The sequence below is a fragment of the Cryobacterium sp. TMT1-19 genome, from assembly GCF_004403055.1.
GTDB lineage: Bacteria > Actinomycetota > Actinomycetes > Actinomycetales > Microbacteriaceae > Cryobacterium > Cryobacterium sandaracinum.
In genome coordinates this window covers 112,603-163,954 of record NZ_SOHB01000010.1, presented here as the reverse complement: position 1 = coordinate 163,954, position 51,352 = coordinate 112,603, and the positions used below count along the sequence as shown (strand labels likewise).

Below are 51,352 nucleotides of genomic sequence, written 5' to 3'. Positions count from 1 at the left end.
TTCGTAGACACCGAGCCCCGCAAGTTCGGGGCGGTCAAGAAGGACGTCAGACATATTTACCTCTTCTGCCACCCCGGCAACCCGGATATTAGTCCGGTCGTTCCCAGAATGGCCTCCAGCGGAGACCCGGTCAGGGATCGGTTGTGTGGGCGGCTACGTTGCGTACCTAAGATGTTTAAGGACGACGGGATGAAGCGCCGCGGTTGTGGCAACCGCAACGCTCCCGCTTATGAAACACCTAATTCTACAGGCTGGCGACGGGTTCAGCAGTGCGATCCGGCGTTTTCACATGTGGTCATCGAAGAGGGAGCAGAACCGGTGAATCGAATTACGGCGTGGTTGCCGACCAGGATTGACAGGCGTGTGCGTGTGATCGCGTGGATCTACCTCGCCGCCCAGATTCTGCTGGTCGGGACGGGTGGACTGGTGCGCCTGACCAGCTCGGGCCTCGGTTGCCCCACCTGGCCCAAGTGCACCGCGGACTCAGTGGTCAACACGCCCGAGATGGGCATCCACGGCTACATCGAATTCGGCAATCGCCTGCTCGGAGTTGCCCTCGGCCTGGTCGCGATCGCGGCCTTCCTCGCCGTGGTGCGCCTCCGTAAGGAGCGCCCCGACCTGTTCTGGGTCGCCCTGCTCGCGGGGTTGGGCATCCCCGCGCAGGCCGTTATCGGCGGCATCAGCGTTCTTGCCCAGCTAAACCCCTATGTGGTCGGCATCCACTTCGTGATCTCCGTGATCCTGGTCGTGCTGTGCACCGTCTTCGTGCACCGGGTCTACACCGGCCGGGTGCCGCGCACCCTCGCGGTTCCGGTCTGGTATCGGACGCTGGCGTATGTCACGAGCGCGGTCGTGTTCGTCACGATCCTCGTCGGCATCCTCACCACCGGCTCGGGCCCGCACGCCGGGGACGCGGAAGCTCCCCGCACGGGCCTTGACCCCGAAATCCTGCAGCGCGTGCACAGCTGGCCGGCCTACGTCACCGTTGCCCTCACCGTGGTTCTTCTGGTCGTGGCCTTCTCGCGCGCTCTGCCGACGCAGGGCTGGGCCCTTCTCCTTCTGCTCGCCGAGGCCATGCAGGTCGGCGTCGGCCTGATCCAGTCCAACACGGGGCTCCCTGCCGGGTTGGTCGGCATCCACATGGTGCTCTCCTGCGTGCTCGTGGCCATCCTGACCGCGCTCGTCCTGAACCTCAGCACACCGGTGGACGTGCGGGTGTCCCCCAGAGCGACCACCCCCGACCTGGTCGGTCGCCGGTAGCGACGTAAGTCCTCGTCGTTTAGTTGTGGTCATCACAGCCCGAACGCCGTGCCCGGTGTCGAACGGGAGCTGCGGGCTAGAACGGGAGCAGCGGATCAACTCCGACGGCCAGGAACAACAGGGTGAGATAGGCGATCGAACCGTGGAAGACGCGCATCGGCGACACCTCCACGTGACGGATCGCCAGGCCGTACAGCCGGTGCGTCTCGTAGATGAACCAGGCGCCGGTCACCAGAGCGACGAAGAGGTACAGCAGGCCCATGTCCGCGATCGGTACGAGCAGGAGCGAGCAGGCGACGGTCGCCCAAGCGTACAGGATGACCTGAAGGCCCACCTGGCTGCGGCCGCGCACGACGGCGAGCATCGGCACCCCGGCGGCCTGATAGTCGTCACGGTATTTCATGGAAAGCGGCCAGTAGTGCGGCGGCGTCCACAGGAAGATGATCAGGAACAGGACGAAGGGCGGCCATGATAGGTCGCCGGTCACGGCGGCCCAGCCGATGAGCACGGGCATGCAGCCCGCGATGCCGCCCCAGACGATGTTCTGGGCCGTGCGGCGTTTCAGAACCATCGTGTAGAAGACGACATAGAGCAGGATGGCGCCCAGCGACAGGGCCGCGGCGAGCCAGTTCGTGAAGGCCAGCAGCCAGAGAATCGATGCCAGACCGACCAGCCAGGCGAACACCAGGGCCTGCCGGTCGGTGAGTTCCCCCGTGACGAGCGGGCGATTCTGGGTACGCTTCATCAGCCGGTCGATGTCCCGGTCGATGTAGCAGTTGAACGCCCCGGCAGAGCCGGCGCTAAGCGAACCGCCGATCAGGGTTGCCACGACCAGCCACAGGCTCGGGATGCCCTGTTCGGCCAGGATCATCGTGGGAGCGGTGACCACCAGGAGCAGTTCCACGACCCGCGGCTTGGTCAGCGAGAGGTAGGCTCTTGCCGTGCGCCGGAGCGTGCGTGGGGTGCTCAGGGTGTGGGTTTCGGCTGCTCCGGGCAAGGCTCCTCCAACGCTGGTGACAGTGACTGTGATTCTAGGCGAACTGTCGGAACCGAAACCGTCGACGGGCCGCCGGGGGTGCGTCACGAGACGACACATCACGGGTCCGAACCGGCGTTGCCTATACTGGAAGTGCTCGCCAATCTCGGTGCATGCATGCTGATCCACCGGAACCGGGCATCTGCTGCGACACCGTGATGACGCTGATGTCCTCGGGCGCGCACAATAGCGGGTGCGGGTTCTCAGCAACCTTCTCCCTTGTCTTCAGAAGGGTCAATACCAAGTGGCAGCACTGCAGTGGGATTCAATTGACAGCAAGGCGGTCGACACCGCACGCCTCCTCGCGGCCGATGCCGTGGAGAAGGTCGGGAACGGGCATCCCGGTACCGCCATGAGCCTCGCTCCCGCGGCCTACCTCCTGTTCCAGAAGGTGATGCGGCGTGACCCGTCCGACAACGAGTGGATCGGTCGGGACCGTTTCATTCTCTCGGTCGGCCACAGCTCGCTCACCCAGTACGTGCAGTTGTACCTCGGTGGCTACGGACTCGAGCTCGAAGATCTGAAGGCTCTGCGCACCTGGGGTTCCAAGACGCCCGGGCACCCGGAGTACGGCCACACCGACGGGGTCGAGATCACGACCGGTCCTCTGGGCCAGGGTCTGGCCTCCGCCGTCGGCTTCGCCTACGCCTCCCGCTTCGAGCGCGGACTGTTCGACCCGGAGGCGTCGGTCGGCACGAGCCCGTTCGATCACTTCGTGTACGTGATCGCCGGCGACGGCGACCTGCAGGAAGGCATCACGAGCGAGGCCTCCTCCCTCGCCGGCCACCAGCAGCTCGGCAACCTGATCGCGATCTACGACAGCAACCAGATCTCCATCGAGGACGACACCAACATCGCCTTCACCGAGAATGTCGCGGCCCGCTATTCGGCCTACGACTGGCACGTGCAGACAGTCGACTGGAAGCAGACCGGCGCCTACGTCGAGGACGTCGCCGCACTCCACGACGCGATCGAGGCGGCCCAGGGAGTCACCGACAAGCCGTCGCTGATCATCCTGAAGACCATCATCGGCTGGCCCAGCCCGAAGAAGCAGAACACGGGCAAGATCCACGGTTCGGCGCTCGGCGCCGAGGAGCTGACCGCCGTCAAAACGGTCCTCGGTTTCGACCCCGCGCAGGCCTTCGAGGTCGCCGACGAGGTCATCGCGCACACCCGACAGGCCGTGGACCGCGGGGCCGCCGCCCACTCCGCCTGGAACGTCGAGTTCGAAGCCTGGGCGACCGCCAACCCTGAGCGCAAGATCCTGCTCGATCGGGTGCTCTCCGGCGACCTACCCGACGGCGTCGAGGCGGCCCTGCCCGTCTTCCCCGCCGGCACGGAGGTATCGACCCGTGCCGCGTCCGGCAAGGTCCTCACCGCGCTCGGCACGGTCATCCCCGAGCTGTGGGGTGGCTCCGCCGACCTCGCAGAATCGAACAACACCACCATCGGCGGTGCTGCCTCCTTCATTCCGAGCGAGCACTCCACCGGCGAATGGACCGGCAACCCCTACGGCCGCGTGCTGCACTTCGGCATCCGCGAACACGCCATGGCCGCCATCCTGAACGGCATCGTGCTGCATGGGAACACCCGCCCCTTCGGCGGCACCTTCCTGATCTTCAGCGACTACATGCGACCGGCCATCCGCCTGGCCGCGCTGATGCAGGCCCCCTCGATCTTCGTCTGGACCCACGACTCCGTCGCCCTCGGCGAGGACGGCCCCACCCACCAGCCGATCGAGCAGCTCGCGACCCTGCGCGCCATCCCCGGACTCGACGTGGTGCGCCCCGGCGACGCCAACGAGGTGTCCTGGGCGTGGAAGACGATCCTCGAGCGCCGCCAGGGACCGGCCGGCATCGTGCTGACCCGCCAGAACATTCCCGTGTTCGAGCGCGGCGAGGGCGACGCCACCGGCGACGTGCTCGCATCCGCCCGAAACGTGGCCCGGGGCGCCTACGTGCTCGCTGAGGCTGCGGGCGGCACCCCTGATGTGATCCTGATCGGCACCGGCTCCGAGGTGCAGCTGGCCTTGGCGGCCCGCGAGCAGCTCCGGGCCGAAGGCATCAACGCGCGCGTCGTGTCGGCCCCCAGCCTCGAATGGTTCCGGGAGCAGAGCGCCGAATACCGCGAGGCTGTCCTGCCCGCATCGATCACCGCCCGGGTATCCGTCGAGGCGGGAATCGCGTTGACCTGGGACAAGTACGTCGGCGACCGTGGCCGCAGCGTCTCGATCGAGCACTTCGGTGCGTCGGCCGATTACAAGACCCTGTTCCGTGAATTCGGCATCACGACGGATGCCGTCGTCGCCGCCGCCAAGGAAACTCTCGCCGCGCACTGAACCCACTGCGCCGGGACACCACACACCTGAATACCCTGCATTCCAAGGAGATACGAAATATGACTGAGAACACTCCCCTAGCCGAGCTGTCATTGGCCGGCGTCAGCATTTGGCTGGACGACCTGTCCCGGGAACGCATCGCTTCCGGCGGCCTGGCGAACCTGATCGACACGAAGAACATCGTCGGCGTGACCACCAACCCGACGATCTTCGCCGGCGCCCTCAGCAAGGGCGAGGCGTACGCGGAGCAGGTGGCCGCTCTTGCCGCCGCCGGCACCAGCGTGCACGACGCCGTGTTCGAGATCACCACCGACGATGTGACCGCGGCCAGCGATATCTTCCGCCCGGTTTACGATCGCACCCGCGGCGTCGACGGGCGCGTGTCGATCGAGGTCGAGCCCGGGCTGGCCCACGACGCGGCCGGCACGGTCACGCAGGCCCAGGAACTGTGGGCGAAGGTCAATCGACCCAACGCCATGATTAAGATCCCCGCAACGGTGGAAGGTCTCGAGGCGATCACCGCGACGATCGCCCTCGGCATCAGCGTCAACGTCACCCTGATCTTCAGCCTCGAACGTCACCGCCAGGTCATCAACGCGTACCTTTCCGGCCTGGAGAAGGCCAAGGCGGCCGGCCTCGACCTCAGCGTGATCCACTCCGTTGCGTCGTTCTTCGTCTCGCGGGTCGACACCGAGATCAACGCCCGCCTCGAGGTCATCGGGACGACAGCCGCGCTTGCGCTCAAGAGCAAGGCCGGCGTCGCGAACGCCCAGCTCGCCTATCAGGTCTACGAGGAAGCCTTCTCCACCGAGCGCGCCCTCGGCCTGATCAGCGCCGGAGCCAACAAGCAACGCCCCCTCTGGGCCTCCACCGGCGTCAAGGACCCCAGCCTCCCCGACACCCTGTATGTGACCAACCTGGTCGCGCCCGAGGTCGTCAACACCATGCCGGAGAAGACCCTCGAGGCCACACTCGACCACGGCGTCATCCCCGCGAACTCCATCACCGGCGCGTACGACGAAGCCAACCTGGTTCTCGACGCACTCGCGAACGAGGGTGTCTCGTACAACGACGTCACCCAGGTTCTAGAGGCCGAAGGCGTGGCCAAGTTCATCGTCTCGTGGAATGAACTCCTCGAGACCGTGACCGCTGCCCTCGAGACCGCCACGACGACCAAGACCGGGGCCGCACTGTGAGCTTGCACATCTCCGTGAGCGGCGCGGCGGCCGAGGCCGTTCGCACCACCGTCCCGACCCTGGTGGCCGACCTCGTCGCATCCGGGATCACCGCCCTTGACCCGGCCCTCTGGGGCCCCGAAGCCGAAGCCGAAGCCGCGAAGCGACTCGGCTGGACCGAGTCCGTTACGGATTCCCGTCCGCTGGTCGCGGAGATCCTTGCCCTGCGCGACTCCCTGCGGGCCGGCGGAGTCACCCGTATCGCCCTCACCGGCATGGGTGGCTCGTCGCTGGCGCCCGAGGTCATCACCCGCACCGCGGGCGTGAACCTCACCGTGCTCGACTCCACCGACCCCGGTCAGGTCCTCGCGGCCCTCGGCGAGAACCTGGCCGCCACCGCGCTCGTGGTGTCGTCGAAGTCCGGCTCCACGGTCGAGACCGACAGCCAGCGCCGTGTCTTCGAGCGCGCCTTCCGCGCGGCCGGCATCGACCCGGTCGAGCGCATCATCATCGTGACCGACCCTGGCTCCCCCCTCGACGCGGATGCCCGTTCCGTGGGCTACCGCGTCTTCAACGCGGACCCCACAGTCGGTGGACGTTTCTCCGTGTTGACTGCGTTCGGACTCGTTCCGTCCGGCCTTGCCGGCGTGGACATCGCCGAGCTGCTCGACGAGGCCGAGGCCGTTTCGCTTTCCCTTGCCGTGGACACCGCCGAGAACCCGGGGCTCATCCTGGGTGCGGCCATCGCCGCGACCACCCCGCGCCGCGACAAGCTCGCAATCGTCGAGGATGGCACCCACATCGTCGGTTTCGCCGACTGGGCCGAACAGCTGATCGCCGAATCCACCGGCAAACAGGGCATCGGCATCCTTCCTGTCGTGCTCGACCTGGACGCCCCCGAGCTGACCCTGGACCTGCCTGACCTGCAGGTTGTTCGCCTGGTCTCCGACGCCGGCCTCGACGTGTTCTCCGACAACGGCGGACACGACGAGATCCGGATCAGCGGCACCCTCGGCGCGCAGTTCCTCGTCTGGGAGTATGCCACCGCCGTCGCCGGCCGCTTGCTGGGCATCAACCCGTTCGACCAGCCGGATGTCGAGGCCGCCAAAAACGCGACCCGCGGTCTCCTCGACGCCCGTCCCGAACCGGTCCCCGCCGCGTTCATCACGGACGGAATCGAGATCCGCGGCACCGCGCACGTGATCGGCGCCGCCAGCGACCTGCCCTCCGCTATCGATGCCCTGATCGAGGAGCTGGGCACGGACGGCTACATCTCCGTGCAGGCCTACGTCAACCGGCTGGAACTGTCCCAGCTCGCCGAAATCCGTGATCTGCTGGCCGCACTGGCCAAGCGCCCGGTCACGTTCGGCTGGGGACCGCGGTTCCTGCACTCCACCGGCCAGCTGCACAAGGGCGGACCGGCCACCGGAGTGTTCCTGCAGATCCTCACCACCCCGGACGTCGACCTCGACATCCCGGAGCGCCCCTTCACGTTCGGGGAACTAATCCTGGCCCAAGCCAGCGGTGACGCCAGCGTGCTGGCGGACCATGGTCGCCCCGTACTGACGCTGACGCTGACCGACCCGGCCATGAACATCGCCACCCTGTTCGACGCACTGCGCTAACCCGTTCGGCGCCGGCCCGCGGGCCGGCGCCGAACAACGTGCTCGAACGCCACACCTCGAAGGAGCTGCATGTCCCCGGTGGAAATCACCCCGGAGTTCAATCCATTGCGTTCACCACACGACTACCGTCTGAATCGCATCGCCGGGCCCAGCAGCTTGGTGATCTTCGGCGTCACCGGTGACCTGTCGCGGAAGAAACTCATGCCGGCCGTCTATGACCTCGCCAACCGCGGCCTGCTCCCGCCGGGTTTCGCGCTCGTCGGATTCGCACGCCGCGACTGGACCAACGAGGACTTTATGAAAGTCGTGCACGACTCGGTCAAGGAGTACGCGCGCACCGAGTTCAACGAGGACGTCTGGACTCAGCTCGCCGAGGGCATCCGTTTCGTGCCGGGGTCGTTCGACGACGCCGCGTCGTTCCAACTGCTCAAGGACACCATTGCGCAACTCGATCGGGAGCGCGGGACGATGGGCAACCATGCGTTCTACCTGTCGATCCCGCCGAAGGCATTCCCGCAGGTCACGGAGCAGCTGCGCCGCTCCGGCCTGGCCGATCAGACGGACGGGCAGTGGCGGCGGGTCGTGATCGAGAAGCCGTTCGGCAGTGACCTGCAGACCGCGCGCGAACTCAACGCCGTGGTCGAGTCGGTCTTCCCGCCCGACTCGGTCTTCCGCATCGACCATTACCTGGGCAAGGAGACGGTGCAGAACATTCTGGCCCTCCGCTTCGCGAACCAGTTGTACGAACCGATCTGGAACACCAACTACGTCGACCACGTGCAGATCACCATGGCCGAGGACATCGGCGTGGGCGGTCGGGCCGGCTACTACGACGGCATCGGCGCAGCCCGGGACGTCATCCAGAACCACCTGCTGCAGCTTCTGGCGCTAACCGCCATGGAGGAACCAATCTCCTTCGACGCTGCCGACCTGCGCACGGAGAAAGAGAAGGTTCTCGCCTCCGTCCGGCTTCCCGACGACCTCGCCCGTGGCACGGCCCGCGGCCAGTATGCCGGCGGTTGGCAGGGCGGCGAGAAGGTCGTGGGGTTTCTGGACGAGGACGGGATGGACCCCGAATCCCTCACCGAAACGTACGCCGCGCTGCGGCTGACCATTGAGAACCGCCGGTGGTCAGGGGTGCCCTTCTACCTGCGTGCGGGCAAGCGTCTGGGCCGCCGGGTCACCGAGATCGCCGTGGTGTTCAAACGAGCCCCCCAGCACCTCTTCGGCAAGGGAAACTCCGCACCGTTGGGCGAGAATGCCCTGGTCATCCGGGTGCAGCCCGACGAAGGCGTCACCATCCGTTTCGGCTCCAAGGTGCCCGGTGCCGGCATGCAGGTGCGCGACGTGACGATGGACTTCGGCTACGGCCACGCCTTCACCGAGGCCAGCCCCGAGGCCTATGAGCGGCTCATCCTCGACGTGCTCCTGGGCGACCCGCCGCTCTTTCCCCGGCACGAGGAGGTCGAGCTGTCGTGGAAGATCCTCGACCCGATCGAGGAGTTCTGGGCGAAGCAGGGCCAGCCCGAGCAATACCGGCCGGGAACCTGGGGTCCGGTCTCGGCCGACGAACTGCTGTCCCGCGACGGCCGACATTGGAGACGCCCATGATCGTCGATCTGCCCAACACGACCACCTCCAAGATCTCCAAGGCCCTGGTGCGCATCCGCGAAGAAGGCGGCGCGGTGGCCCTCGGCCGCGTGCTTACGCTCATCATCGCGTCCACCATGGGCCGCGAGGAGGAGGCCATCGAGGCCGCGAACGACGCGTCCAGGGAACACCCCATGCGCGTGATCGTGCTGTCAACGATGGACCAGGATGACACGGCCTCCCCACTCGCCCCCCGCGTCGACGCGGAAATCCGTGTCGGCGGGGACGCGGGCGCCAGCGAGGTCATCGTGCTGCGCGCCTACGGTGAGGCCGCCAGCGACCCGGAAAGCCTGGTCACCGGCCTGCTCCTGCCCGACGCCCCCGTCGTGGCCTGGTGGCCCGGTGTGGCGCCCACTGTGCCAGCGGATTCGCCCCTCGGGCGCATCGCCCACCGGCGCATCACGGATGCTTCCGCGCAGCCCGACCCGCAGGCCGCGCTTCATCACCTCTGCAGTTCATACCGTCCCGGCGACACGGACTTCGCCTGGACCCGCCTCACCCTCTGGCGCGCCCAGCTGGCGGCGGTCCTCGACCAGCCGCCCTACCTGCCTGTGACCGCCGTGCAGGTGACCGGTGCCGCGGACTCGCCGTCCACGACCCTGCTCGCCGCCTGGCTCGATCTGCAGCTGCAGGTCTCGGTGGACTACGAGTTCACTACGGGGCCGCTGTCCCACGGCATCCGGAGTGTGCACCTGACGCGCTCCGCCGGGCTCATCTCGCTCGAACGAGACGTGCCCGACATCGCCAGACTCACCCAGCCCGGCCAGCCCGTTCAGGACCTCACCCTCAAGCGCCGGAGCCTGCGGGACTGCCTCAGCGACGAGCTGCGCCGCCTCGACCCCGATGAGCTGTATGGTGAGGTCATCACGCGCGGCCTACCGCACCTTGACGACGTGGTCGCAGAACACAACGAAGGACGACCGTGACCAACGAACGACGCGTACTCGTGCACACCGATCGCGCTGCCCTGGCCGCCTCGGTGGCGGCCCGATTCATCACAACGACCGTGGACCTCCTGCACGAACAGGGAGAAGTCAACGTGGTCCTGGCCGGCGGCAGCGTCGCGATCGAGGTCTTGGAAGCTGTCAACGCCTCCGCGGCCCGCGACACCATCGACTGGGGCCTGGTCACGTTCTGGTGGAGTGACGAGCGCTGGGTGCCCAAGGAGCACCCCGACCGCAACGAGCGCCAGGCTCGCACCGCCCTACTTGACCACATCCAGATCCCGGAGGCGAACATCCACCCCTTCGCCGCCTCGGACGAGGGAGTCGACCTCGACACCGCAGTCGAGAGCTACGCCGCGTTGCTCGAGTCCGCCTCGATCGAGGGAACCGACCTGCCGCGCTTCGACATCACCTTCCTCGGCGTGGGGCCGGACGGCCACGTCGCCTCCCTATTCCCGCACCAGGCCGGCATCCGCGAACACAGCAAGAGCGTGCTCGCCGTGCGCAACTCTCCCAAGCCCCCGGCGGAGCGGCTCAGCCTCAGCCGACCGGCCCTGAACTCCTCACGGTGCGTGTGGATGGTGCTGGCCGGGCCGGACAAGGCATCGGCGCTCGGTCTCGCCCTAGCCGGCGCCAGCCGCGACGAGGTGCCCGTGGCGGGCATCAAGGGCCGCCGGTACACGAACTTCTTCGTCGACCGGGAGGCCGCTGCGGAGGTCCCCGAGAACCTCACCGCGTCGACGTTCTAGAACAGTCACCTGCTCGGGCAGACCCGCACACCGAGAAAGGCCCCGACCGGAGTCGGGGCCTTTCTCAGTGAACGACAGGCGTGCGTGTCCAAACGTCAGTTCGTCGCGGACAGCTTGCCCCGGCGCACGCGCAACTGCTGCAACGCTTCTTCGAGGAGCGATTCTGCCTCTTCCTCGGTCCGGCGTTCCTTCACGTAGGCAAGGTGCGTCTTGTACGGTTCAAGCTTGACCACCGACGGCGGGTTCTCTTTGTCGCGCCCGGCCGGGAGCCCCGACGACGGGCAGTCGATGGTCACCGGGATCTCTTCATCGGGGAGGTTTGCCGCGAAGTAACGCACGGTCTCGTTGCCGAGGGCGTCCCAGTAGGACACCTTGATGCGGTCCGCGTGAAAACCGCGGTCCTGCTCGCCCATGGGGCCGGCACCGACCCGGGATCCTCTGATTGCGCTGCCACCAGATGCCATTATGTTCCTCCGCTTGAAAAGGGCGTTGTAGCCGATTGACCGGTTGAGCTAGAGCTCGTCGAAACTGTGAAACGGGAAACTAAAGCCCCGTGTCGAACTTGGTGATGAGTCCCAGGATTACGATGCAGGTAATCCAGAGCAACCCCAGGATGACGGTGATGCGGTTGAGGTTGCGTTCCGCCACACCGGACGCACCGAGGTTGGAAGTGACACCTCCGCCGAACATGTCGGACAGACCGCCACCACGCCCCTTGTGAAGCAAAATGAGCATGGTCAACAGGAGACTCGTAATTCCGAGCAACACCTGCAGCACAACCTGGAGAATCTCCACGCGAAACCTTTCACAGTGCGATGGGCCCAAAAAACCCATCAAGATCAGTGATAATCATAGCCTGACTCACGAACCAGCCCACCGACCCCCTGTTGGGGAACGATGGGCTGCTTCGAGGCCTGCTGCCGAGTTGAGACAGCAGATGTGGTGCAGTTGTCTTGTTACAGACCGACGTGCTGCTGGAACCGGACGATGCTCGAGAATTCGTCGATATCCAGGCTGGCGCCGCCCACCAGGGCGCCGTCCACGTTCGGCTCGCGCATGAAGCCCGCGATATTAGAACCCTTCACGGAACCGCCGTACAGGATGCGGGTCTTGTCGGCCACATCCTGGCCCAGCGTCTCCGTGAGCACGAGACGCAGTTGCGCCGCCACCTGCTCGGCCTGCTCCGGCGTTGCCGCCTTGCCGGAACCGATCGCCCAGACGGGCTCGTAGGCGACGACGAAGTCGGCCGCGTTGGTCACGCCGGCCAGGGCCGCGCGCAGCTGGGCGACCGGTACGGCGCTCGGGCCGTGCAGTTCCAGGTCCGCGGCAGACTCGCCGACGCAGATGATCGGAACCAGGTTGTGCTTGAGCGCTGCCGTGACCTTCGCCGCGACGATTTCGTCAGTCTCGGCGTGCAGTGTGCGGCGCTCGGAGTGACCGATCAACACATACTTGCACTCAAGCTGCGCGAGGAACGCGCCGGAGATCTCACCGGTGTACGCACCCGAATCCTGGGCCGACAGGTCCTGGCCGCCGAAGGCGATCGGGAGCTTGTCAGCGGAGACGAGCGTCTGCACGGAGCGGAGGTCGGTAAACGGTGGGAACACCGCGACCTCGACCGCTGCGACATCGTGCTTCGCATCCTTGAGATTCCAGGCGAGCTTCTGGACGAACGCGATGGCCTGGAGGTGGTCCAGGTTCATCTTCCAGTTTCCGGCAATCAGCGGAGTGCGCCGTGGGTGTTCGTTTACTGCCATCCGAGGACCTCCAGTCCTGGCAGGCGCTTACCCTCGAGGAACTCGAGGCTCGCGCCGCCGCCGGTAGAAATGTGACCGAACTGGTCATCGGTGAAACCGAGGATGCGCACGGCCGCGGCCGAATCTCCACCACCGACGACACTCAGGCCGTCGACCTCGGTCAGCGCGCCGGCCACCGCACGGGTGCCCTCCGCGAACGGCGCCAACTCGAACACGCCCATCGGGCCGTTCCAGAAGACCGTCTTCGACGACCGGATGATGTCGGCGAACGCCGCAGCGGTCTCCGGTCCGATGTCCAGGCCGAGACCGGAGGCACCGAACGTGGTGCTCTCGATCGCGTCGGCCGGGCTGACCGCCACCTCGGCGTCTGCCCCGAACTTGGAGGCGACGACGATATCCGTCGGCAGCACGATCCGCACGCCCAGGCGCTCCGCTTCCTGAAGGTAACCGCGAACGGTTTCGATCTGGTCGGCCTCCAGCAGGCTTGCGCCCACCTTGTGGCCCTGAGCGGCGAGGAACGTGTACGCCATGCCGCCGCCGATGAGCAGCGAGTTGACGCGGGGCAGCAGGTGCCCGATGACGCCGAGCTTGTCGGACACCTTCGAGCCGCCCAGAACGACCGCGTACGGCACTTCGGGCTTCTCGGTGAGGCGGTTCAGGACTTCGAGCTCAGCGGCGATCAGGAGGCCGGCCGCGCTGGGAAGGATCCCGGCGAGGTCGTACACACTGGCCTGCTTGCGGTGCACGACGCCAAAGCCATCCGAGACGAGCACATCGCCCAGAGCGGAAAGCTCCGTGGCGAAGGCGCCGCGCTCGGCGTCGTCCTTGGCGGTCTCCCCCGCGTTGAAGCGGAGGTTCTCGAGAACAACCACGTCACCGTCGGTGAGGGCGGCAACGGCAGCCTGAGCCGACGCCCCGACCGTGTCCGTGGCGAATGCCACGTCCGCGCCCAGGAGCTCGCCGAGACGGTCGGCAACGGGAGCCAGGCTGTACTTGGCTTCCGGTGCGCCCTTCGGGCGACCGAGGTGCGACACGATCACAACTCGCGCGCCCTGCTCGATGAGGGCCTTGATGGTGGGCAAGGATGCCCGGACGCGCCCGTCGTCGGTGATCTGACCGTCTTGCAACGGCACATTCAGGTCACAACGGACGATGACGCGCTTTCCGCCGAGCTGCCCCAGTGAATCAATAGTACGCAGCGTCACTGCGGACTCCGTTAGAGGCTCTTGGCGACGAGCGCGGTGAGGTCAACCATGCGGTTGGAGAAGCCCCATTCGTTGTCGTACCATGCGGACAGTTTGACCTGGTCGCCGATGACGCGAAGCAGGCCGGCGTCGAAGATCGAGGAGTGCGGGTCGGTGACGATGTCACTGGAGACGATCTCGTCTTCCGTGTACATGAGGATGCCCTTGAGGGGACCCTCGGCGGCAGCCTTGTACGCGGCCTTGATGGCCTCAACGGTGACGGGACGCTCAGCAACGACGGTGAGGTCGGTGATGGAGCCGGTGGGAACCGGAACGCGCAGCGCGAAGCCGTCAAGCTTGCCCTTGAGCTCAGGCAGAACCAGGCCGAGGGCCTTGGCGGCACCGGTCGAGGTCGGAATGATGTTCAGAGCGGCCGCGCGGGCACGACGCAGGTCAGAGTGCGGGCCGTCCTGCAGGTTCTGGTCGGCCGTGTACGCGTGGATCGTGGTCATCAGGCCGTGCTTGATGCCGAAGTTGTCGTTGAACACCTTCGCGAGGGGCGCGAGGCAGTTCGTGGTGCACGACGCGTTGGAGATGATGTCGAACTTGGCCGGGTCGTAGTCCGCCTCATTGACGCCCATGACGATGGTTGCCGCATCGCCGGAGGCCGGAGCGGAAACGATGACCTTCTTGGCACCGGCGGTGATGTGCTTGCGCGCATCCTCGGCCTTGGTGAAGCGTCCAGTGGATTCGATCACGATGTCGACGCCCAGGGCTGCCCAGGGCAGGTTGGCGGGGTCGCGCTCGGCAAGAACCTTAATCGGCTTGCCGTTGACGAGGATGGTGTCTCCATCGACCTCGACGGTGGCGGGAAGGCGACCGGTGATGGAGTCATATTTAAGAAGGTGAGCCAGCGTCTTCGCCACGGTGAGGTCGTTCACGGCGACGATCTCGATGTCGCTGCCCTGGGCCAGGACGGCGCGAAAATAATTACGGCCAATGCGGCCAAATCCGTTAATACCAATCTTTACAGACACGAATGTCTCCTATTCTTGTGCGCCGAGGCGCGTTGTGGTGGGTGAATCGGACGGGCTGCGGGCCCCCGTGGGGGCCGACTCCTCTCAGGAAAGGAGCAGCAGTCCGGCGGTCTTTTCTCGTGCGATGGTGAAGCGTTCCTGGACGTTGGCCCAGTTGACGATGTTCCAGAACGCCTTCACATAGTCCGCACGAACGTTGCGGTAGTCGAGGTAGTACGCGTGCTCCCAGACGTCGAGCATCAGCACCGGAATCGTGCCGGCCGCAAAGTTGGCCTGCTGGTCGAAGAACTGCTGAATGATCAGGCGCTGGCCGATCGAGTCCCAGGCGAGAACCGCCCAGCCGGAGCCCTGTACGCCAAGGGCCACGGCCGCGAAGTGGGCCTGGAACTTGTCGAAGGAACCGAAGTTGTCCTCGATCGCGCTAGCCAGGTCACCGGTGGGCTTATCTCCGCCATCGGGCGACAGGTTGGTCCAGAAGATCGAGTGGTTGACGTGGCCGCCGAGGTTGAACGCGAGGTCCTTCTCGAGCTTGTTCACAAAGGTGAGGTTGCCGCTGTCGCGAGCCTCGGCCAGCTGGGCCAGGGCTGTGTTGGCCCCGGTGACGTAGGCCTGGTGGTGCTTGCCGTGATGGAGTTCCATGATGGTGCCGCTGATGCTCGGCGCAAGGGCCGAGTAGTCGTAGGCCAGAGCCGGAAGTGTGTATTCAGTCAAGATGCATCTCCTCTGTAGTTGTCGGCGCGTAACGCTCCGCCACCCGTTCGTGAGCAACAATTCCAGTCTACTCAGGATGCGCTGCGGCTGTGACGAACGTGGATGAACGCTGAACGCCGGGCAGGTCAGACGTCATCGAGGTCGGCCGGGAGGTTCGCGTCCGTGCCCGGGATGCCCAGGTCGGCGGCCTTCTTGTCGGCCATGGCCAGCAGGCGACGGATGCGGCCGGCGACGGCATCCTTCGTCATGGGCGGGTCCGCGTGGTGACCGAGCTCGTCGAGGCTGGAGTCGCGGAAGGAGAGGCGCAGCTCGCCCGCATAGCGGAGGTGCTCCGGGATCTCCTCGTCAAGGATTTCCATGGCGCGCTGCACGCGCGCGCACGCGGCCACCGCGGCCTGAGCGGAGCGGCGCAGGTTCGCGTCGTCGAAGTTGACCAGTCGGTTCGCAGTCGCGCGCACCTCGCGACGCTGGCGGAGGGCCTCCCAGTTGAGCACGGTCTCCTGCGCCCCCATCTGCACGAGCATGGCGCCGATGGCGTCGCCGTCGCGGATGACGACCCGGTGCACCCCCCGAACCTCACGCGCCTTGGCGACGACTCCGAGGCGGCCGGCGGCTCCCACGAGGGCCATGGCAGATTCGTTCCCGGGGCAGGTGACCTCCAGCGCCGCCGAACGACCCGGGTCGGTCAACGAGCCGTGGGCGAGGAAGGCTCCACGCCAGACAGCGGCGATCTCTTCCTTCGAGCCCGTGGTGAGCCGGTTCGGCAGACCGCGAATCGGGCGCCGTCTCGCGTCGAGCAGCCCGGTCTGGCGCGCGAGGGTTTCGCCGCCGTCAAGCACTCGCACCAGGTAGTGGCTGGCGCGCCTCAGGCCGGCGGCGGGGATCACGGTCACGTCGCTGCGCACGCCGTAGAGCTCAGCGAGGTCTTTGCGCACCCTCCTGGCGAGGAGAGGGGTGTCGAGCTCTGACTCGATGGCGATCCGGCCGGAAATCATGTGCAGTCCGCCGGAGAAGCGGAGAATGGTGGCAAGTTCCGCTGCACGCACCGTGGTCTTTGAAATTTCGACGCGAGCAAGCTCGTCTTTAACGTCGGCGGTGAGTGCCAATCGCTTGTCCATTCTGTCGTCCTGGCCTGATGTGGGGCCGAGTTGTAGTCGTTCTGGCCGGAGTGGGCGTCTGCGGGATGCAGTCGCCCATGACCGGGTTATTCCCGTCCGAGGTCGCGATTCTTGACGCTGACCGCGACACCGGGGAAGTCCTTGACCAGGGCCGCGATTTCCGCGGCCATAGCGACCGAGCGGTGCTTGCCGCCCGTGCACCCGACCGCGATGGTCGCGTGGCGTTTGTTCTCCCGCTGGTACCCCGCGAGGACCGGTTCCAGGGCCGCCGCGTAATGCGAGATGAACTCCCGCGCCCCGGTCTGGGCGAGAACAAAATCCCGCACCTCGGAGTCTTGGCCGTTGTGGCTGCGCAGTTCGGGAACCCAGAACGGGTTGGGAAGGAAACGCACATCGGCGACCATGTCGACGTCGGTGGGAAGGCCGTACTTGAAGCCGAAACTCATCAGCGTGACGTGCACCCCGGCGGCGTCCTCGGCGGCGAAGCGGTCCGAGATCGACGTGGCCAGCTGGTGGATGTTGAGATCGGAGGTGTCAATGACGAGGTCGCAGGACTCGCGCACGGCGCTGAGCTTGACGCGCTCGGCCGCGATGCCGTCAAGGATCGTGCCGTCGCCCTGCAGCGGATGCGGTCGTCGCACGGATTCGAACCGTCGCACGAGCACGTCGTCGCGGGCTTCGAGGAAAATGACCCGCACCTGGGACGTCTTCCGCAGCGAGTGCAGGATCTCCTGGAAATCGGTGAAGAAGTCCCGGCCGCGGATATCGACCACGGCGGCGATCTTCGGCAGGCTGGTGCCGGCCCGGCCGACGAGTTCGGCCAGCGGGCGCAGCATCTGCGGCGGAAGGTTGTCGACGACGTACCAGCCCAGGTCTTCCAGCGCGTTGGCCACGGTGGAGCGGCCTGCGCCGGACATCCCCGTCACGATAAGCATTTCCTGCCTGTCGTTCTCCGTTGTCATTCTGGACTGCGCCTTCGATCGGGTGGAACCTAAGTGTCCAGCCTACCGATCAGCCGGACCGTTCAGGCGCGCAAGTGGCGATGAATCGCCTCGGCCAGCACCGGACCGATGCCGCGAACGTCGGCAATCGCCTCCGCCGGCGCCTCCTTGAGCCGGGTGACGGAGCCGAAATGCTGCAGGAGCACCTTGACTCTGGCCGGGCCGAGACCGGGGACCTCGCCCAGCACCGACGTGATGTCCCGCTTCCTTCTCGAGCGCTGGTGCATGATCGCGAACCGGTGCGCCTCGTCGCGGATGCGCTGGATCAGGAACAGGGCGTCACTGTTGCGCGGCAGGATCACCGGGTAGTCGGAGTCCGGCAACCAGATTTCCTCGAGCCGCTTCGCGATTCCGCACAGCTGGATACCGGTGACGCCGGATTCGCGCAGCGCCCGCGCCGCCGCGGCCACCTGAGGCTGGCCGCCGTCGACGATGAGCAGGTTCGGCTGGTACCGGAACTTCTTGCGCTTCACCGTGGCATCGGCCTCGCTCTCCGGCGCCGCCTCCTCGTCGGGGATCAGGTAGGCCAGGCGGCGGGTAAGCGTGCGGTAGATGGAGTCCGTGTCATCCGTGGACTCGGGGATGCTGAACCGGCGGTACTCGTCGGTTCGCGGCAACCCGTCTTCGAACACCACCATGGAGGCGACGATGTTGGTGCCGCTCAGGTGCGAGACGTCGTAGCATTCCATCCTGAGCGGCGCAGACGGCATCTCCAACGCCTCCTGGATGTCTTCGAGGGCCTTGGACCGGGCGACGAAGTCGGAGCTCCGCCGGGTCTTGTAGAGCATCAAGGCATGCTTGGCGTTCTGGGTCGCCGTGGCGAGCAGGGCGGCCTTCTCGCCCCGCTGGGCAGCGACAAGCCGGACCTTGCGTTTGCCGACGCCGGCCAGCCAGGTTTCCAGCGCCGCGGCGTCGTCGGGCAACTCCGGCACAACGATCTCCCGCGGAGGCACGGCTCCGGAGCCGTAGGCCGTCAGCATGATCGAGTCGATCAGGTCGCTCGTCGTGAGGTCCAGTTCCTTGTCGACCATCCAGCCGCGCACACCGCGGATGCGGCCGCCCCGCACGATGAATAGCTGCACCGCCGCGGCGAGTTCATCCTGGTCGATGGCGAACAGGTCGATATCGACGCTGTCGCGGAGCACGACGGCGCTCTTCTCCAGAACGGCGTTCAGCGCCCGCACCTGGTCGCGCCGTTTGGCGGCGACCTCGTAGTTCTGGCCCACCGCGGCATCCTTCATCTCCGCGGTCAGCTGGTTGATCAGCTTGCGATCCTGGCTGCCCATGAAGCTGACGAACTCATTTACGATCACCCGGTGCTCCTCGATGGAGACCAGGCCGGAACAGGGGCCGAAGCACCGCCCGATCTGCCCGCCGAAGCAGGGCTTGCCGGACTGAATGGCTCGTTTGTAGTTGGCGTTGTTGCAGGTGCGGATGGGGAAGGCTTTGAGAATCAGCTCGATTGTCTCGTGCACGGCCCAGACCTTCGGGTACGGTCCGAAATACCGGGCGCCGCGGATGCCGGTGGTGCGGGTGACGAGAGCCCGCGGCGCCTCGTCGGCGAGGGTCACCGCGAGGTACGGGTAGGACTTGTCGTCCTTGAACCGCACGTTGAAGGGCGGGTCGAACTCGTTGATCCAGGTCCACTCCAGCTGGAGGGCCTCGACCTCGGTGCCGACGACCGTCCACTCAACCGAGCTGGCCGTGGTGACCATGCGCCGGGTGCGCTCATGCAGGCTGCTCAGCGGGGCGAAGTAGTTCGCGAGCCGCGCCCGCAGGTTCTTGGCCTTGCCGACATAGAGTACCCGCCCGGTTTCGTCACGAAATCGGTACACCCCGGGACTCGTGGGGATCTCGCCCGTCTTGGGGCGGTAGCTCAGCGCATCGGACATGATGGTTCCTGAGGCGGTCAGTGTGCCGCCAGGATCTCCTTCAGGAACATGCCCGTGTGGCTCTTCTTCACGGTGGCGACGTGCTCCGGGGTTCCGGTGGCAAGCACGCGGCCCCCGCCGGAGCCGCCCTCGGGACCGAGGTCGATCACCCAGTCGGCGGATTTTATCACGTCGAGGTTGTGCTCGATCACGATCACGGTGTTGCCCTTGTCGACCAGGCTGTTCAGCACAAGCAGCAGTTTGCGCACGTCTTCGAAGTGCAGGCCGGTCGTGGGCTCGTCGAGCACGTACACGCTGCGGCCATTGGACCGGCGCTGCAGCTCGGTGGCCAGCTTGACGCGCTGGGCCTCGCCGCCGGACAGCGTCGTGGCGCTCTGGCCGAGGCGCACGTAGCCGAGGCCGACCTCGACGAGGGTATTCAGGAACCGGTGGATGGACGAGATCGCCTCGAAGAAATCGGCGGCCTCGCTGATCGGCATGTCCAGCACCTCGGCGATGCTTTTACCCTTGTAGTGCACGGTGAGGGTGTCGCGGTTGTAGCGCGCTCCCCCGCAGACCTCGCAGGCAACGTAGACGTCGGGCAAGAAGTTCATCTCGATTTTGATCGTGCCGTCGCCGGAGCAGGCTTCGCAGCGGCCGCCCTTGACGTTGAAGCTGAACCGGCCGGGCAGGTAGCCGCGCGCCTTAGCCTCGATCGTCTCGGAGAAGAGGGTGCGGATCTTGTCGAAGACGCCGGTGTAGGTGGCAGGGTTGGAGCGCGGCGTGCGCCCGATCGGGGCCTGGTCGACGTGGATGACCTTGTCGAGCTGCTCGAGCCCGGTGACGCGGGTGTGCCGGCCGGGGAGTTTGCGGGCGCCGTTGAGCCGGTTGGCCAGTACCCGGTACAGGATGTCGTTGACGAGAGACGACTTGCCCGATCCGCTGACGCCGGTCACGGCCGTGAACGTGCCGAGCGGGAAGCTGACCGACACCTTCTTGAGATTGTTGGCCTCCGCGCCGATAACCGAGATTTCGCGCCCCGGGTCGATCTCGCGCCGGGTGGCCGGGGTCGGGATGGACCTGCGGCCGGCAAGGTAGTCCCCGGTCAGCGACTCCGTGTTGGTGAGCAGGTCGGCGTAGGAACCGGAGTGCACGACATGGCCGCCGTTGACGCCGGCGCCCGGGCCGATGTCGACGACCCAGTCGGCCGTCTTGATGGTGTCTTCGTCGTGCTCAACCACGATCAGGGTGTTCCCGAGGTCGCGCAGGGTTACCAGGGTCTCGATCAGCCGTCGGTTGTCGCGCTGGTGCAGGCCGATGCTCGGTTCGTCGAGCACGTACAGCACCCCGGTCAGGCCGGACCCGATCTGGGTGGCCAGACGGATGCGCTGCGCCTCGCCGCCGGACAGGGTCGCCGCGGCCCGGGCCAGGTTGAGGTAGTTCAGGCCGACGCGGATCAGGAAGTCCAGGCGCGCCTTGATCTCTCGCAGCACCTGCGCGGCGATGACGGCCTCCCGGTCGGTCAGCTCGAGCTTGTTCATGAAATCGCGGGCGTCGGTGAGACTGAGGTTGCAGACATCCGCGATGCTGGCCCCGTGCACGAGCACGGCGAGGACCTCGGGCTTGAGCCGGGTTCCGGAGCAGACGGGGCAGTCGATTTCGCGCAGGTATTCTCCCCAGCGGGCGCGCTGGGTGTCGGACTCCGCCTGCAGGTACTGACGTTCAATGTAGGGCACGACGCCCTCGAAGCCGGAGGTGTAGCTCATCTCCCGGCCGTAGCGGTTCTTCCACTTCACCTTGACCTCGAAGTTGTCGCCGCGCAGAACGGCGTCCTGCACCTCGGCGGGCAGTTCGCCCCACGGGGTGTCGAGGGAGAAGTCCAGGTCGCGGGCGAGCCCGTCGAGGAGCTTCTCGTAGTACTGGAACAGTCCCTTGCCCTGCGTGGTCCAGGGCAGCACGACGCCGTCCGCGATGCTGAGCTCGGGGTCGCCGAGCAGCAGGTCTGCGTCGACCGACATGCGCGTGCCGAGCCCGGAGCACTCAGGGCAGGAGCCGAAGGGCGCGTTGAAGGAGAATGTGCGCGGCTCGATCTCGGTGAGCTGCACGGGGTGGTTGTTGGGACAGGAGAGCTTCTCCGAGTAGCTTTGCCAAGCCTCGTCGCCCTCCCGGTCGACGTAGTTGATCTGCACGATGCCGTCGGTCAGCTTGAGCGCCGTCTCAAGGGAGTCTGTGAGCCGGCTCAGCAGGTCGGAGCCGGCGACCAGACGGTCGATGACCACGAAGATGTCGTGTTTGAGCTGCTTCTTCAGAACGGGCGGCTCGTTGAGCTGGATCGGGGTGCCGTCGACGATGGCGCGGGAATAACCGCCCGCTGCCAGTTCCTTGAACAGGTCGACGAACTCGCCCTTTTTCTGGGATACGACCGGGCTGAGCACCTGGTAACGGACGCCCTCATCGAGTCCCATCAGCTGGTCGGCGATCTGCTGCACGGTCTGTGCCTGGATGACCTCGCCGCAGACGGCGCAGTGCGGCACACCGATGCGCGCCCAGAGCAGCCGCATGTAGTCGTAGACCTCGGTGATGGTGCCCACGGTCGACCGAGGGTTGCGGTTGGTCGACCTCTGGTCGATGGAGACGGCAGGGCTCAGGCCCTCGATGAAGTCGACGTCGGGTCGGTCGACCTGGCCCAGGAACTGCCTGGCGTACGCGGACAGCGATTCGACGTAGCGCCGCTGGCCCTCCGCGAAGATGGTGTCGAACGCGAGCGAAGACTTGCCCGAGCCGGACAGTCCCGTGAAGACGACGAGCGAATCGCGCGGGATCTCGAGGTCCACGTTGTGCAGGTTGTGCACACGGGCACCACGAACGTTGAGTTTTGATCCGGTCTCTACCTTGGAAATTGACACCATTTGATTCTATGCAGCGTCACGCGTCCAACCCTGCGAATCAGCACGCCCTGAGCGAACAAATGTTCGAAGTCTACCCAGCCACGTCCAAACATCCGATCAGATGTGGCCGGCCTTCTCCATCTGGCGCAACTCGCGCTTCAGCTCGGACACCTCGTCGCGGAGCCGGGCCGCGAGCTCGAACTTGAGCTCCCCCGCCGCCTCGAGCATCTGGCCGTTCAGGTCGGCGATAATCGACTCAAGGTCGTTCGCGCCGTTCGCGGCCAGTCCCTGCCGGCGCGGAGTCGCCGCGACGCCCTTGCGGCGGGTGTCGCGACCGGCCAGGAGCTCGGCGGTGTCCGCCTCTTCCCGAGCGAGAACCTCGGTGATGTCAGCGATCCGTTTGCGCAGCGGGGTGGGATCGATGCCGTGAAGGGTGTTGTAGGCCACCTGCTTTTCGCGGCGGCGGTCGGTCTCGTCGATCGCGCGCTCCATCGAGGCCGTGAGCCGGTCGGCGTACATATGCACCTCGCCGGAGACGTTGCGGGCCGCGCGGCCGATGGTCTGGATCAGCGAGGTCGCCGAACGGAGGAAGCCCTCCTTGTCGGCGTCGAGGATGGCGACAAGCGAAACCTCGGGCAGGTCGAGCCCCTCGCGGAGCAGGTTGATGCCCACGAGGACGTCGTAGACGCCGGCCCGCAACTCAGTGAGGAGTTCGACGCGACGGAGCGTGTCGACATCCGAGTGCAGGTACCGCACCCGCACGCCGGCCTCGGTGAGGAAGTCAGTGAGTTCCTCGGCCATCTTCTTGGTGAGCGTGGTGACCAGGACGCGTTCGTTGCGGTCGACGCGCTTGTGGATCTCCTCGAGAAGGTCGTCGATCTGGCCCTTACTGGGCTTGACGATGATCTGCGGGTCGATCAGCCCGGTGGGACGGATGATCTGTTCAACGATGCCGTCGGCGATGCCCAACTCGTACTTGCCGGGGGTGGCGGAGAGGTAGACGGTCTGGCCGACGCGCCCCTTGAACTCCCCGAATTTGAGCGGTCGGTTGTCGAGGGCGCTCGGGAGCCGGAACCCGTGATCGACGAGTGTGCGCTTGCGCGAGGAGTCGCCCTCGTACATGGCGCCGATCTGCGGCACCGTGACGTGGGACTCGTCGATGACCATCAGGAAGTCGTCAGGAAAATAGTCGAGCAGGCAATGCGGCGCCTCCCCCGGTTGCCGCTGGTCGATGTGCCGGGAATAGTTCTCGATGCCGGAGCAGAAACCGATCTGCTCCATCATCTCCAGGTCAAACTGCGTGCGCATGCGCAGGCGCTGGGCCTCGAGCAGTTTGCCCTCGCGCTCCAGCTGCTCAAGCCGTTCGGCGAGCTCCTCCTGAATGGTGCCGATGGCGCGCTCCATCACGTCCGTGCTGGCCACGTAGTGCGAGCCGGGGAAGACGGCAACGGAGTCGAGCTTCCTCACGATGTCGCCGGTGAGCGGATGCAGGCTGTAGAGCGCCTCGATCTCGTCGCCGAACATCTCGATCCGGATGGCGAGTTCTTCGTACATCGGGATGATCTCGATGGTGTCGCCGCGCACCCGAAAGTGGCCGCGGGAGAAGTCGATGTCGTTGCGCTGGTACTGCATGGCAACGAACTTGCGGATCAGCCAGTCCCGGTTGACCTGTTGACCGACCTGTAGAGCGACCATGGCCTCGAGGTAGCCTTCGGGCGTGCCGAGGCCGTAAATGCAGGAGACCGTGGAGACCACGATGACGTCGCGCCGGCTGAGCAGGGAGTTCGTGGTGGAGTGCCGTAGGCGCTCGACCTCCGCGTTGATCGAGGAGTCCTTCTCGATAAAGGTGTCGGTCTGGGGCACATAGGCCTCGGGCTGGTAGTAGTCGTAATACGACACGAAGTACTCGACGGCATTGTTGGGCATCAGCTCACGGAATTCGTTCACGAGCTGCGCGGCGAGGGTCTTGTTATGGGCGAGCACCAGGGTCGGCCGCTGCACCTGTTCGATCAGCCAGGCCGTGGTCGCCGATTTGCCCGTTCCGGTGGCGCCGAGCAGCACGATGTCGGTCTCTCCGGCGTTGATGCGGCCGGCCAGCTCGGCGATCGCTGTGGGCTGGTCGCCGCTCGGCGTGTACTCGCTCACCACCTCGAACGGATTAACAGAGCGCGTGGGTTCCATGCTCGTCAGTCTACGGAGCGCCTCTGACAATGCGCTGCTGACCCTGACCCCGCACCTGGTCCCACAGCACGTCGACCTGCTCCAGGGTCTGCTCAAGAGTGCCGCCCGTGTCGATGACGACGTCGGCGATCCTGTGACGGTCGGCGTCACTGGCCTGGGCGCGGATCCGGCGCTCCGCTTCGCCGACATCCATCGCCCGCAGCTCCACCATGCGGCGCACCCGGGTCGGCTCGTCGGCCTGGGTGACGACGACGAGGTCGAAAGGGTGGTCGACGCCTGCCTCCACCAGCAGGGGCACGTCGTACACGACGATCGCGTTGCGGTCGGCATCTTCCGCCTCGCGGATCAGTGCGTTCGAGCGCGCACGCACCTCGGGGTGCACGATCGCGTTGAGGCGGTCCAACGCCTCCGGGTCGCGGAACACGACCGCGCCGAGCGCCACCCGGTTCAGGCTGCCGTCGGGCAGCAGCACCGCGTCACCGAAAGCATCCGCGATCTTGACAAGCCCCGGGGTGGCGGGCCCGACCACGACCCGCGCGAGTTGGTCGGCGTCGATGTGCACGGCCCCGTGCTGAACTAGCCGCCGCGCGACGGTGCTTTTTCCGGATGCGATCCCGCCGGTCAGTCCAATCAAGTACACACTTGCCATGCTAACGGCCCTCGATGGACGAACCGGCATCCGCCGGCGAAGCGAAAAAAAGGCCGCACCCCGGAGGGTGCGGCCTTCGGTCAGCTCGTTGCTAGTTGGAGCTGGAGAGCTTCTCGCGCAGTGCTGCGAGGGCCTCGTCGTCCGCGAGCGTGCCGGCGCCGGCCGTCTCGTTCGAGAAGGTGTTGCCTGCGGCGGACGGGACATCGCCGACGGCGGTGATCTCGTCGTTCGCGGAGGCAACCTGCTTCTTGTGGGCTTCCCAGCGAGCCTGGGCTGCAGCGTAGTCCTGCTCCCACTTCTCACGCTGGGTCTCGAAGCCTTCGCGCCACTCGTTGGTCTCCGGGTCGAAGCCCTCGGGGTACTTGTAGTTGCCCTGGTCGTCGTACTCGGTGAGCATTCCGTAAAGCGCCGGGTCGAACTCGGTGCCCTCGGGGTCGACACCGTCGTTGGCCTGCTTGAGGCTCAGCGAGATGCGGCGACGCTCGAGGTCGATGTCGATGACCTTGACGAAGACCTCGTCGCCGACCGACACGACCTGCTCGGCGAGCTCGACGTGCTTGCCGGAGAGCTCGGAGATGTGAACGAGTCCCTCGATGCCCTCGGCAACGCGAACGAACGCGCCGAACGGAACGAGCTTGGTGACCTTACCCGGTGCAACCTGGCCGATGGCGTGGGTGCGAGCAAAGACCTGCCACGGGTCTTCCTGCGTGGCCTTGAGGGAGAGCGACACGCGCTCGCGCTCGAGGTCGACCTCAAGGATCTCGACGGTGACTTCCTGGCCAACCTCGACGACTTCGCTGGCGTGCTCGATGTGCTTCCAGCTGAGCTCGGAGACGTGAACCAGACCGTCAACGCCACCCAGGTCGACGAACGCACCGAAGTTGACGATCGACGAGACAACGCCCTTGCGGACCTGTCCCTTCTGAAGGTTGTTGAGGAACGTGGTGCGGCTCTCGGACTGAGTCTGCTCGAGCAGCGCACGACGGGACAGCACGACGTTGTTGCGGTTCTTGTCGAGTTCGAGGATCTTGGCCTCGATCTCCTGGCCCAGGTACGGGGTCAGGTCGCGAACACGGCGCAACTCGATGAGCGAGGCCGGGAGGAACCCGCGGAGTCCGATGTCCACGATGAGGCCACCCTTGACAACCTCGATGACCGAACCGGTGACAACGCCATCCGACTCCTTGATCTTCTCAACGTCGCCCCATGCACGCTCGTACTGAGCGCGCTTCTTGGACAGGATGAGACGGCCTTCTTTGTCTTCCTTCTGAAGAACGAGGGCCTCAACCAGGTCGCCGACCTTGACGACCTCAGAGGGGTCGACGTCGTGCTTGATGGAAAGTTCGCGGGAGGGAATGACACCCTCGGTCTTGTAGCCCACGTCGAGGAGAACCTCGTCGCGGTCGATCTTCACCACGGTGCCCTCGATGAGGTCTCCGTCGTTGAAGAATTTCAGAGTCTTTTCGACCGCGGCAAGAAAGTCTTCAGCAGATCCAATGTCGTTGATGGCGACCTGCTTGGGTGCCCGTTCGGTCGTTGCGTTTGTCATGTAGTAGTTGCTCCAGGATGGACATAGTTCGGGCCACACACGGGAAAAACTCGTGCTCGTGCACCATGCATGGCGGTGGACAGTTCGTCACAAACGTGACAGTCGAGCTTAGCTGTTTGCGGGAGAGGCCGGCAACTTGCCCGTCCCCACCGAAACTACGCCGATCGACCCCGAACGTTAGCCGAGCATCGCCGCCTGGAGGGTGTCCAGGCCGACCCCGCCGAGATCGAGGGCCTTGCGGTGGAACTCCTTGATCGAGAAGGCGTCGCCCTCGCGCTCCCTGTACCTGTCCCGCAGCTGCTCCCAGATGCGCTGGCCGACCTTGTAGGACGGGGCCTGCCCCGGCCAGCCGAGGTACCGGTTCACCTCGAACTTGACAAAGCTCGCGTTCATGTTCACGTTCCGGCCCAGGAACTCCAAGGCGTAGTCGGCGGTCCAGGGGCCCGAACCGTCGGGCAGCTGCTTCTCGAGGTGCACGCCGATGTCGAGGACGACGCGGGCGGCGCGCATCCGCTGCCCGTCCAGCATGCCGAGACGGTCGGCCGGGTCGTCGAGATAGCCCAGCTGCTCCATCAGACGTTCCGCGTAGAGCGCCCAGCCCTCGGCGTGACCCGAGGTGCCGGCCAGCTGGCGGCGCCAGGTGTTCAGCTTGGCCCGGTTGTAGACGGCCTGGCCGATCTGCAGATGGTGGCCGGGCACGCCCTCGTGGTAGACGGTGGTCAATTCGCGCCAGGTGTCGAATTCGGTGATCCCGATCGGCACCGACCACCACATCCGGCCCGGGCGGGAGAAGTCGTCCGTAGGCCCGGTGTAGTAGATGCCGCCTTCCTGGGTGGGGGCGATCAGGCACTCGAGGCGTTTGATCTCGTCGGGGATGTCGAACTGGGTCTCGGAGAGCTCGGCGACGGCTCGGTCGCTGGTCTCCTGCATCCATTTCTGCAGGGCGTCGGTGCCGTGCAGCTTGCGGCTGGGTTCGGTGTCGAGGAACGCAATGGCCTCGGGCACGCTCGCGCCCGGCTTGATCAGGTCGGCGATGCTCTCCTGCTCGGCGACCATCCGCGCCAGCTCCTCCACGCCCCACTCATAGGTTTCGTCGAGGTCGATGGTCGCGCCGAGGAAACGGCGGGACTGCAGCAGGTAGAGGTCGCGACCGATGGCGTCGCGGGTGGGGGCCCTACCCTCGAGCTCGGTGCCGAGGAAGTCCGCCAGCGTTCCATAGGCCGCGGCCGCGGCACGCGCCCGGGTGTCGAGATCCTTGGCCAGCGAGGCCGGGAGCGCTCCCGTGTCGTGGCCGGCGTTGGCGGCGAACTCGGCGAAGAAGCCGTCGTTCGCCGCGTGGCGCCGGGCCTGCAGGATGACTTCCTGCACCTGACGCCGGGCAGGCATACTGCCGCGCTCGATGCCGAGACGCAGGGTCTGGATGTAGCCGTCGATGGCCCCGGGCAGGGCGCGCAGACGGGCGGAAACGGTGTCCCAGTCGGCGACGGTGGCGGTGGGCATCAGGTCGAAGACCTCCCGGATGCCCTGGACCGGCGACGCGATCACGTTCAGGTCGCGCAGCGGCAATCCGGCTTCGGCGCTCTCGACGTCGAGGGCGAGCGAGCTGCGCAGGTCGGTGCGGGTGACGACGTCGACGTCGTCGACGGCCGTGGCCGCGTCGAGGCGGATGATGAGGGATCGGGCCGCGTCGACCCTGCGGTCCAGGCCGTCCGGGGAGTAGTCGCCGAAGCGGCCGTCAACCTCGGTGCGGCCGATGTACGTGCCCACGGTCGGGTCGATGTCGACGAGGGTGTCCACCCAGTCCTCGGCGATCCGGTCGATCGCCGTGGGGGTGCGCTGCTTGTCGGTTGTCATGACCCGAGCCTAGAACACGCGCTCGACCGCGGGCGGAGCGCCGGACCTCGCATTCGGGCGGCTGGTAGTCGCTGCCTAGTGGGCGGCGGCATCCCAGTTGTCGCCGCGGCCGACCTGCACGTCGAGCGGCACCAACAGGTCCGCTGCGGTCTCCATCCGGTGCGTCACGACCTGGCGGAGCGCATCCCACTCCCCCGGGGCAACCTCAAAGATCAGTTCGTCGTGTACCTGAAGCAGCATGCGCGACTCCAAATTGCCGTCGACCAGGTCCACGGCGATCCCGTTCATCGCGATCTTCATGATGTCGGCGGCCGACCCCTGGATCGGCGCGTTGAGGGCCGCGCGCTCCGCGTTCTCGCGTACGACCCGGTTGGCGCTGTGCAGCTCGGGGAACGGGCGGCGGCGGCCGAATATGGTGGCCGTGTAACCATCTATTTTGGCCTGCTCGACGACATTGCGCAGGTAGTCGCGCACCGCGCCGAACCGGGCGAAGTAGTCTGTGATGAGCTGCTTGGCCTCCTTCGTCTCGATGCGCAGCTGCCGGGACAGCCCGAAGGCGCTCAGTCCGTAGGCCAGGCCGTAGGACATGGCCTTGACCTTAGAGCGCATCTCGTTCGTGACGTCTTCCGGCGCCACGCCGAACACGCTGGCGCCGACGAACCGGTGCAGGTCTTCGCCGGCGTTGAAGGCCTCGATCAGTCCCGCGTCGCCGGAAAGGTGCGCCATGATGCGCATCTCGATCTGCGAGTAGTCGGCGGTGAGCAGGCATTCGGCCCCGTTGGCCGCGTGGAATGCGGCCCGGATGCGGCGGCCCTCCTCGGTGCGCACCGGGATGTTCTGCAGGTTGGGGTCGGTGGAGGAGATCCGACCGGTGGCCGTGCCGATCTGCACGTACGTGGTGTGGATACGGCCCGTCTCGTCGATGGCCTTGTCCAGGGTCTCCACGATCTGGCGCAGCTTGGTGGCGTCGCGGTGCTGCAACAGCATGTCAAGGAACGGATGCGGGTTGCTGGCCTGCAGGTCGGCCAGAGCCCCGGCATCCGTGGAGAACCCGGTCTTGTTCGCCCGGGTCTTGGGCATGCCGAGCTGGTCGAACAGCACCTCCTGCAACTGCTTGGGTGAACCGAGGTTCACCTCGCGGCCGATCTCGGCGTAGGCGCCGGCGGCCAACCCGGCGGCGCGCTCGCCCAGCTGGCCGGACAGTGCCGACAACTGGTCATGGGAGACGGCGACGCCGGCCAGTTCCATGTCGGAGAGTGCCAGCAGGGTGGGCATCTCGATGGTGGTGAGCACCTCGCGGGACCCGTCGTCGAGCAGCGCGTCGATGGCCGCGGCCACCCGGAACGTGTACCAGGACTCCACCGGCACGCCCCCGGCCTCGTTCTCGGCCGGGATCAGCTGGTTGGGGTCGGTCACCGGCAGGGTTTCGCCCAGGTATCGCAAGACAAGGGTGGCGAGGGTTTTGTCCGGCACCCCGGGGCGCAGTAGCCAGCCCGCGATCAGGCTGTCGAACACCAGCCCCGAAAAGTCCAGGTTGCTGCGGCGGAGCGCCTTGATCTGGCTCTTGGCGTCGTGCATGATCTTGGGCGAGTCGCTGGCCAGCCAGGCCTCGAATGCGAGGTAGTCCGTGCGTCCGGGCTGCCAGGGCAGGTTTACCGACTCGGTCGGTCCGGACACTCCGAAGCCAATGGCCTTGCCCTCGTGTACCTCGACGGAGAGAGCGAGGCCCTGCGGGGAGGCGACCGCGGCCCGGGCGATCCACGCGGCCAGCTCCTCGTCGAGCAGGTCCTGGGCGGCGGGGGCCTGAGGCGCGGCGACCAGCACTTCCTCCGGCACGACCACGGCGACGCCTTCGGTCGCGCCGGTGCCCTCAAGCTTGATCACGCGGTCAAGCAGGGTGCGAAACTCGAGCCGACCGAACACAGCGCGCACGGCCGGTTCGTCGATGGGGCACCGCACGAGGTCGGAGAGTTCCACCGGGAGGTCGAGGTCGGTGACGAGGTGGTTGAGCCGCCGGTTGCGGATCGCGTTCTCTTTCTGCTCGCGCAGGTTGTTGCCGACGACGCCCTTGATCTCCTCGGCGTGTTCCAGGATGCCGTCGAGGCTGCCGTAGAGGCCGAGCCACTTCACGGCGGTCTTCTCCCCCACCTTGGAGATCCCGATCAGGTTGTCGCTGGTCTCGCCGACCAGGGCCGCGACATCCGGGTATTGTGCCGGCTCGATGCCGTACTTCTCGCGCACCCGGGCCGGGTCGTAGCGGGTGAGCGCCGAGACGCCCTGGCTGGCCGGGTAGAGCAGGGTGACGTTTTCGTTGACGAGTTGGATCGTATCCCGGTCCCCCGAGACCACCAGGACATGGAAGCCTTCCTGGTTGCCGCGCACGGACAGTGTTGCGAGGATGTCGTCGGCCTCGAAGTCTTCCTTGGTCAGCGTCGTGATGTTCATCGCAGCCAGGGCCTCCTGCAGCAGCGGCACCTGCCCGATGAACTCGCTTGGCGTGCTGGCCCGCGTGCCCTTGTAGTCGGCGTATTCGCGCGTGCGAAAGGAGAACCGCGAGATGTCGAACGCCACGGCGATGTGCGTGGGCTTCTCGTTGCGTAGCAGACTGAGCAGCATGGACAGGAACCCGTGGATGGCGTTGGTGTGCTGCCCATCGTGGTTCTGGAAACTGTCCACGGGGAGGGCGTGGAACGCCCGGTAGGCCAGGGAATGGCCGTCGATGATCATCAGGGTAGGCTTTTCGGAATCTGACACAGAGACAGCCTACAAGCGTCATCCGGCGCGGGCAGGTGCAGCGACCGAAGGTGACTATGATCCACCAGACCACGGACGCCCTCGAGTGGGTCCAGCAGCGGGGAGCCGGCTCCCTGGCCGAAAAGATGGGCATCGAGTTCGTCGAGTTCACGATCGAGCGGGCCGTCGCACGGATGCCCGTCGAGGGCAACACGCAGCCCGCGATGCTCCTGCACGGTGGCGCCTATGTCGTGCTGGGCGAGTCGCTGGGCTCGATGGCCGCCAATCTGCACGCCGGTCCCGGCCGCCTGGCGGTGGGGATCGAGATCAATGCCACGCATACCCGGTCGGCGACGTCGGGCTTCGTCACGGGTGTCTGCACGCCGGTGCACCTGGGCCGTACGCTCACGACGCACGAGATCGCGGTCACGGATGATCAGGGCCGGCGCTGCTCGACGATCCGGATCACCAATCTGATCAAGGAACTGACGAACCGGCCCGAGGCGCAAGGCCCGAGGCGCGAAAAACGGCCAGGCATCAACCCCGAAGGGTGATCTGCCCGGCCGCCGAAGGTTACTTCTTGGCGCTGAGTTGCTCGATAATCGCCTGGGCGACGTCGTGCATGGTGAGCCGGCGGTCCATGGACGCCTTCTGGATCCACCGAAAGGCTTCGGGCTCGGTGAGCCCCATCTTCTCGTTCAGCAGGCCCTTGGCCCGGTCGACGAGCTTGCGGGTCTCGAAGCGCTCGACGAGGTCGGCCACCTCGGCCTCGAGGGTGATGATCTGGCTGTAGCGCGACAGCGCGATCTCGATGGCGGGCAGCAGGTCGTTCGGGGTGAACGGCTTGACCACGTAGGCCAGCGCGCCAGCTTCCGTGGCGCGCTCGACGAGTTCTTTCTGGCTGAACGCGGTCAGCAGCACGACGGGGGCGATGTGCGCCTTGGTGATGCGCTCGGCCGCGGAAATTCCGTCGAGGTGCGGCATCTTCACGTCCATGATGACCAGGTCGGGCCGCAGCTCGGTGGCCAGGGCGACAGCGGTTTCTCCGTCGCCGGCTTCACCGACCACCTCGAATCCGGCGTCACGGAGGATTTCGACGATGTCGAGGCGGATGAGGGACTCATCCTCGGCAACGACAACGCGGCGAGGAGGTACTGGGGTGGAGTCTTGGTCGGTCACGGGGGAAAGCCTACGGTATTCTGGAGCAGGTGTTGTGAGCCGGTGTGGCGGAATGGCAGACGCGGAGCACTCAAAATGCTTTGTTCGCAAGGACGTGTGGGTTCGAGTCCCACCACCGGTACCAGCACCCCCAGGCAGAAATTCCCGCCGAGACGGGCCGTTTCGGCTCTGCCGGGGCGTCAGCGCCAGTCGGCGCGTCGGCCGGCCTGTCAGCCCGTCAGCCCTCAGCGGGTCGCGCGGCATCGCCGCGCTGCATGTCCTCTTCCAGGAGCGCGGTGATCGACCGCAGCGTCTCCGGGGACACATCCCCGAGCGTGCGTGCCGCGAAGTTGACCACGCGCTGGGCACGCAGGCTTTTCACGAACGCGAGCTGGGAGTCGACGCGGTCGGGGAGGTCGCAGTCAGAGCCCAGCAGGTACTCCGGCGGGATACGGAAGAACTCGCCGATGCCCGTGAGCAGGTCGACGTCTGTCACGAGAGGCCCGTCCCCGGTGATCATGTAGGCCCACCGGGCTCGGGAGAGCGACAGGCCCCGCGCCTGCAGTCCCGCGGCGATCTGCTTGTAGGTGTGCGGCGTGTTGCCCTCGGCGACGACCACGTCAAGCAGGAGGTTGAGCTTGCGTGCCAGTTCCCGCTGCGGACTGATCGGTTCGCCGGGGATGCTGGGCCTGTCGTCGGCTGCTCGCGGGTCAATCACGATGTGTGGTCCTGTCGGGGTGTCACGGGGCGGGCAAGGGTGGTGACGATCGAAGCCGCGGCGGGGATGGCCCGCACGTGGTTCTCGGCGGCGTTGATCAGTGTCCGTTCGGACACCGTCAGGCTCTGGTCTGGGTTGAGGAGCAGGCTATCCCACACCTCGACATAACGCCGGTACAGGTGAGCGCCGGGAGCCCGCACGAGGAGCAGCCCGACGTGCGAGAGGTCGCGCTCGATGCTGAGCTCCGGAGATCCGGCCAGCAGGCGCTCCCACAACGGAGTGATCCGCCACAGCAGCACCCGGTCGCGGCTGGTCTTCAACAGGGCCTGGATACCCACTTCCATGGCAGTCAGACCTAGACCCAGGCCGAGGCAGACGGGAGCGGTGGCGAGGGCGATGTGGTACGCGGTGTAGGGCCACCCGTCAAAGGAGAAGTCCGGACTGAGAAGGGCTGCGGTCACGCTCGCGAAGCTGACGATCGTGTAGACCAGAGCCCCGAGGCAACCGAGCACAACGAGAGCGAGAGACGCCCGAGTGATCAACCGATGCTGAAGGCGCAGATCGGACACGCATGCCGCACCTACCGACACGGAGAAGAGGGCCATCGCAATCCACGTGGTGGACGAGTAGGCGGCGAAATCCCAACGATTCGGAAACGCCTCGTGGATCTGGTCTCGAAAACGCCAGTCTCCGCCGAAGAATAGGACAGCTTGGGCGGTGACAATTGCGCCGGTGACGAGTGCGGTCACCTGATTCCTACGCCGAGTGAGACCGCCCACGGACACGGCCTCCTGCACGATGCCGTCCAGGAGGCCAATGGTAACGATCGCCGTTGCATGAAAGCTGAAGTAGGCGACGTTGTCCCCACCCAGCAGTCCGTCGACGGCGTTGTACACGACGTAAGGCTGCAGGGTCATTGTCGTCCCGAAAGCAACGAGGACCCAAAAGAGACGGCGACGACGACCGCGAAGGACTGACGGCACGCACAATATTGTGGCGATCCAGATCAACGCCGACACCGACAGCAGGATGATCTGCACTACAGCACCCGGCCGAAACCGGTTCGGGGGCCGTTGGCCGTTTCGGCGCTGTCTCCGAGCATGATCAGGGCCAGCCGGTCGCCGATCGCCTCGGCTAGGGCTTCCTGCTCGTCGGTGAAGTTGCTGCGGGACAGCGCGTACGCGATCGAGTCGAGCGGGATGAGGGGTGCGAGCAGCGCGACCCGCTCGGCCGGCATCAGCTGCTTCTCATGCCGCAGGATCATGTGGCCGAACTCATGGTTGATGAACTGCTGGCGGTGCACGGCGGAGTCCGTCGGCGCATGGTGGATGCGCTCGAAATTCTCCCCGGCGACCTCGATCCACAGCCCACAGACTCCGGAGTCTACGAGCCGCGGACTCGCCGCACGAATCAGGATCGCCTTGCCGCGCAGACCTTCCATGTACCGGTGCAGCGTCGCGGCGGTCAGCGGACGCGGGAGGGTGAGGGTGGCCACCAGTTCGCGCGCCCGCTCGGTGCGTGCTTCGTAGTTCACGTCCTGCTCCCCCCCCCTGTGCGCCGCTGTCCCGTGGCGCCGGACCGTGACATTAGACATGTCCAACAGGTGCTAGCCTGACATGTGGTTGGACATGTCCACGCTACCGGGTCGGGGGACCCGCGCACGCCACGGACCGTCCAGTCGCGCTCCGGTTCGGAGTGTTCACGCGCACAGCCTCATGGGCGACACTGAAGGGGAACAGGGTGTCGCCCGGGGGCGGTGGGTCACAGAATCACGGCGTTTGGATGTGCCGCGCAGATTTGACAGCACGAGAAAGCCCCGCCACCCGAAGCCGGGCGGCGGGGCTTTCTCCGTCGCGGCGCTACTTCTTCGCGTACGCCGGGTGAACTTCATTGTGGGCATCGCCGACGCGGTGCACACGGATGTCGTTCGTGGAACCCGCGATTCCGGGAGGGGAACCGCTGATAACGACGACCTTGTCACCGAGCTGCGCCAGACCCTGGCCCAGCAGGATGTCATCCACCTGTCCGAACATGGCGTCCGTGTGGGTGACCCGGTCGACCAGGTAGGTCTGGATGCCCCAGGTGAGGGCCAGTCGACGACGGATACCGGGCTCCGGGGTGAAAGCCAGCATGGGGATCTTCGACCGCAGCCGGGACATCCGTCGGGCCGAGTCACCGGACTCCGTGAAGATGCACAGGAACTTCGCTTCGACGAACTCGGCGACCTCGATGGCGGCGAGGGTAATCGCACCGCCCTGGGTACGCGGCTTGTTCGTCAGCGGAACGATACGCTCCAGGCCGTGGTCCTCGGTCGACGCGACAATCCGCGCCATCGTCTGGACCGTGACGACGGGGTATTCGCCGACGCTGGTCTCGCCACTGAGCATGACCGCATCCGCGCCGTCGAGCACGGCGTTGGCGACGTCAGACGTCTCCGCGCGGGTCGGCACCGGGCTGTGGATCATGGACTCGAGCATCTGCGTCGCCACGATGACCGGCTTGGCCATGCGACGAGCGAGCTCGACCGCCTGCTTCTGCACGATCGGAACGGCCTCGAGCGGCAGCTCCACGCCCAGGTCTCCACGGGCCACCATGATGGCGTCGAACGCGTCGACGATGCCCTCGAGGTTCTCCACGGCCTGCGGCTTCTCGATCTTCGCGATCACGGGAACGCGGCGTCCTTCTTCGGCCATGATCTCGTGCACGCGGGTGATGTCGGCGGCGTCCCGAACGAACGACAGCGCGATCAGGTCCGTGCCGAGGCGGAGGCCCCAGCGCAGGTCGGCCTCGTCCTTTTCGGACAGGGCCGGCACGTTGACGGCGACACCGGGCAGGTTGATGCCCTTGTTGTTCGACACGGGGCCGGCAACGATCACCTTGGTCGTCACGACGGTGTCGTTCGTGGCCACCACCTCGACCTTGACCTTGCCGTCGTCGATCAGCAGGAAGTCGCCGGGCTTGACGTCCTGGGGCAGGCCCTTGTACGTGGTGCCGGAGAGTTCCTTGGTACCCAGGATTTCTTCTGTGGTGATCTTAAAAATGTCTCCGAGGGCCAGTTCGTAAGGGCCGCCTTCGAATTTTCCGAGACGGATCTTCGGTCCCTGCAGGTCGACCATTACGGCGACGGCACGACCGGAGTCGTTCGCTGCTTTGCGTACATTCGCATAAACACCCTCGTGGACCTGGTAGTCCCCGTGGCTCAGGTTCATCCGGCAGACGTCGACACCGGCATCGATAAGGGAACGAATTTGATCGTAGCTGGCTGCTGCCGGCCCGAGCGTGGCGACAATTTTGGCGCGTCTCATTCTGAAAAAACTCCGGTTTCCGCGCTGTTTCGGCGCATATTCTCTGTTGATGGTTGGGAGACCACGGGGTGGTGGATCTCTTGGAATCGAATCACTGGATCAGTGACCAATCAGATTGCGAAGGCATGATCGGTCGGTTTGACCGGTGCAGGCAGTTGCGTCTCGCCTTCGAGGAATTTGTCGACGGCTGCCGCAGCAGCCCGACCTTCGGCGATCGCCCAGACGATGAGCGACTGGCCACGGCCGGCATCACCAGCAACGAACACGCCTTCATGGCTGGTCTGGTAATTAACGTCACGCTCGACATTACTCCGCCCATCGACCGGCACGTGCAGCTGGTCGGTCAGCTCGCGTGATTCAGGACCGGTGAAGCCCATGGCCAGGAGAACCAGATCCGCAGGGATCTCGCGCTCCGTTCCGGCCTTGGGCACCCGGCGTCCGCCCCGGAATTCGGTCTCGGCCACGCGGATGGCGCGCACCTCGCCCGCCTCGTTGGCCAGGAACTCCACCGTCGACACCAGGTACTCGCGGTTGCCGCCCTCTTCGTGGGCGCTCGACACCTCGAACAGCGTCGGTGACAGCGGCCACGGCTGGTGTTCCGCCCGTTCCGTGCCCGGTTGGCGGCCGATGGCGAGATTCGTGACGGATGCCGCGGCCTGGCGGTGCGCGGTACCGATGCAGTCGGCACCGGTGTCGCCGCCGCCGAGTACGACCACGTGCTTGCCCTCGGCGGTGATCTGCTGGTCGACCGTGTCGCCGGCGCCGACCCTGTTCTGCTGCACGAGGTATTCCATGGCGAAGTGCACTCCGGGCAGGTCGCGCCCGGGGATCGGCAGGTCGCGGGGTACCAGGGCCCCCGTGGCGACCACCACAGCGTCATAGCGGGCCCGGAGGTCATCCCAGGTGATGTCGACGCCGATGGTGACGCCTGCGCGGAAGCGGGTCCCCTCGGCCGTCATCTGGCCGAGTCGGGTCTCGAGGTGCTTCTTCTCCATCTTGAAGTCCGGGATGCCGTAACGCAAAAGCCCGCCGATCCGGTCGTCGCGCTCGAAGACCGCCACCGTGTGACCGGCCCGCGTGAGCTGCTGCGCGGCCGCGAGGCCGGCCGGGCCAGAGCCGACGACCGCGATCGTCTTGCCGGTGAGGCGTCCGGGCGGCTGGGGCTGCACCCATCCGTTGGCGAAGGCCTGGTCGATGATGGAGACCTCAACCTGCTTGATCGTGACCGGCGGCTGACTGATTCCGAGAACGCAGGCCGACTCACAGGGTGCCGGGCAGAGGCGCCCGGTGAACTCCGGGAAGTTGTTGGTGACATGGAGACGTTCGATGGCCTGTCGACCCTCGTCCCGCCAGGTGAGGTCGTTCCATTCCGGAATGATGTTGCCGAGCGGGCAACCCTGCTGACAGAACGGCACACCGCAGTCCATACAGCGGCCGGCCTGGCGTTTCAGTTGCGTCGCGTCGCCCTGCTCGTAGACCTCTTTCCAGTCCATCAGACGAACGGATACGGGACGGCGGGCCGGAAGTTCCCGGTCCGTGGTCTTGAGGAATCCTTTCGGATCAGCCATTGGTTGCCTCCAGAATGCGGTTCCAAACGACGACGCCATCGGGGTCGAGGCCCTCGTCGACGGCGGTCTGCCTGGTTGCCAGGACGGCCGCGTAGTCGCGCGGTAGCACCTTGACGAATGTGGACATGGTGGTCTCGAAATCGGCCAGCAGCCGGGCCGCCAGGGCGGACTCGGTCTGGTCATGATGCTGTCCGAGCAAGTCGCGCACGATCTCGCGGTCCGCGCCGCCGAGCGGCAGAAGTGTAAGTTCGCCGGAGTCGAGGGCCTGCCGGTTGACATCCTCGGTACGAAGACCGTAGACGTAGGCGGTTCCGCCAGACATACCGGCACCCAGGTTGCGCCCCGTTTCGCCCAGGATGACCGCCAGTCCCCCGGTCATGTATTCGAGGGCGTGATCTCCGACGCCCTCGACGACGGCGGTGGCCCCGGAGTTGCGCACCAGGAAGCGTTCGCCCACGATGCCGCGGATGAACATGCTGCCCTGGGTCGCGCCGTAGCCGATGACGTTACCGGCGATCACGTTCTGCTCGGCCGGGAACAGGCTGCCCCGGTCGGGTCGCACGGTGATCTGGCCACCGGAGAGACCCTTGCCGACGTAGTCGTTGGAGTCACCCTCGAGCCGCAGGATGATGCCGCTCGGCAGGAACGCGCCGAAGGACTGTCCGGCGCTGCCGGTGAGGGTGACGTCGATGGAACCGGACGGCAGCCCGTTCTCGCCGTGGCGCACGGTGACCTCGTGGCCGAGCATGGTGCCCACGGCCCGCTCGGTGTTTCGGATGGGCAGGGAGATCGAGACCTGCCCACCGTGTTCAAGCACACTGGCGCTCTGCCGGATCAGTTCGTTGTCGAAGTGGAGCTCGAGTTCGTGCTCCTGAGGGCGACCGGACTGCCGGGGCTCCCCCGCGGAGAAGTCCGGACCGACGAGGACGGGCGACAGGTCGAGTCCCGAGGCCTTCCAGTGCGTAAGCGCCCCGTTGACGTCGAGCACCTCCCGGTGGCCGATGGCCTCGTCGAGGCTGCGGAATCCGAGCTCGGCGAGGTACTCGCGCACCTCCTGAGCGATGAACTCGAAGAAGTTGATCACGTGCTCGGCCTTGCCAGTGAAACGTTTGCGCAGCTCGGGATTCTGGGTGGCCACCCCGACGGGGCAGGTGTCCAGGTGGCAGACGCGCATCATGACGCAGCCCTCCACGATCAGCGGGGCGGTCGCGAAGCCGAACTCCTCGGCGCCGAGCAACGCTCCGATGATGACGTCACGGCCGGTCTTCAACTGGCCGTCGACCTGCAGCACGACCCGGTCGCGCATCCCGTTGAGCATCAGGGTCTGCTGCGTTTCGGCCAGGCCGAGTTCCCAGGGGGTCCCCGCGTGCTTGAGGGAGTTGAGCGGGCTCGCGCCGGTTCCGCCGTCGTGACCGGAGATGAGAATGACGTCGGACAGGGCCTTGGCCACTCCGGCGGCGACCGCGCCGATACCGGACTGGCTGACCAGCTTGGTGTGGATGCGCGCGGCCGGATTCGCCCGCTTCAGGTCGAAGATCAACTGTTTGAGGTCTTCGATCGAGTAGATATCGTGGTGCGGGGGCGGCGAGATCAGGCCGACGCCGGCGGTCGCGTGCCGGGTGCGGGCGATCCACGGGTAGACCTTCGTGGGCGGCAGCTGGCCGCCCTCGCCGGGCTTGGCTCCCTGCGCCAGCTTGATCTGGATGTCGTCGGCGTGGGACAAGTACATGCTGGTCACACCGAACCGGCCGGATGCCACCTGCTTGACGGCGCTGCGTCGCTCCGGGTCGAGCAGACGGTTAAGGTCTTCTCCACCCTCACCAGTGTTGGACTTGCCGCCGAGGCGGTTCATTGCGATGGCGAGGGTCTCGTGCGCCTCGGCGGAGATCGATCCGTAGCTCATCGCCCCCGTCGCGAAGCGCTTCACGATCGAGGAGATCGGTTCCACCTCGTCCAGCGGCACGGGGTGGCGCTTGCCGGTGGTGAAGGTGAACATGCCGCGCAGCGTCATCAGGCTCGTCGCCTGGTCGTCGACGAGTTTCGTGTACTCGCGGAAGATGTCGTAGCTGCGCGTGCGGGTGGAGTGCTGAAGCCGGAAAATGGTGTCCGGGTTGAACAGGTGCGGAGACCCGTCGCGGCGCCACTGGTACTCACCTCCGGTCGCGAGGCGTTCGTGCGCGGTGACCGCGGCATCCTCGGGGTAGGCGGCCCGGTGCCGGGCCTCATTCTCGGCCGCGACCACCTCGATCCCGATGCCGCCGAGCTTGCTCGTGGTGCCGGTGAAGTACTGGTCGATGAATTCCTGGCTCAGTCCCACGGCCTCGAAGGTCTGCGCGCCGGCGTAGGAGGAGACGGTCGAGATCCCCATCTTGGACATGATCTTGAGCACGCCCTTGCCGAGGGCCTTGATCACGTTGCGCACGGCCTGTTCGGGCGTGACGGTCGTGATGTAGCCACTGCGCACCAAATCCTCGCACGTTTCCATCGCAAGGTACGGGTTCACGGCGGATGCGCCGTAGCCGATCAGGAGGGCGACGTGGTGCACCTCGCGCACATCGCCGGCCTCGACCACGATGCCGACCTTCATGCGGTTCTCGGTGCGGATCAGGTGGTGGTGAACCGCGGCAATCATCAGCAGCGACGGGATCGGGGCCAGGTCCTTGTTGGAATCCCGGTCGGACAGGACGAGGAACATCGCGCCGTCGTCGATGGCGGCGTCGGCCTCGGCGCACATCTCCTTGATGCGGGCCTCGAGGGCGTCCGGCCCGTCTTCGAACCGGTAGAGCCCGCGAATGGTCCTGGTGGTGCGGCTGCCCGGTGCGGTGTCGATGTGCTGGATCTTCGCCAACTCGTCGTTGTCGATCACGGGGAAGTCGAGCACGACCTGCCGGGCGTGCTCGGGGCCCACCGAGAGGAGGTTGCGTTCCGGACCGAGCCCGAGCTTGAGGGACGTGACAACTTCCTCGCGGATCGAGTCGAGCGGCGGGTTGGTCACCTGGGCGAACTGCTGCGTGAAGTAGTCGAAGAGCAGCCGGGGTCGGTCGCTGAGCACGGCGATGGGGGTGTCGGAGCCCATCGCGCCGAGCGGTTCCCCGCCGAGGCGAGCCATCGGCGCGAGCAGGATGCGCACCTCCTCCTCGGTGTAGCCGAAGGTGCGCTGGCGGCGCACGACGGATGCCGGCGGGTGAACGATGTGCTCCCGCTCGGGCAGATCCTTGAGGTTGATGCGCCCGGCGTCCAGCCAGGTTCCCCACGGCTCGCTGGCCGCGAGGTCGGCCTTGATCTCGTCGTCTTCGATCAGGCGTCCGGCGACCGTGTCGACCAGAAACATCTTGCCGGGACGCAGGCGGCCCTTGCGCACCACCCGGTTGGGGTCGATGTCGAGTACCCCGATCTCGCTGGCGAGCACGACGAGGCCGTCGTCGGTGATGAGGTAGCGGCCGGGGCGCAGCCCGTTGCGGTCGAGGGTGGCGCCGACGAGGGATCCGTCGGTGAACACGATCGCGGCCGGGCCGTCCCACGGCTCCATCAGCATGGAATGGTACTCGTAGAACGCACGGCGTTCGGCGTCGAGGTCGGTCTGGTTCTCCCAGGCCTCCGGCACCATCATCATGACGGCGTGCGGGAGCGAACGCCCCGACAGGCTGAGCAGCTCAACGACCTCATCGAACGAGGCCGAATCGCTGCCGCCGGGGGTGACGATCGGGAGCAGCGGCGCCAGGTCGCCGAGCAGGTCGGATTCGAGCTGCGACTGGCGCGCCTGCATCCAGTTGCGGTTGCCCTGAACCGTGTTGATCTCGCCGTTGTGCGCGATCATGCGGAACGGCTGCGCGAGCGGCCAGGACGGGAACGTGTTGGTGGAGTAGCGGGAGTGCACAAGGGCGAGCTTGGAGACGAAGCGCGGATCGGACAGGTCCGGGTAGAACGGCTCCAGCTGAAGCGTCGTGACCATACCCTTGTAGACCACGGTGCGACAGGACAGTGAGGCGAAGTAGATCTCCAGCTCGCGTTCGGCACGCTTCCGCAGCCTGACGGCCTGGCGGTCCAGCGCGATGTCGCCGAGCGTGTCGCCGGCCTCGGTCGTGCGGGCGCTCTGCACGAACAGTTGCTGGATGGCCGGCATGGCCGCGCGCGCCAGGGTGCCGACCTCGTCGGGGCGCACGGGAACTTCGCGCCAGCCGAGGATCACCAGTCCCTCTTCGAGGGCGATCCGGTTGATCTGGCGCTTGATGCCGCTGCGCTTGGTGGGATCGATCGGCAGGAACACATTTCCGACGGCGTAGCAGCCCGCCGTGGGCAGGGCGAAATCGGTGACCGACCGCAGGAACTCGTCGGGAACCTGAGTGATGATGCCCGCGCCGTCTCCGGTGCCGGCATCCGATCCGACCGCACCGCGGTGCTCGAGGTTGCGCAGCGCGTCGAGGGCGAGGGTGATGATGTCGTGCCCGGCGGTGCCCCGAAGCGTGGCAACCATGGCGAGGCCGCAGGCATCGCGCTCATCGGCCGGGTTGTACAGGCCCTGCGGCTTCGGCACTGCGCTGAAGCGCGAGAAGAGGGGTGTTTGCGGCATTGGACCGTCCTCACAAAAATAACTGGCGAGTGGGGACGACGCTGGCCCGCTCAGGTAGACATGTGCGCGGCGGCCCGTCATACCGGGTCACAAGCCGTGGAACAGGTTGGAGTCAACCTGAGCCTAAAGGCGCGAGTTGCTGGTGCTTGTGGCTGCAACGTCGTCTGATCCGGCGGGACCGACGGCCTCATCACCGTGATCCTCGGGGTCCGAATCAAACTCATTAGATTCTACCTCAGCGTCGGGCCCCTTCCACTCGCGGCCGGGAATGTACACGCTCGCGGGCAGGCCCGTGTGGCGCTTGCTCTGCACGACGATCAGGATGATTCCGAGCAGGATGGCGGCGAAAGCGGCCCACACATTGGTGCGGAGGCCGAAGAACATCTCGCTCGGGTCGACCCGGATCGATTCGAAGAAGCTGCGGCCGAGGCCATACCAGATCAGGTAGACGCCGAAGGCCTTGCCCCAGCGGAGCGCGACCTTGCGTTCGATCGCGAGGATCAGGACGACGCCGACCACGTTCCAGATCATCTCGTAGAGGAAGGTTGGGTGAAACAGCGTTTCGGGGGGAAGTCCGATCGGGAGGGCCGGGTTCGCCGCGGAAACCTCGAGGCCCCAGGGCAGGTCGGTCGGCAGACCGAAGAGCTCCTCGTTGAACCAGTTGCCGAGACGGCCCATGGCCTGCGCCACGAGCATCCCCGGTGCCAGGGCGTCCGCGAAGGCCCAGAACCGGATGCCCGAGATGCGGCAGCCGATGTAAGCGCCGACGGCCCCGCCCAGGAGCGCTCCGAAGATGGCGTTGCCGCCGTTCCAAATGGCGAACACCTCGAGAGGGTTGGCACCCTCGAAGAAGTAGTCGGAGGGGTGCGTGAACACATGGTAGAAGCGCGCGCCGACGATGCCGAGCGGAACGGCCCACAGGATGATGTCCAGCACCACGCCCGGCTCGCCGCCGCGCGCAGACAGTCGGCGGCTCGTCATGACGGTGGCGGCGATGATCCCTGCCAGAATGCAGAGGGCGTAGGCGTGGATGGTGAACGGGCCGAGGGTGAACGAGCTCCATTCGGGGCTCGGGCTCGGGATGCTCAGAAGAAAAGACACCTGGGGACTACCTTTCATCGTGGCGCCGGGGAGGCCCCGTGACCGCCTCGGTCAACTTACCTTAGCTTTGGGGTGCTTCGATGGCGGGGATCAGACGGCGGGGCGCAGATCCCGGGCACTGGCCGCGAGGTCACGGGTGAGGGCGGCCAGGGCCGGCACTCCCCCGTCGGACAGTGCCTTGACCAGGGCGGAACCGACGATGGCGCCATCGGCGTAGGCGAGGATCTCCCGCACCTGCTCCGGGGTGGAGATACCGAGTCCGACGCACGCGCTGGTGGATCCGACGGCGCGGAGGCGGTCGACGAGCACCCGCGCGGCGGAGTCCACGTCGCCACGGGCGCCGGTGATTCCCATGGTGGAGGCCGCGTAGACGAAGCCGCGGCTGGCGTCCACTGCCTGACGCAGCCGGGCGTCGGACGACGACGGGGCGGCGAGGAAGACACGGTCGAGTCCGGTTCGCGTGCTGGCTCCCACCCAGGCGGCCGCGTCGTCGGGGATGAGGTCGGGCGTGATCAGCCCGGCGCCTCCCGCCGCGAGCAGGTCATCGGCGAACCGGTCCACGCCGTACTGCATGATCGGGTTCCAGTAGGTCATGACCAGAACGGGCACGTTCACCTGGGCAGTGATCGCCGCGACGGCCTCGATCCCGTGCCGCAGCCGGAAGCCGTTGGACAGAGCCTGCTGGGTGGCCGCCTGGATCACTGGCCCGTCCATGACGGGATCGGTGTACGGCAGGCCCAGCTCGATGACGTCGACACCGTTCTGCGCGAGTGCCACGGCCGCGTCGATGCTCTCGGTCAGGGTGGGGAACCCGACGGGCAGGTAGCCGATCAGAGCACCGCCGCCCTCGGAGCGGCGACGGGCGATTGTCGCCTCGACCGTGCTCGTCGTTCCGGTCGTGGGGCCCGTACCTGTTTCCGTGCTCATGACTGTTCCGCGCCCTTGTCGAGCAGGTCGAAGTACCGACCCGCGGTTTCCATGTCCTTGTCGCCGCGTCCGCTGAGGTTTACCAGGATGGTGGCGTCAGGTCCGAGCTTCTTGCCGAGGTCCAAGGTGCCGGCGAGGGCGTGCGCCGACTCGATGGCGGGGATGATGCCCTCCGTGCGGCTGAGCAGCCGGAGGGCGCTCATCGCCTCGTCATCGGTGACCGGCAGGTAGGTGGCCCGGCCGATACTGGCGAGCCACGCATGTTCCGGGCCCACCCCCGGGTAGTCCAGACCCGCAGAAATGGAGTGCGACTCCACGGTCTGACCGTCTTCGTCCTGCAGCAGGAAGCTGCGGGCGCCGTGCAGGATGCCGGGGCGCCCCTTGGTGATCGTCGCCGCATGGCGCAGGGTCTCCGCGCCGTCACCGCCGGCCTCGTAGCCGACCAGGGCCACCTCCGGGTCGTCGAGGAACGCGTGGAAGATACCCATGGCGTTCGAACCACCGCCGACGCAGGCGGTGACCGCGTCGGGGAGGCGGCCGGTGAGGTCCAGCACCTGCTGGCGGGCCTCCTCGCCGATGATCTTCTGGAAGTCGCGCACCATGGCCGGAAACGGATGCGGCCCGGCGACGGTACCGAAGATGTAGTTGGTGGTCTCAACGTTGGTGACCCAGTCACGCATGGCGTCGTTGATGGCGTCTTTCAGGGTGCGGGACCCGGTCTTGACCGGCACGACCTCGGCGCCGAGCAGTCGCATCCGGGCCACATTCAGGGCCTGGCGCTCCGTGTCGACCTCGCCCATGTAGACGACGCAGTCGAGCCCGAACAGGGCGGCGGCCGTCGCGGCCGCCACGCCATGCTGCCCGGCGCCCGTCTCGGCGATGACGCGGGACTTGCCGATGCGCTTGGTGAGAAGAGCCTGGCCGAGCACATTGTTGATTTTGTGCGAGCCGGTGTGGTTGAGGTCTTCCCGCTTGAGGATGATGCGGGCACCGCCGGCGTGCGCGGCGAACCGGGGCACCTCGGTGATGATGGACGGGCGCCCGGTGTAGCTCCGGTGCAATTCCATCAATTCGGCCGCGAAGGCCGGGTCCTGCCGTGCCAGAGCGTACTCGTCGGTCAGCTCGTCGAGGGCAGCCACGAGGGACTCCGGCACGAACCTCCCGCCGAAGTCGCCGAAGTACGGGCCTGCTTCTGTTCTGAGGGACGTTGACATTTAAACCGCCAGGAATTCGGAGAGGGTTCGGATGGGATCGTTTGTGACGAGGGCCTCGCCGACGAGCACGATGTCGGCGCCGGCGGCGCGGTAGTGCGCCACGTCGGCGGCGGTCTTGACGGCCGATTCGGCGACGCGGACGACGCCCGAGGGGATCCGGTCCGCGAGCCTGCCGAACAGGTCCTGATCGAGTTGGAACGTGGACAGGTCGCGGGCGTTTACCCCGACGAGGCTTGCGCCAATGGCCAGGGCACGGTCGACCTCCTCGGCGCTATGGGTCTCGACCAGCGCGGTCATGCCGAGCTGGCGCACGAGGTCGTGCAGGGAGACCAGGGTGGTCTGGTCGAGTGCGGCGACGATGAGCAGAACCATGTCGGCACCTGCCGCCCTGGCCTCGAAGACCTGGTACGGCAAGCCGATGAAGTCTTTACGCAGCACCGGGATGCGCACGGCGGATCGCACTTGCTCGAGGTCTGACAGGGAGCCGAGGAACTTGCGACCTTCGGTGAGCACGCTGATCGCGCTGGCGCCGCCGAACTCGTAGGAGACGGCGAGGGCGGCAGGGTCCGAAATCTCGGCCAGGGTGCCCCGGGACGGGCTGGCGCGCTTGACCTCCGCGATGATCTTGACCTGATCGGCGGGTGCGAGCACCGCCAGGGCATCGATCGCGGGAGTTTGGTCGAGAGCGGTTGCCTCGACGATGGCGAACGGACGGGCGGCCCGACGAAGTTCAGCGTCGGCGACGGCCCCGGCTAGAAGATCAGACAGCACTCGACTAGTGGCCCAGGTGAGCCGTATCGGCTACGCCGTAACCGATTTTGGCGAGGATCCGGCCGACCAGCAGGCCAACCACCAGCAGGCCGACGGATGCCCAGACGAGCCAAGGGATCACCAGAAAGAAGGCAACGGTGCCGATCGCGACGGCGAGAAGCATGATGGTGACGGCGGTCCAGGCCGCGATCGAATGGCCTTCACCTGGGTCTACCGATTCAAAGCTCATGATTCTCCTCTTGTGCGCTGACGGACAAGTCAAGTCTAGCGGCCCCACGGTTCCCCGGCCTCCCCAGCGCACCAGGTGAAACCGGGAATCAGGTCTCGATTCACTGCGGGGTGGTAGGGTCTTCGCCGCGGCTCAGCCCGTCCCAGTCGTCGATGGCGTCACGTTCGGGTGCGGAAACGTCCGCGGCGTCGGAATCGCCGGCATCCGTCGCCTCGGCCGACTCGGCCGACTCGGCCGCTTCGAATCGCACGGCCTGGTAGCGGGACGTCGGTCCGGGCCAACGCCGGGACGTGACGAGCACCCCGACCCCGGCGCCGCCCATGACCACGCCGGCGAGCAGCGCGATGAACGGCCACGGGGTCACGGCCGCTGAGGCGACGGCGTCGACGACCGAGTCTGCGCCGGAGATTCCGGTGGCATCGGTGACCGCGCCGGCACTGGCCGCCGCCGGATCGGTGACGGCCAAAATAGCCGAAAGGCACACGGAGAAGCCGAGCAGAACCTGAAGCAGGCCGAGGACCACCCGGATGCCGGGACCGGCGATGCTCAGGGCACCGGCGAGGGCCAGTCCGGCGAGGGCAAGGGCTGTCACCCCGGGGGCGGCCGTGGAGCCGGACACCTCGAGGCTGTGCACAGCCGAGCCGGACTGCTCCACGATGACGTTCACCCAGACCTGGGTCCAGGCCAGCAGGGCCAGACCGCTGGCCGCCAGCATCACGAGGATGTGCCCGAGCTTGAGGCGCCGTGCGGATGCCACCTAGCGCACCCGCTTCATGGCGTTCGCGACCGCGACTGCGCGAAGGGGCGCCGCGGCCTTGTTCTGCGACTCCTGGTATTCCGACGCCGGGTCGGAGTCCGCGACGAGGCCGCCGCCGGCCTGCACGCGGGCGACGCCATTCATGATCGTTGCGGTCCGAATGGCGATGGCCAGGTCCGCGTCCCCGGCGAACCCGAAGTAGCCGACCACCCCCCCGTACACGCCGCGCTGCGCGGGCTCGAGCGCGTCGATGATCTCGAGGGCGCGCGGTTTCGGGGCCCCGGAGAGAGTGCCGGCCGGGAACGTGGCGCGGAAGACGTCGATCGCGGACCGGCCCGGCAGCAGGTTCCCCTCCACCGAGGAGACGAGGTGCATGATGTGGCTGAACCGCTCGATGCGCATGAACTCGGTCACCTCGACCGAGCCGGGTGCACACACCTTGAGCAGGTCGTTGCGGGCCAGGTCCACGAGCATCAGATGCTCGGCGCGTTCCTTGGCGTCACCCGCGAGCTCGGCTTCGAAGTCGGCGTCGGCCTCCGGGGTCGTGCCGCGCGGCTTCGAGCCCGCGATCGGATGCGTGAACACGCGTTCGTTCTGCACCTTCACCAAGGCCTCCGGGGAGGAGCCCACGATCCAGTAAGTCTCCTTCTCCGGCGATTCCAGGCTCAGCAGGTACATGTAGGGCGACGGGTTGAGGCTGCGCAGCACCCGGTAGACGTCGATGGGGTCCGCCGTGCACTCCTGGTCGAACCGCTGGGAGACGACCACCTGGAACACGTCACCGTCGACGATGTGCTCCTTGGCGACGTCGACAGCGGCGAGGAAGTCCTCACGTCGGGTGCGGTTCGTCGGGGAGGCGGGCGTGGCGAGGTCGACCTCTGCGAGCCAGGTCTCGGAGGGCTCGGCCAGGCGAGACTGCAGGGCGTCGAGCCGGTCCTGGGCGGCGGCCCAGAGGGCATCCGGTTCGTCGTGGCCGTCGTTCAGAACGTTGGCAATGAGCTGCACGGTGCCGAATTTGTGGTCGATCACGACGAGGTCGGCCACGAAGCTGAAGGCCTGGCCCGGCACGTCGTAGTCCGCCGGCGGGCGATTCGGCAGGCGCTCGATCTGGCGGATCGCCTCCCAGCCGATGAATCCGACGAGGCCGCCGGTCAGGGGTGGGTGGCCGGGCATCCGCGGGGTTTCCCAGCGTTCGTGGAGGGCCGCGAGAGCCGCCAGCGGGCCGAGGCCGGTGGCGTCGCCGAGGGCGCGCTCAGCCGAGAGGCCATAGTCGAGCCAGCGGGTCTCGTCGCCCTGCTGGGTGAGCACGCCGAACGAGGACACGCCCACGAACGAGAACCGCGACCAAATGCCGCCCTGCTCGGCGGACTCGAGGAGAAAGCTACCGGGCTGGCCGGCAGCGAGCTTGCGGTAGATGCCCACCGGGGTTTCGCCGTCGGCGAAGAGTTCGCGCACCACGGGGAACACCCGGTGGTCGTCGATCTGGAGCGCGAACTGCCCGGCGGTGGTCGTCGGGGCTGGGCCGGAGCTGTTCGGTGCCATGGTCAGTCCTTCGGTTTTTGGGTGGTTGCCCGGTCTGCTGCCACGTCGGGTGCCGCGGGGCGGGCGCCGGTCACGACCTCGATGCCGCGCCCGTCGAAACAGGTGCGGGAGCCGGTGTGGCAGGCTGCTCCGACCTGGTCCGCCTGCACCAGGAGGGTGTCCGCGTCACAGTCGAGCGCGGCGGACTTCACATACTGGCCGTGGCCGGAGATGTCGCCCTTGCGCCAGAATTCCTGGCGACTGCGCGACCAAAACGTCACGCGCCCCTCGGTGAGCGTGCGGCGCAGCGCTTCCCGGTTCATCCAACCGAGCATGAGCACCTCACCGGTGTCCCACTGCTGGATCACCGCCGGCAGCAGGCCGTCGGAGTTGAAGACGGCCCTGGCCAGGGCGTCGTCGAGGGTGGAGAGTACATCGGTCATTTACGGAGCCGTTTCGGGTCGGGTAAGGCACAGCATCATCAGCGCACGGGCATTCCGGCGTGCCGGAGCTCCGCCTTGATGTCGCCGACGGTCAGCTGGCCGCTGTGGAACACGGATGCCGCGAGCACGGCATCCGCCCCCGCCGCGATGGCCGGGGGAAAATCCTCGACCCGGCCGGCGCCGCCGGAGGCGATCACCGGAACGGTGCTCAGGGCACGCATCAGCGTGATGAGTTCGACGTCGAAGCCCGCCTTCGTGCCGTCGGCGTCGATGGAGTTGACGAGCAGCTCGCCGACCCCCAGCCCGATGGCCGTCTGCGCCCAGGCGAGAGCGTCCAGGTCGGTTTCGGTGCGGCCACCGTGGGTGGTGACGACGAAGCCGGACTCGGTGCGCCCGCTGCGCTTCACATCAAGCGAGAGCACGAGCACCTGGGAGCCGAACCGGTCGGCGATCTCGCCGATCAGGGCGGGCCGCTTGATGGCGGCGCTGTTGACTCCGACCTTGTCGGCACCACTGGCCTGCAGCCGGGACACGTCCTCGACCGTGCGGATGCCGCCGCCCACCGTAAGCGGGATGAAGACCTGCTCTGCGGTGGCGCGCACGACGTCATAGGTGGTGGCACGGTTGTCCACCGTGGCGGTCACATCGAGGAAGGTGAGTTCGTCGGCTCCCTGCTCGTAATACCGGCGGGCGAGTTCGACCGGATCGCCCGCGTCTCGCAGATTCTGGAAGTTCACGCCCTTGACCACGCGGCCGTCGGCCACGTCGAGGCAGGGTATGACCCGCACCGAAAGACTCACGATTGTGCCTCCATTGTGTGTCGCCGCATCTGGGTACCGCCGGTCAGCCCGTTACAAGCGGGCGTTGTGAATGGAGCTGATCAGGATGGCGCGCGCCCCGAGCTCGTAGAGGGCGTCCATGACATGGTTCGTGTTCAGGCGCGGGATCATCACACGCACGGCAACCCATTCCGGGTCGTGCAGGGACGATACGGTGGGCGACTCGATGCCGGGCGCCAGCAGGCAGGCGTCGTCGAGGAGCGTCTGCGGGATGTCGTAGTCCATCAGCACGTACTGGCGGGCCACGAGCACGCCCTGCAAGCGGCGCAGGAGGGTCGCGATGCCGGGCTTGTCGTTCTCGGAGCTGATCAGCACGGCCGTGGACTGCAGGATGACCGGGCCGAAGATCTCGAGGCCGGCCTTGCGCAGAGTAGAGCCGGTGGAGACGACGTCGGCGACGGCATCCGCCACGCCGAGCTGAACGGCGGACTCGACCGCGCCGTCGAGGGTGACCAGTGTCACGCTGACGTCGTGCTCGGCGAGGAAGGCCTCGACCAGTCCGGGGTAGCTGGTGGCGACGCGATGGCCGGACAGGTCGGCCAGGTCGGTGAAGCGGCCTGCGGGGCCGGCGAAGCGGAAGGTGGAGTCGCCGAAGTCGAGGCTGGCGATCTCCTGGGCGGTGGAGCCCGAGTCGAGCAGCAGGTCGCGCCCGGTGATTCCCACGTCGAGGGCTCCGGAGCCCACATAGGTGGCGATGTCGCGGGGACGCAAGTAGAAGAACTCCACGTCGTTGCGGGGGTCGGCGACGACGAGGTCGCGCGGGTCGCGGCGGCCGGTGTAGCCGGCCTCGAACAGCATCTGCGCGGCGGTTTCGGACAACGAGCCCTTATTGGGCACGGCAATTCTCAGCATTTGGGCACTCTCTGCGTCTTCAGGTTCTGGCAAACAGGTCTCACGGGGTCAACCGGGTGGAGTCTCTCT

The 51,352-nt window shown here is 66.6% G+C and carries 41 protein-coding genes and 1 tRNA gene; 9 read left to right on the top strand and 33 right to left on the bottom strand.

Annotated features, from left to right (window positions below):
• Positions 1–363: 363 nt before the first annotated feature.
• Entirely contained in the window at positions 364–1,260 is an 897-nt protein-coding gene (locus E3T40_RS03055) for a heme A synthase (RefSeq protein ID WP_241981651.1), read from the top strand.
• 76 nt (positions 1,261–1,336) lie between these two features.
• On the opposite strand, the gene E3T40_RS03050 is transcribed toward E3T40_RS03055, so the two are convergent.
• Positions 1,337–2,257 carry a heme o synthase gene (locus tag E3T40_RS03050; protein ID WP_233194134.1) on the bottom strand — a complete coding sequence of 307 codons (921 nt, stop codon included), beginning with the start codon at positions 2,255–2,257 and terminating at the stop codon, positions 1,337–1,339.
• Positions 2,258–2,540: 283 nt separating this feature from the next.
• Between E3T40_RS03050 and tkt the strand changes: the two genes are divergently transcribed.
• From tkt to pgl, 6 genes are all read left to right on the top strand, one after another.
• Entirely contained in the window at positions 2,541–4,634 is a 2,094-nt protein-coding gene (tkt, locus tag E3T40_RS03045; protein ID WP_134542622.1) for a transketolase, read from the top strand.
• A gap of 59 nt (positions 4,635–4,693) precedes the next feature.
• Positions 4,694–5,830, top strand: a complete 1,137-nt coding sequence (gene tal, locus E3T40_RS03040; protein WP_104194859.1) for a transaldolase — start codon at positions 4,694–4,696, stop codon at positions 5,828–5,830.
• Positions 5,827–7,434 carry a glucose-6-phosphate isomerase gene (locus E3T40_RS03035; RefSeq protein WP_104194860.1) on the top strand — a complete coding sequence of 536 codons (1,608 nt, stop codon included), beginning with the start codon at positions 5,827–5,829 and terminating at the stop codon, positions 7,432–7,434. The genes tal and E3T40_RS03035 overlap by 4 nt, the downstream gene beginning before the upstream one ends.
• 69 nt (positions 7,435–7,503) lie before the next feature.
• Positions 7,504–9,045, top strand: a complete 1,542-nt coding sequence (gene zwf / locus E3T40_RS03030) for a glucose-6-phosphate dehydrogenase (protein WP_104170974.1) — start codon at positions 7,504–7,506, stop codon at positions 9,043–9,045.
• Entirely contained in the window at positions 9,042–10,010 is a 969-nt protein-coding gene (locus tag E3T40_RS03025; RefSeq protein ID WP_104170975.1) for a glucose-6-phosphate dehydrogenase assembly protein OpcA, read from the top strand. Before zwf ends, E3T40_RS03025 begins: the two co-directional genes overlap by 4 nt.
• On the top strand, positions 10,007–10,777 hold the full coding sequence (gene pgl / locus E3T40_RS03020) for a 6-phosphogluconolactonase (protein WP_104170976.1): 771 nt from the start codon (positions 10,007–10,009) through the stop codon (positions 10,775–10,777). The genes E3T40_RS03025 and pgl overlap by 4 nt, the downstream gene beginning before the upstream one ends.
• Positions 10,778–10,872: 95 nt before the next feature.
• Here the strand turns inward: pgl and E3T40_RS03015 are convergent, their stop codons facing one another.
• The 15 genes from E3T40_RS03015 to polA form a co-directional block, all read right to left on the bottom strand.
• Positions 10,873–11,241 (bottom strand): RNA polymerase-binding protein RbpA, encoded by a 369-nt coding sequence (locus E3T40_RS03015; protein ID WP_104170977.1) that lies wholly within the window; start codon positions 11,239–11,241, stop codon positions 10,873–10,875.
• 79 nt (positions 11,242–11,320) lie between these two features.
• Positions 11,321–11,572 (bottom strand): preprotein translocase subunit SecG, encoded by a 252-nt coding sequence (secG, locus tag E3T40_RS03010; protein WP_104170978.1) that lies wholly within the window; start codon positions 11,570–11,572, stop codon positions 11,321–11,323.
• 161 nt (positions 11,573–11,733) lie between these two features.
• Positions 11,734–12,534 (bottom strand): triose-phosphate isomerase, encoded by an 801-nt coding sequence (gene tpiA, locus E3T40_RS03005; RefSeq protein WP_104170979.1) that lies wholly within the window; start codon positions 12,532–12,534, stop codon positions 11,734–11,736.
• On the bottom strand, positions 12,525–13,739 hold the full coding sequence (pgk, locus tag E3T40_RS03000) for a phosphoglycerate kinase (protein ID WP_104170980.1): 1,215 nt from the start codon (positions 13,737–13,739) through the stop codon (positions 12,525–12,527). The genes tpiA and pgk overlap by 10 nt, the downstream gene beginning before the upstream one ends.
• Before the next feature lie 11 nt (positions 13,740–13,750).
• Positions 13,751–14,755, bottom strand: a complete 1,005-nt coding sequence (gene gap / locus E3T40_RS02995) for a type I glyceraldehyde-3-phosphate dehydrogenase (protein ID WP_104170981.1) — start codon at positions 14,753–14,755, stop codon at positions 13,751–13,753.
• Between the two features lie 84 nt (positions 14,756–14,839).
• Positions 14,840–15,466 carry a superoxide dismutase gene (locus E3T40_RS02990; protein WP_104170982.1) on the bottom strand — a complete coding sequence of 209 codons (627 nt, stop codon included), beginning with the start codon at positions 15,464–15,466 and terminating at the stop codon, positions 14,840–14,842.
• A 125-nt stretch (positions 15,467–15,591) separates the two neighbouring features.
• Positions 15,592–16,572, bottom strand: coding sequence for a DNA-binding protein WhiA (gene whiA / locus E3T40_RS02985; protein ID WP_104100550.1), 981 nt, complete (start codon positions 16,570–16,572; stop codon positions 15,592–15,594).
• Between the two features lie 98 nt (positions 16,573–16,670).
• Positions 16,671–17,546: an RNase adapter RapZ gene (gene rapZ, locus E3T40_RS02980; RefSeq protein WP_104100549.1), complete on the bottom strand. Its 876-nt coding sequence runs from the start codon at positions 17,544–17,546 to the stop codon at positions 16,671–16,673.
• A gap of 62 nt (positions 17,547–17,608) precedes the next feature.
• Positions 17,609–19,477: an excinuclease ABC subunit UvrC gene (gene uvrC, locus E3T40_RS02975; protein ID WP_134542621.1), complete on the bottom strand. Its 1,869-nt coding sequence runs from the start codon at positions 19,475–19,477 to the stop codon at positions 17,609–17,611.
• Positions 19,478–19,494: 17 nt separating this feature from the next.
• Positions 19,495–22,362 carry an excinuclease ABC subunit UvrA gene (gene uvrA / locus E3T40_RS02970; RefSeq protein ID WP_241981650.1) on the bottom strand — a complete coding sequence of 956 codons (2,868 nt, stop codon included), beginning with the start codon at positions 22,360–22,362 and terminating at the stop codon, positions 19,495–19,497.
• Between the two features lie 99 nt (positions 22,363–22,461).
• Positions 22,462–24,525, bottom strand: coding sequence for an excinuclease ABC subunit UvrB (uvrB, locus tag E3T40_RS02965; protein ID WP_104170985.1), 2,064 nt, complete (start codon positions 24,523–24,525; stop codon positions 22,462–22,464).
• Positions 24,526–24,535: 10 nt separating this feature from the next.
• A complete protein-coding gene (gene coaE / locus E3T40_RS02960; protein WP_104100572.1) occupies positions 24,536–25,165 on the bottom strand; it encodes a dephospho-CoA kinase in 630 nt (209 codons plus the stop codon).
• A 100-nt stretch (positions 25,166–25,265) separates the two neighbouring features.
• The gene (gene rpsA, locus E3T40_RS02955) at positions 25,266–26,723 is read right to left on the bottom strand and encodes a 30S ribosomal protein S1 (protein ID WP_104170986.1); all 1,458 of its coding nucleotides are present in this window, start codon (positions 26,721–26,723) and stop codon (positions 25,266–25,268) included.
• 177 nt (positions 26,724–26,900) lie between these two features.
• Entirely contained in the window at positions 26,901–28,577 is a 1,677-nt protein-coding gene (locus E3T40_RS02950; RefSeq protein ID WP_134542619.1) for a DUF885 domain-containing protein, read from the bottom strand.
• A gap of 75 nt (positions 28,578–28,652) precedes the next feature.
• Entirely contained in the window at positions 28,653–31,331 is a 2,679-nt protein-coding gene (polA, locus tag E3T40_RS02945) for a DNA polymerase I (protein ID WP_134542618.1), read from the bottom strand.
• 56 nt (positions 31,332–31,387) lie between these two features.
• On the opposite strand from polA, the gene E3T40_RS02940 reads away from it, so the two are divergent.
• Positions 31,388–31,864, top strand: a complete 477-nt coding sequence (locus E3T40_RS02940; RefSeq protein ID WP_134542617.1) for a hotdog fold thioesterase — start codon at positions 31,388–31,390, stop codon at positions 31,862–31,864.
• A gap of 19 nt (positions 31,865–31,883) precedes the next feature.
• Here E3T40_RS02940 and E3T40_RS02935 read toward each other — a convergent pair whose 3' ends face one another.
• Entirely contained in the window at positions 31,884–32,489 is a 606-nt protein-coding gene (locus E3T40_RS02935; protein ID WP_104100541.1) for an ANTAR domain-containing response regulator, read from the bottom strand.
• Positions 32,490–32,527: 38 nt separating this feature from the next.
• On the opposite strand from E3T40_RS02935, the gene E3T40_RS02930 reads away from it, so the two are divergent.
• Positions 32,528–32,613, top strand: a tRNA-Leu gene (locus E3T40_RS02930).
• A 93-nt stretch (positions 32,614–32,706) separates the two neighbouring features.
• Here the strand turns inward: E3T40_RS02930 and E3T40_RS02925 are convergent.
• The 16 genes from E3T40_RS02925 to hisG form a co-directional block, all read right to left on the bottom strand.
• Complete coding sequence (locus E3T40_RS02925; protein ID WP_233194136.1) at positions 32,707–33,186, bottom strand: hypothetical protein; 480 nt, start codon at positions 33,184–33,186, stop codon at positions 32,707–32,709.
• Positions 33,183–34,103 (bottom strand): DUF6545 domain-containing protein, encoded by a 921-nt coding sequence (locus E3T40_RS02920; protein WP_134542616.1) that lies wholly within the window; start codon positions 34,101–34,103, stop codon positions 33,183–33,185. Before E3T40_RS02920 ends, E3T40_RS02925 begins: the two co-directional genes overlap by 4 nt.
• A gap of 122 nt (positions 34,104–34,225) precedes the next feature.
• The gene (locus tag E3T40_RS02915; RefSeq protein WP_104170991.1) at positions 34,226–34,720 is read right to left on the bottom strand and encodes a hypothetical protein; all 495 of its coding nucleotides are present in this window, start codon (positions 34,718–34,720) and stop codon (positions 34,226–34,228) included.
• Between the two features lie 325 nt (positions 34,721–35,045).
• On the bottom strand, positions 35,046–36,491 hold the full coding sequence (gene pyk, locus E3T40_RS02910; protein ID WP_104170992.1) for a pyruvate kinase: 1,446 nt from the start codon (positions 36,489–36,491) through the stop codon (positions 35,046–35,048).
• A gap of 110 nt (positions 36,492–36,601) precedes the next feature.
• Positions 36,602–38,059 (bottom strand): glutamate synthase subunit beta, encoded by a 1,458-nt coding sequence (locus tag E3T40_RS02905; protein ID WP_104170993.1) that lies wholly within the window; start codon positions 38,057–38,059, stop codon positions 36,602–36,604.
• Positions 38,052–42,629 (bottom strand): glutamate synthase large subunit, encoded by a 4,578-nt coding sequence (gltB, locus tag E3T40_RS02900; protein WP_134542615.1) that lies wholly within the window; start codon positions 42,627–42,629, stop codon positions 38,052–38,054. The genes E3T40_RS02905 and gltB overlap by 8 nt, the downstream gene beginning before the upstream one ends.
• A 123-nt stretch (positions 42,630–42,752) precedes the next feature.
• The gene (gene lgt / locus E3T40_RS02895; protein ID WP_104194868.1) at positions 42,753–43,748 is read right to left on the bottom strand and encodes a prolipoprotein diacylglyceryl transferase; all 996 of its coding nucleotides are present in this window, start codon (positions 43,746–43,748) and stop codon (positions 42,753–42,755) included.
• Positions 43,749–43,820: 72 nt separating this feature from the next.
• Positions 43,821–44,657 (bottom strand): tryptophan synthase subunit alpha, encoded by an 837-nt coding sequence (gene trpA / locus E3T40_RS02890; RefSeq protein ID WP_134542614.1) that lies wholly within the window; start codon positions 44,655–44,657, stop codon positions 43,821–43,823.
• The gene (gene trpB, locus E3T40_RS02885; protein ID WP_104170997.1) at positions 44,654–45,871 is read right to left on the bottom strand and encodes a tryptophan synthase subunit beta; all 1,218 of its coding nucleotides are present in this window, start codon (positions 45,869–45,871) and stop codon (positions 44,654–44,656) included. Before trpB ends, trpA begins: the two co-directional genes overlap by 4 nt.
• Positions 45,872–46,642, bottom strand: a complete 771-nt coding sequence (gene trpC, locus E3T40_RS02880) for an indole-3-glycerol phosphate synthase TrpC (RefSeq protein WP_104194870.1) — start codon at positions 46,640–46,642, stop codon at positions 45,872–45,874.
• 4 nt (positions 46,643–46,646) lie between these two features.
• Entirely contained in the window at positions 46,647–46,871 is a 225-nt protein-coding gene (locus tag E3T40_RS02875; protein WP_104100531.1) for a DUF6704 family protein, read from the bottom strand.
• A gap of 100 nt (positions 46,872–46,971) precedes the next feature.
• Positions 46,972–47,628, bottom strand: a complete 657-nt coding sequence (locus E3T40_RS02870; RefSeq protein WP_241976773.1) for a Trp biosynthesis-associated membrane protein — start codon at positions 47,626–47,628, stop codon at positions 46,972–46,974.
• Positions 47,629–49,170, bottom strand: coding sequence for an anthranilate synthase component I (locus E3T40_RS02865; protein ID WP_134342453.1), 1,542 nt, complete (start codon positions 49,168–49,170; stop codon positions 47,629–47,631).
• A 2-nt stretch (positions 49,171–49,172) separates the two neighbouring features.
• Positions 49,173–49,592 (bottom strand): phosphoribosyl-AMP cyclohydrolase, encoded by a 420-nt coding sequence (gene hisI, locus E3T40_RS02860; RefSeq protein ID WP_104171001.1) that lies wholly within the window; start codon positions 49,590–49,592, stop codon positions 49,173–49,175.
• Positions 49,593–49,630: 38 nt separating this feature from the next.
• Positions 49,631–50,392 (bottom strand): imidazole glycerol phosphate synthase subunit HisF, encoded by a 762-nt coding sequence (hisF, locus tag E3T40_RS02855; RefSeq protein WP_134342454.1) that lies wholly within the window; start codon positions 50,390–50,392, stop codon positions 49,631–49,633.
• A gap of 51 nt (positions 50,393–50,443) precedes the next feature.
• Positions 50,444–51,283, bottom strand: coding sequence for an ATP phosphoribosyltransferase (hisG, locus tag E3T40_RS02850; RefSeq protein ID WP_104194874.1), 840 nt, complete (start codon positions 51,281–51,283; stop codon positions 50,444–50,446).
• Positions 51,284–51,352 lie beyond the last annotated feature (69 nt).

What these genes read in the sequence shown, in the direction of transcription:
- tal (WP_104194859.1), top strand. Translation starts at nt 4,694, where the DNA reads ATGACTGAGAACACTCCCCTAGCCGAGCTGTCATTGGCCGGCGTCAGC.
- zwf (WP_104170974.1), top strand. Translation starts at nt 7,504, where the DNA reads ATGTCCCCGGTGGAAATCACCCCGGAGTTCAATCCATTGCGTTCACCA.
- E3T40_RS03025 (WP_104170975.1), top strand. Translation starts at nt 9,042, where the DNA reads ATGATCGTCGATCTGCCCAACACGACCACCTCCAAGATCTCCAAGGCC.
- E3T40_RS03015 (WP_104170977.1), bottom strand. Translation starts at nt 11,241, where the DNA reads ATGGCATCTGGTGGCAGCGCAATCAGAGGATCCCGGGTCGGTGCCGGC.
- tpiA (WP_104170979.1), bottom strand. Translation starts at nt 12,534, where the DNA reads ATGGCAGTAAACGAACACCCACGGCGCACTCCGCTGATTGCCGGAAAC.
- rapZ (WP_104100549.1), bottom strand. Translation starts at nt 17,546, where the DNA reads ATGACAACGGAGAACGACAGGCAGGAAATGCTTATCGTGACGGGGATG.
- uvrC (WP_134542621.1), bottom strand. Translation starts at nt 19,477, where the DNA reads ATGTCCGATGCGCTGAGCTACCGCCCCAAGACGGGCGAGATCCCCACG.
- uvrB (WP_104170985.1), bottom strand. Translation starts at nt 24,525, where the DNA reads ATGGAACCCACGCGCTCTGTTAATCCGTTCGAGGTGGTGAGCGAGTAC.
- rpsA (WP_104170986.1), bottom strand. Translation starts at nt 26,723, where the DNA reads ATGACAAACGCAACGACCGAACGGGCACCCAAGCAGGTCGCCATCAAC.
- E3T40_RS02950 (WP_134542619.1), bottom strand. Translation starts at nt 28,577, where the DNA reads ATGACAACCGACAAGCAGCGCACCCCCACGGCGATCGACCGGATCGCC.
- E3T40_RS02940 (WP_134542617.1), top strand. Translation starts at nt 31,388, where the DNA reads ATGATCCACCAGACCACGGACGCCCTCGAGTGGGTCCAGCAGCGGGGA.
- E3T40_RS02920 (WP_134542616.1), bottom strand. Translation starts at nt 34,103, where the DNA reads ATGACCCTGCAGCCTTACGTCGTGTACAACGCCGTCGACGGACTGCTG.
- pyk (WP_104170992.1), bottom strand. Translation starts at nt 36,491, where the DNA reads ATGAGACGCGCCAAAATTGTCGCCACGCTCGGGCCGGCAGCAGCCAGC.
- E3T40_RS02905 (WP_104170993.1), bottom strand. Translation starts at nt 38,059, where the DNA reads ATGGCTGATCCGAAAGGATTCCTCAAGACCACGGACCGGGAACTTCCG.
- gltB (WP_134542615.1), bottom strand. Translation starts at nt 42,629, where the DNA reads ATGCCGCAAACACCCCTCTTCTCGCGCTTCAGCGCAGTGCCGAAGCCG.
- lgt (WP_104194868.1), bottom strand. Translation starts at nt 43,748, where the DNA reads ATGAAAGGTAGTCCCCAGGTGTCTTTTCTTCTGAGCATCCCGAGCCCG.
- trpA (WP_134542614.1), bottom strand. Translation starts at nt 44,657, where the DNA reads ATGAGCACGGAAACAGGTACGGGCCCCACGACCGGAACGACGAGCACG.
- trpB (WP_104170997.1), bottom strand. Translation starts at nt 45,871, where the DNA reads ATGTCAACGTCCCTCAGAACAGAAGCAGGCCCGTACTTCGGCGACTTC.
- E3T40_RS02875 (WP_104100531.1), bottom strand. Translation starts at nt 46,871, where the DNA reads ATGAGCTTTGAATCGGTAGACCCAGGTGAAGGCCATTCGATCGCGGCC.
- E3T40_RS02865 (WP_134342453.1), bottom strand. Translation starts at nt 49,170, where the DNA reads ATGGCACCGAACAGCTCCGGCCCAGCCCCGACGACCACCGCCGGGCAG.
- hisI (WP_104171001.1), bottom strand. Translation starts at nt 49,592, where the DNA reads ATGACCGATGTACTCTCCACCCTCGACGACGCCCTGGCCAGGGCCGTC.
- hisG (WP_104194874.1), bottom strand. Translation starts at nt 51,283, where the DNA reads ATGCTGAGAATTGCCGTGCCCAATAAGGGCTCGTTGTCCGAAACCGCC.